Here is a 56,852-nt window from a genome sequence, read left to right as displayed (position 1 = left end):
GTCTTCAGGTTGCGCGCGTTGACGCCGATCACCTTGGCGCCCGCGTCCACCGCGCGCTCGACCTCGTCCTCGTCGTGCACCTCGACGAGCGGGGTCAGGCCGATGGAGACCGCGCGCTCGATCAGGGACTCCAGGGCGGGCTGCTCCAGCGCGGCCACGATCAGCAGCGCGAGGTCGGCGCCGTAGGCCCGGGCCTCCCACAGCTGGTACGAGGTGACGATGAAGTCCTTGCGCAGGACCGGGATGTCCACGCGCGCGCGGACGGCCTCCAGGTCGGCGAGCGAGCCGCCGAAGCGGCGCTGTTCGGTGAGGACGGAGATGACGGCCGCACCGCCCGCCTCGTAGTCCGCGGCCAGCCCGGCCGGGTCGGCGATCGCGGCCAGCGCGCCCTTGGAGGGGCTGGAGCGCTTGACCTCGCAGATCACCTTGACGCCGTCGCCCTTGAGCGCGGCCACCCCGTCCTTGGCGGCGGGTGCCTTGGCCGCGCGCTCCTTGAGCTCGTCGAGGCTGACGCGCGCCTGCCGCTCCGCGAGGTCGGCACGGACTCCGTCGATGATCTCGTCGAGCACACTCACGCGAGCGGCCCCCTTCCAGACGGTGGTTCCTTCAGGTTCTTCAGGTCCCCGGTTCTTCGCGTTCTTCAAGGCTCTGAAAAACCGTGGTCAATGCGATGGTATCCGCAGCGGGCCGGTGCCTTCGCATCCAGTGGACGCCGGTCCCACTACCTGGACCTTCCCCTGGTGATCAAGGATGCAACCAGTCGCCCGACGGCAGGTTCCGGACAGCCGTGAACACCAGCAGCAACGCGCCGACGCCCCACAGGTGGACCCGGCCGAGGTCCGGCCGCAGCGGCCGGCCGCGCGCCGTACGGACCGTCCAGACGGTCCACAGCACCGCGAAGCCCAGGTAGCCGGCCACGCCCAGCGCGTTGTCGCGCAGTGCGGTGAGCAGGTCGCCGTGGACGAAGGCGTGTGCGCTGCGCAGTCCGCCGCAGCCGGGGCAGTACAGACCGGTGAGCCGGTACAGCGGGCAGACCGGGTAGTGGCCGGGCTCGTTCGGGTCGACGGCGCCGACGTACGCGAAGGCCGCGGCGGCGACCGCGAACAGCGCGCCCGGGACGGCGAGCCGCCGCCCGAGCGGTGCGGTCGCGGCTGTCGCGGGCGGGGCCACGCAGCTGTCGGCGTTCACGTTCGCATTGTGCCGCGGCCCGGTGCCGCCCGCGCGTCGTGGCGGGCGTACGGGGGAAGCCGCGAGGGGCGGTCCCGCACCTCTCCGGTGCCGGACCGCCCCTCGACGTCAGGAGCGGGAGGGCTCAGCTCTCCACGGCCACCGGCTCGGGCGTCGCGAGGGGGCCGCCGACCATCTTCAGGGGCTTCGGGTCGGAGCCGAGGCCCATGGTGCGCATGATGCCGCCGACCACCGCACCGCCGAGGATGAGCACCATGCCGGCCCAGAAGCCGACGGTGTTGCCCATCACCATGAAGGCGCCGGCGACCATGAAGCCGACGAAGGAAATGATGACGCCGGTCCAGGCGGCCGGGGTGTGACCGTGGCCGTGGCTGCTGCCCGCCATGTCTGTGCTCCTCGTTGCTGTGTACGTGTCCGGGAGAGCGGCGTACGTGTCGTACGGCTCCGAGCCCGCCCGTCAGTGTCCGAGCCGGACGCTCTCCCCTCATTGTCCCGTACGGGTGCGCGTCGCGGACGCGGGGGTGGCGTCTGGTTCGCCACACCCGGAGCGACCGTGGCTCAGGCCCCGGTCGGGTCCTCGCCGCGGTCCAGGGCCTTCCACATCTCCTCGGGCCGCTCGGGGTCGACCGGGCGGGCCTTGCGGCGCGGGCGGTCGGTGCCGCGCTCGTAGCGGCCGGACATGGCGGGCCACAGGCTGCCGTAGCGCAGCGCGAGCAGGCCGGCCAGCAGGATCAGCGCCCCGCCGACGGCCGCGACGTAGGGCCACCCGGTGTGGCTGAGCGCCGCGACCGTGGCGGAGGTGTCACCGCTGGCCTGGGCGGCCTTGTCGTCCAGCGCGGAGTCGTCGGAGGCGGACACGAGGGCGGCGGCCGCGATACCGGCGCCGGAGAGCGCGAGCAGCCCGGCGACGACGAGGCGGCCGGCCCGGCGGACGGCGAAGACGGCGACGAGCGCGGCGAGGCCCACTATGGCGAGGGCCGCCGGGACGCCGGTGACGTCGCTGCCCTTCGCGGTGAGCGGGAACGCTCCGCCGGCCACCGTCGCGGTGCCCTGCGCCCAGCGCTGCCGGGTCGCGAGCAGCGCCACGGCCGCGCCGAGCGCACCGCACAGGAGGGCCAGGGCGAGGCTCCGGCGGCCGGACCGGACGGGCTCGGCGGCTTCGGAACGGGGGTGAGGAAGGGCAGTCACGTACTCCACTATCGCCTGAACCCCGGGCGAACCGTCACCCGGGGGTTCGGATGAGACGTGCCTTACGGGCGAACGGCGCCTATGCGCCCAGCCGGTTGGCGGTGTGGACAGCGCGCAGGACCGCCGCCGCCTTGTTGCGGCACTCCTGGTCCTCCGCCACCGGGTCGGAGTCGGCGACGATGCCGGCGCCGGCCTGGACGTAGGCCGTGCCGTCGCGCAGCAGGGCCGTGCGGATGGCGATGGCGGTGTCGGAGTCGCCCGCGAAGTCGAGGTAGCCCACGCAGCCGCCGTACAGGCCGCGGCGGGACGGTTCCAGTTCGTCGATGATCTGCATCGCGCGGGGCTTGGGGGCGCCGGAGAGGGTGCCCGCGGGGAAGCAGGCGGTGAGCACGTCGAAGGCCGTGCGGCCCGCGGAGACCCGGCCGGTGACGGTCGAGACGATGTGCATCACGTGGGAGTACCGCTCGACGGACATGAAGTCGACCACCTCGACCGAGCCGGGCTCGCAGACCCGGCCGAGGTCGTTGCGCCCGAGGTCGACCAGCATCAGGTGCTCGGCGCGCTCCTTGGGGTCGGCCATCAGCTCCTCGGCGAGGGCCTGGTCCTCCTGCGGGGTGGCCCCGCGCGGGCGGGTGCCGGCGATGGGGTGGACCATGGCCCGCCCGTCCTCGACCTTCACCAGGGCCTCGGGGGACGAGCCGACGACGTCGAACGCCCCTCCTTCCCCGTGGGGGAATCGGAAGAGGTACATGTACGGCGAGGGGTTGGTGGTCCGCAGCACCCGGTAGACGTCCAGGGCGCTCGCCGTGCACGGGGTCTCGAAGCGCTGGGAGGGCACGACCTGGAAGGCCTCGCCCGCGCGGATGCGCTCCTTGACGTCCTCGACGGCGGCCTGGAAGTCGGGGCCTCCCCACAGCGCGGTGTACTCGGGCAGCTCCGAGGGCGGCAGGACGGCCGGGGGCTGGGCCACCGCGCGCGTGAGGTCGGCCTCCATCGCGTCGAGGCGGGCCACGGCGTCGGCGTAGGCCTCGTCCACGCCGGTGGCGAGGTCGTTGTGGTTGATCGCGTTGGCGATCAGCAGGACCGAGCCCTCCCAGTGGTCCATCACGGCGAGGTCGCTGGTCAGGAGCATGGTCAGCTCGGGCAGCCGGAGGTCGTCGCGCTCGCCGGGGCCGATCTTCTCCAGGCGGCGGACGATGTCGTAGCCGAGGTAGCCGACCATGCCGCCGGTGAAGGGCGGCAGGCCCTCCTGGTTCGGGGTGTGCAGGGTCTGGAGCGTGGCGCGCAGCACCTGGAGGGGGTCGCCGTCGACGGGCACGCCGACGGGCGGGGTGCCCAGCCAGTGGGCCTCGCCGTCGCGCGTGGTGAGCGTGGCGTCGCTGCGGACGCCCACGAAGGAGTACCGGGACCAGGAGCGGCCGTTCTCCGCGGACTCCAGGAGGAAGGTGCCGGGGCGCTCGGCGGCGAGCTTGCGGTAGAGCGCGACCGGGGTGTCGCCGTCGGCGAGGAGCTTGCGCGTGACCGGGATGACGCGCCGGTCGGCGGCGAGCTTGCGGAAGGTCTCGAGGTCCATGGCCGCTGACCTTACTGATCGGAGCCGGTCGGGCCGGAATCGGTGCCGCTGCCGCCGTCCTTGATCAGCACGTCCTCGTCGAAGCAGGTCCGCGCGCCGGTGTGGCAGGCGGCGCCGACCTGGTCGACCCTGACGAGCACGGTGTCGGCGTCGCAGTCGAGCGCGACCGATTTCACCCACTGGAAGTGACCCGAGGTGTCGCCCTTGACCCAGTACTCCTGGCGGCTGCGGGACCAGTAGGTGCAGCGGCCGGTGGTCAGCGTGCGATGCAGCGCCTCGTCGTCCATCCAGCCGAGCATGAGCACCTCACCGGTGTCGTACTGCTGGGCGATGGCGGGGACGAGTCCGTCGGGGCTGCGCTTGAGGCGCGCGGCGATCTCCGGGTCGAGGCTGCTGGGCCGGGGCGTTCCGGTCGTGCTGGTCATGGGTGCCATTGTGCCGCGCGGCACCGACAACGCGGGGAGTACGTCCGCTGGGCGGACTTTCTGACTGGTCGTAGGCTGAATCCCATGTCGACCTTCGCCAAGCGTGAACGGCTGTTGCTCGCGGACCTGCTGGAGACCGTCGGACCGGACGCCGAGACCCTCTGCGAGGGCTGGCGGACCCGGGACCTGGCCGCGCACGTGGTCGTGCGCGAGCGCCGCCCGGACGCGGCCGGGGGCACGCTGATCAAGCAGCTCCAGCCGCGTCTGGAGAAGGTGATGGCCGAGTACACGGCGAAGCCGTACGACGAGCTGATCCAGCTGATCCGCACGGGCCCGCCGCGCTTCTCGCCGTTCCAGCTCAAGCAGGTGGACGAGGCGGCCAACATCGTCGAGTTCTACGTCCACACCGAGGACGTGCGCCGGGCGCAGCCGGACTGGAGCGCGCGCGAGCTGGACCCGGTCTTCCAGGACACCCTCTGGTCCCGGCTGGAGCGCGCCGCGCGGCTGACGGGCCGGGGCGCGCCGACGGGGCTGGTGCTGCGCCGCCCGGACGGGCAGACGGCGGTGGCGCACCGGGGCACGCCGGTGGTGACGGTGACCGGTGAGCCGTCGGAGCTGCTGATGTTCGCCTTCGGCCGGCAGAGCGCGGCCCGGGTGGACCTGGAGGGCGACGCGGACGCCGTCGAGAAGGTGCAGGGCACCAAGCAGCTCGGGTTCTGATCCCCGTGATCAAGGTCGCGATGACGGGTGTGTACGTGGACGACGTCGCGGCGGCCCACGCCTTCTACACGGACGTGCTGGGCTTCGAGACGCGGCTGCACACGGACCTGGGCGACGGCACCCTGTTCGTCGCGGTCGGCGCGCCCGGCGGGGCCCAGCCGGATCTCCAGTTGCTGCTGGAGCCCGGACAGGGCCCGATCGCGCAGTCGTACCGCGGTGCCCTGTACGACGCGGGCATCCCGTGCATCGTCTTCTCCGTGGACGACCTTCGGGCGGAGTACGTGCGGCTGCGCGCCCTGGGCGTCCGGTTCACGCACCCGCCGCAGCGGCAGGGGCCGGTCCTCGCGGCGGTGTTCGACGACACGTGCGGCAACCTGGTGCAGCTGATTCAGTCCCGGGAGTGATGTTCAGCGGGGCAGCTCGGCGGTGCGCAGGACCCGTACGGCGAGGGCGACGACCCCGCCGAGGCCGCAGACGGCGGCGCTGACGACGTAGACCGGGCGCAGCCCCCAGGCCCCGATCGCGGCGGCGGCGAACGGCATGCTGAGCGGGGTGAGGCCGAGGCTGACCAGGCTGGATACGGCGGTGACGCGGCCCAGGAAGGCGGGGTCGGACCGGGTCTGGATCAGCGCGCCGCACATCACCCCGCTCAGCCCGGTGAGCAGGCCGACGAGCACGGCCGTGCCGACGGCGGCCGGCAGGGTGGGGGCGTAGGCGAGGGCGCCGACGGCGACCGAGCCCGCGATGATCGTGCACCCGGCGACGAGTCCGGCGCGGGGCAGCCGGCCCCGGACGGCCAGCAGCAGCGAGGCGGCTGCCGCGCCCGTGCCGAACCCGGCGAGTATCCAGCCCATGCCGGTGGCGCCCCAGCCGCGCCGGTCGGCGAGCAGGGTGAGTCCGACGTTCAGGGGGCCGACGAACCCCAGGTCGCCGAGGGCGATGGCGAGCATCAGCGGGGCGAGGACGCGGTGACCGCGGATGTGGCGCAGCCCGGCCTTGAGGTCCGCCCAGGCCGTGTCCTTCGGCGCGTCCGCCGGGTCCGCCGGAAGGTCCCGCACCCGTACGGAGACCAGCAGCGGCACGGACACGGCGATGAGCAGCCCGGCGAGGGCGAACGCGGCCGGGGCGCCGCCGGTGGCCACCCCGAGCCCGCCGAGCGGGGCGCCCACGACGGCCGCGAACCGGATGGCGAGGCTGCGCAGGCCCTGGACCCGGCCGAGCTGGTCCTGTGCGGTGAGCCGGGCCGGCAGGGCGCCCACGGCGGGCACGAAGACGGCGTCGACGGCGCCGAAGACCAGTGCCAGCAGGGCGAGCGGCCACAGTCCGGGGCGGGTGAGGAAGAGCAGGGCGGCCACGGCGAGGACGGCTGCGCAGCGGACGGCGTCGCTGCCGATGACGACCCGGCGCGGCCCGAACCGGTCGGCGATCACTCCCCCGCCCAACATCAGTACGGCCCGGGGCAGCGCGCCGACCGCCATCACGAGCCCGGCCTGCGCCGGGGTCCCGATCCGGACGGCGGCCCAGGACAGGGCGATGTAGTAGACGGTGTCGCCGAGCATCGAGGAGGTGTAGGCGGCGAGCCAGCGCCGGACGTTGCCGTCGCGGTGGGCGGGCGTGGCGGTCGAGGCCGGCGGGGCGGCGAGCGTGGCGGTCACGGGAGGGGTCCTCTCAGACGCGGAACGGGAAGCCGTACACGTGCAGCGCGACGTGCTCGCGCCCTTCGGTGTCGCCGGCGGCCTCGTGGGCGCGCCCCTGCTCGTCGTAGCGCTTGAGCAGGTCGTGCAGGTCCTTCTTCAGCTGCGCCAGTTCCGCGGCGGTCAGCCTGAGCAGCAACTCGGAGTCATGGGCGGCCTCGCTCCACTCCGGGCCCCAGTGGGCGCGCTCGTCCAGGTACCTCCGGTACATCTCGGCGCGCTGCTCCAGGAACATCCGGGAGGCCGCGAGGTGCGCCGCCACCTTCTCGGGGGCGTCCTGGAAGTCCTCGTCGCGGATGGAGACACCGTCGGAGGACGGCTGCCACCAGCGCTCGCGGCCGTCCGCACTGCGCGGCTCGGCCTCCTCGACCAGGCCGTGCTCGGCGAGCTTGCGCAGGTGGTAACTGACCAGCGAGACGGCCTCGTCGACCTGTTCGGCGAGGTGCGAGGCGGTGGCCGCCTCGGCGACGAACAGCAGTCTGTAGAGCTTCATGCGCAGCGGATGCGCGAGCGCCTTGAGCGTGCCGACGTCGGTGATCCGCCGGTTCTCCTTGCTTGCCATGGGCACGACCGTAGATGCGAAAGAGAAGTTGCACAACAGATTTTGCGCAACTTCTCTTTCGCATCCACCGAAGCCCGGCGCAGCGTCAGCGCACGGGGTGGCCCGCCTCCCGCAGGGTCTGCTTCACCTGGCCGATCCGCAGGTCGCCGAAGTGGAAGACGGAGGCCGCGAGCACCGCGTCGGCGCCCGCCGCGACCGCCGGCGGGAAGTCGGCCAGCTTGCCGGCGCCGCCCGAGGCGATGACCGGGACCGTGACGTGCCGCCGGACGGCCGCGATCATCTCCAGGTCGTAGCCGTCCTTGGTGCCGTCGGCGTCCATGGAGTTGAGCAGGATCTCGCCGGCGCCCAGCTCGGCGGCCCGGTGCGCCCACTCGACGGCGTCGATGCCGGTGCCCTTGCGGCCGCCGTGGGTGGTGACCTCGAAGGAACCCGCCCCGGTGCGTCGGGCGTCCACCGACAGGACCAGCACCTGGCGGCCGAAGCGCTCGGCGATCTCGCGGATCAGGTCGGGCCGGGCGATCGCGGCGGTGTTCACGCCCACCTTGTCGGCGCCCGCCCGCAGCAGCTTGTCCACGTCCTCGGCCGTACGGACGCCGCCGCCGACCGTCAGCGGGATGAAGACCTGCTCGGCGGTGCGGCGCACCACGTCGTACGTCGTCTCCCGGTTGCCCGAGGACGCGGTGATGTCCAGGAACGTCAGCTCGTCGGCGCCCTCGGCGTCGTACACCTTCGCCATCTCGACGGGGTCGCCCGCGTCGCGCAGGTTCTGGAAGTTGACGCCCTTGACGACCCGGCCGTTGTCCACGTCCAGGCAGGGGATGACTCGGACCGCCAGGGTCATGACTGCTCAGGCTCCTCTGAATGCTTCGAGTTCTACTTCGACCAGGATGCGCGGGTCGACGAAGCCCTCGACCACGAGAAGGGTCGTCGCCGGGCGCACGGAGTCGAACAGCTCCTTGTGGGCCCGGCCCGCCTCGTCGACGTCGCGCACATGGCTCAGGTACATGCGGGTACGGATCACGGACTCGATGCCGAGCCCGAACTCCTTCAGCGCTTCGAGGGCGTTGCCGAAGGCGACCTTGGTCTGCTCGTACGGGTCGCCCTCGCCGTACAGCACCGTGCCCTTGAAGGACGTGGTGCCGCCCACCGACACCCGGTCCCCCGCCGCGACGGCGCGTGCGAAGCCGAAACTCTCTTCCCAGGGACTTCCGCTCTGCACCCGCCGCACGGCATCGGACGTCATGACGACACAGCCTCCAAGGCCTCTTCCAGGGTGAACGCCTTCGCGTACAGGGCCTTCCCGACGATGGAGCCCTCGACACCGAGGGGTACCAGCTCGGCGACGGCCCGGAGGTCGTCCAGCGACGACACGCCGCCGGAGGCCACGACCGGCCGGTCCGTCGCCGCGCACACGTTCTTCAGCAGCTCCAGGTTCGGGCCCTGGAGGGTGCCGTCCTTCGCGATGTCGGTGACGACGTAGCGGGCGCAGCCCTCCTTGTTCAGGCGGTCCAGCGTCTCGTAGAGGTCGCCGCCGTCTCGGGTCCAGCCGCGGCCGCGCAGGGTGGTGCCGCGCACGTCCAGGCCGACCGCGATCTTGTCGCCGTGCTCGGCGATGACCTTGGCGACCCACTCGGGGGTCTCCAGGGCGGCCGTGCCGAGGTTCACCCGGGTGCAGCCGGTGGCCAGGGCGGCGGCCAGCGAGGCGTCGTCGCGGATGCCGCCGGACAGCTCCACCTTGATGTCCATCGCCCGCGCGACCTCGGCGATCAGCTCACGGTTGTCGCCCGTGCCGAACGCGGCGTCCAGGTCGACCAGGTGCAGCCACTCGGCGCCGGAGCGCTGCCAGGCGAGGGCGGCCTGAAGCGGCGAGCCGTACGAGGTCTCCGTGCCGGACTCGCCGTGCACGAGGCGGACGGCCTGGCCGTCACGGACGTCGACGGCGGGGAGGAGTTCGAGCTTGGCCATGTCTCTACAGGGTTCCGATCCAGTTGGTGAGGAGCTGGGCGCCGGCGTCGCCGGACTTCTCGGGGTGGAACTGGGTGGCCCACAGGGCGCCGTTCTCCACCGCGGCCACGAACGGCCTGCCGTGCGTCGACCAGGTGACCTGGGGGGCGGCGATCAGCGGGTTGTGCGACTCCAGCTGCCAGTCGTGGACGGCGTAGGAGTGCACGAAGTAGTAGCGGGCGTCGGCGTCGAGGCCCGCGAACAGCCGGGAGCCGGCCGGGGCGTCAACGGTGTTCCAGCCCATGTGGGGCACGACCTCGGCCTCCAGCGGCGCGACCGTGCCGGGCCACTCGTCCAGGCCCTCGGCCTCCACGCCGTGCTCGATGCCGCGCGCGAAGAGGATCTGCATGCCGACGCAGATGCCCATCACCGGGCGCCCGCCGGACAGCCGGCGGTCGACCACCCAGTCGCCGCGCGCGGCGCGCAGGCCCTGCATGCAGGCGGCGAACGCGCCGACGCCCGGCACCAGCAGGCCGTCGGCGTTCATCGCCTTGTCGAAGTCACGCGCGATCTCGACGTCGGCGCCCACGCGCGCGAGGGCACGCTCGGCGGACCGGACGTTGCCGAAGCCGTAGTCGAAGACGACAACCCTCTTCGGGGCGGTCAATTCCACACCCCCAGCCGCATGACGCCGGCGACGAGGCACATGCCCGCGCCGATGGAGAGCAGCACGATCAGGCTCGTGGGCATCTTCTGCTTGACGAAGGAGATGATGCCGCCGACCAGGAAGAGACCGACGACGATCAGGATGGTGGAGAGGCTGGTCATGGGTTTACAGCGCGCCCTTCGTGGAGGGGAGGATGCCGGCCGCGCGCGGGTCGCGTTCGGAGGCATAGCGCAGCGCCCGGGCGAGGGCCTTGAACTGGCACTCCACGATGTGGTGCGCGTTGCGCCCGTACGGCACGTGCACGTGCAGCGCGATCTGCGCCTGGGCGACGAAGGACTCCAGGATGTGCCGGGTCATCGTCGTGTCGTACTCGCCGATCATCGGCGCCATGTTCTCGGGCTCGGTGTGCACGAGGTACGGGCGGCCCGACAGGTCGACGGTCACCTGGGCGAGGGACTCGTCCAGCGGGACCGTGCAGTTGCCGAACCGATAGATCCCCACCTTGTCGCCGAGCGCCTGCTTGAAGGCGGCGCCCAGCGCGAGGGCGGTGTCCTCGATGGTGTGGTGGGAGTCGATGTGCAGGTCGCCGTCGGTCTTCACGGTCAGGTCGAACAGACCGTGCCGGCCGAGCTGGTCGAGCATGTGGTCGTAGAAGCCGACGCCGGTGGCGATGTCGGTCCGGCCGGTGCCGTCGAGGTCGATCTCGACCAGGACGGACGTCTCCTTCGTCGTACGTTCCGTTCTTCCCACGCGACCTTCGCGAGTCATGCCTCAAGCTCCTTCTTGACTTCACGGACCGCGTCGAGGAACGCGTCGTTCTCCTCCGGGGTGCCGGCGGAGACCCGCAGCCACCCCGGTACGCCGTTGTCCCGGACCAGGACGCCTCGGTCGAGGATCTTCTGCCAGGCCTCGTGGGAGTCCGTGAACCGGCCGAACTGCACGAAGTTGGCGTCGGACTCGATGACGTCGTAGCCGGTGGCGCGCAGCTCGGCGACCAGCCGGTCGCGCTCCGCCTTCAGCTGCTCGACGTACTTCAGCAGGGTGTCGGTGTGCTCCAGGGCGGCCAGGGCGGTCGCCTGGGTGACGGCCGACAGGTGGTACGGCAGCCGGACCAGCTGCACGGCGTCCACGACCGCCGGGTCGGCGGCGAGGTAGCCGAGGCGCAGACCCGCGGCGCCGAACGCCTTGGACATCGTGCGGGAGACGACGAGGTGCGGGCGGCCTTCGAGGAGGGGCAGCAGCGAGTCGCCGTGGCTGAACTCGATGTACGCCTCGTCCACGACCACCATCGACGGCTTGGCCGCCTGGGCCGCCTCGTACAGCGCGAGGACGGTCTCGGGCGCGACCGCGTTGCCCGTGGGGTTGTTGGGGGTGGTGATGAAGACGACGTCGGGCTTGTGCTCGGCGATCGCCCGCTCGGCGGCGGCGAGGTCGATCGTGAAGTCCTCGGTGCGGGGACCCGAGATCCAGCCGGTGCCGGTGCCGCGCGCGATGAGCGCGTGCATCGAGTACGACGGCTCGAAGCCGATCGCCGTACGGCCCGGTCCGCCGAAGGTCTGCAGCAGCTGCTGGATGACCTCGTTGGAGCCGTTGGCCGCCCAGACGTTCTCGACGCCCAGGGGGTACTTGCCCGTGTTCGTCAGGTATTTGGCCAGCTCGCTGCGCAGCTCGACCGCGTCCCGGTCGGGGTAGCGGTTCAGGTCGCGGGCGGCCTCGCGCACCCGTTCCGCGATCCGCTCGACCAGCGGCTCGGGCAGCGGGTAGGGGTTCTCGTTGGTGTTCAGCCGTACCGGGACGTCCAACTGGGGCGCGCCGTAAGGGGACTTGCCGCGCAGTTCGTCCCGTACGGGGAGATCGTCGATGCCGGTCACTTGCTCGTCGGAACCTTCCACCCGAACCGGGCCTTGATCGCCGCGCCGTGCGCCGGCAGGTCCTCCGCCTCCGCCAGCGTCACCACGTGAGCGGCGACCTCGGCGAGCGCGTCCTTCGTGTAGTCCACGATGTGGATGCCGCGCAGGAAGGACTGGACGGACAGGCCCGAGGAGTGGCAGGCGCAGCCACCGGTGGGCAGGACGTGGTTGGAGCCGGCCGCGTAGTCGCCGAGGGAGACGGGGGCCCAGGGGCCGATGAAGATCGCGCCCGCGTTCTTCACGCGGTCGGCCACCGCGGCGGCGTCGGCGGTCTGGATCTCCAGGTGCTCGGCGCCGTACGCGTCGACCACGCGCAGGCCCTCGTCCAGGCCGTCCACGAGGACGATCGCGGACTGCCGGCCCTTGAGGGCGGGCACGATCCGGTCCTCGACGTGCCTGGTGGCCTCGACCTGCGGCCGCAGCTCCTTCTCCACCGCGTCCGCCAGCTCGACGGAGTCGGTGACGAGGACCGCGGCGGCCAGCGGGTCGTGCTCGGCCTGGCTGATCAGGTCCGCGGCGACGTGCACCGGGTCGGCGGTGTCGTCGGCGAGGACCGCGATCTCGGTCGGGCCGGCCTCGGCGTCGATACCGATCCTGCCGGTGAAGAAGCGCTTGGCGGCGGCGACCCAGATGTTGCCGGGGCCGGTGACCATGTTGGCGGCGGCGCAGGACTCGGTGCCGTACGCGAACATCGCGACGGCGGTGGCGCCGCCCGCGGCGTAGACCTCGTCCACGCCGAGCAGGGCGCACGCCGCGAGGATCGTCGGGTGCGGCAGGCCCCCGAACTCGGCCTGCGGCGGCGAGGCGAGCGCGATGGAGCCGACGCCGGCCTCCTGGGCCGGTACGGCGTTCATGATCACGGAGGAGGGGTAGACGGACCGGCCGCCCGGCGCGTACAGCCCGACGCGCTCGACCGGCACCCACTTCTCGGTCACCGAGCCGCCCGGCACCACCTGGGTGGTGTGCGTGCTGCGGCGCTGCGCGCGGTGGACCAGGCGGGCGCGGCGGATGGACTCCTCCAGCGCGGCGCGCACGGCCGGGTCGAGGGTCTTGAGGGCATCGGTGAGGGCCTCGGCCGGCACCCGCACGGATTCCAGCCGTACCCCGTCGAACTTCTCGGCGAAGTCGATCAGCGCCGCGTCGCCACGATGATGCACGGCCTCGCAGATCGGACGCACCTTCTCCAGGGCGGCCGAAACGTCGAAGTCGGCTCGGGGCAGCAGGTCGCGCAGGGCGGGGCCCTCGGGAAGGGCGTCGCCGCGCAGATCGATTCGGGAGATCACGGACTCAATTCTCTCAGACCGGGGCCGAGCGCCGTGCGCGCGTATCAATGGCTGATACAGAACGTGGCCTGATTCGGAAGATCCCCTTCACCTCTAGTGTTCCAGCAGTCACTCAGCGGGCATGAACGGCTGTACGAAATGCCATGCGCGAGAGTCGTGCGCGAGGAAGAGAGAAGGAACGGCGGTGACCGAGGGGGCCGGCTTCGTCGCCGGGGACGTGCCGGACGAGCTGACGGCGGCCGAGGCGGGCATGTGGCAGGCCTTCCGCAACGGCAGCGTGTACGACCTGAACAGCGGCGACGCCGTCGTGGACGATCCGCACGGCGGGCATCCCTGGGGCCCCGAGCGGACCGTGCGCGCCCGGATCGTGTGCTGGCTGCTGCTGGACGGTCCGCCGGCGCTCGCGGGCCGGGTGTCCGCGCTGAAGCTCGCCGGCGTACGGATCACCGGCACGATGGAGCTGGCGGGCGGCCAGGTCACCCCGTACGTCGAGCTGCGCGGCTGCCGCTTCGACGACGAGGTTCGGCTGCCGGAGGCCCGGTTCACGACCCTGCGCCTGGTCGACTGCGCGGTGCCGCGCCTGGAGGCGGCCCGGGTGCACACCGAGGGCGATCTGCATCTGCCGCGCTGCCGCTTCCAGAACGGGATCCGGCTGACCGACGCGCACATCGGCACCGATCTGCTGCTCAACGAGGCGATCGTGTACCGCGACCGCAGCGGCCGGTCGATCGCGGCGGACGGCATGACCGTGGGCCAGGACCTCCAGGCGGAGCTGCTGGAGTCGCACGGCGAGCTGAGCCTGCGCAGCGCCAAGGTCGGCGTGTCGCTCAGCCTGCGGGGCGCGAAACTCGCCAATCCCTACGCCCGGCTCGCCCTGAACGCACCGCAGCTGACCGTCGAGCGCACCCTGTACCTGACTCCGGCCGGCGTCGGCGGCACACAGCTGAGCGGTACGACTCCCGCGCGCGGGACGCGGATCCAGCGCTTCGAGTGCCGGGGCGGGCTGCGGCTGGACGACGGGCGGTTCGGGGACGCCGTCGACCTGGAGCGGGCCCGGTTCGCCCTCACCGACGACCAGGAGCTGTCCCTGCGCCGGGTGCACACGCCCGAGCTGCGCTTCCTCGGCGACCGGCCGCAGCGCGGCAAGGTCGTGCTGTCCGGGGCGCGGATCGTCAACCTGGTGGACCGCGCGGGCGCCTGGCCTGAGGCCGGGAACCTGCACATGGGCGGCTTCGCGTACGAGAACCTCGTGCCGCAGGGCCCCTTCCCGCTGACCCGGCGCCTGGACTGGATAGCGGCGGCCACGGCGGAGTACGCCCCGGAGCCGTACGAGCGGCTGGCGGCGGTACTGCGCGCGGCAGGCGAGGACGAGGACGCGCGCGAGGTGCTGCTCGCCAAGCAGCGCCGGCGCCGCGAGACGCTGCCGCTGGCCGCGAAGTTCCTGGGGTACGTGCAGGACTGGACGGTCGCCTACGGCTACCGGCCGGGCCGGGCCGCGGTGTGGATGGCGGTGCTGTGGGCGGCGGGGACGCTGGCCTTCGCCCACGCGGGCCATCTCCCGGCCAACCACGACGAGCACCCCTACTGGAGCCCGGCCCTGTTCACGCTGGACCTGCTGCTGCCGGTGATCGACCTGGGCCAGGTCGGCGAGTGGCAGCTGCACGGCGTCTGGGAGTGGCTGGAGTCCGCGATGATCCTGCTCGGCTGGATACTCGCGACGACCGTGGCGGCGGGGGCGACGCGGCTGCTGCGGCGAGGCTGAGGGGGCCCAGGAGGGCCCGGGGCACAGCAGATACCCAGACGAACCCGCACCTTTACCGCTCTTTGACCTCGCGCCGTACAACTTTCCTGGACTTGCCGAACTCTCTGGCGCGCCCCCGACCTGCGGACTTTCAATGGTCGACACCATGGCTCCGCTGCCCTCGTTCATCCGCTGCGCCCTGATGAACAGACGCTCCGCGCGCCCGGCCGACCGGCCCGAGACCGGGGACGAGGCCGTACTCGACGCGCCCGACGACCGGCTCTCCCCGGCGCTGGTCGCGGCCGGCCGGGGCGAGTACGCCGCGGCGGCCACCCTGCTGACCGCCACCCGGGCCGCGGCCGCCTGGGAGAACCACGACCGGTACGTCCGGCACCTGGCCGCCTTCGCCCGCTCGCGCCCCGAGTGGTTCGACGCCTGGCACACGGCCGTCCCGCAGGACCCCGGCGTGCTGCTGGTCGGGACGCAGCTCGCGGTGGACCGGGTCTGGTCCTCCCCGGCCCGCGCCGAGCTGCTGCGCGAGGTGAGCCCGCTGATCACCGCCGCCGCCCGGGCCGACGACCGCGATCCGGTGCCCTGGCGGATCGCGCTGGACCACGCGCGCGGCTCCGGGGCCGGGCACCGCTATGTCGAGGAGCTGTGGGAGGCGGCCGTACGGCGGGCCCCGCACCACCACGGCTGCCATGTGGCCGCCCTGCGCTATCTGGGCACGTCCTGGCACGGCGCGCATCGTGAGTGCCTCGACTTCGCCGACCGGGCCGCACAGGACGCGCCCGCCGACTCGCTGGTCCAGGCGCTGCCGGCCCGCGCGGCCCTCGGCTATCTGTCCGACGGCTGCGGCCCCGAGGTGCCGCGCGCCCGGCTGGACGCGGCGGCCGACCGGGCCCTCGCCCTGTCGGAGCGCCTTCCCGCGGCCGACCCCTGGCCGGCCGGGATCCGCAACGAGCTCCTGTACGTCCTGCTGCGCCTGGAGCGCTGGGAGGACGCCCGCGCCCAGCTGGCCCTCGTCGGCCCGTACGCCACGTCGTTCCCCTGGGACCGGTTCTCCGACGACCCGCTGGGCCACTTCCTGCGGCTGCGCGAGCACCTGCTGACACCGGGTCCGCGCCCCCTGCCCGCGGGGCCGGCGCCCTGGTCCCCGGTCCCAGTCGGCGGGCACAGCGGACACGTTCACGCCGGTGACCACTAGGCTGGGGCGCCGTGACCACCGTCCGTCTCCCGCTCTTCCCGCTGAACACCGTGCTGTTCCCGGGACTCGTACTGCCGCTCAACGTCTTCGAGGAGCGCTATCGCGCCATGATGCGCGAGTTGCTCAAGACGCCCGAGGACGAGCCGCGCCGGTTCGCCGTCGTGGCGATCCGCGACGGCTCCGAGGTGGCGCCGAGCGCCCCCGGCATGCCGGACCCCACCGCACAGCCGGAGCGCGGGCCGGCCGCGGGCTTCGGCGCGGACCCGCTCAAGGCCCTCCACACGATGGCCTGTGTGGCGGACGCGGCGACGATCCGGGAGCGGGCCGACGGCACGTTCGAGGTCCTCGCGACGGGTACGACACGTGTGCGTCTGCTCTCGATCGACGCGTCGGGCCCGTTCCTGACGGCGGAGTGCGAGGAGCTGCCGGAGGAGCCGGGCGACGAGGCCGGCGCGCTGGCCGAGGGCGTCCTGCGCTCCTTCCGCCAGTACCAGAAGCGGCTGGCCGGTGCCCGTGAGCGCTCCCTGTCCTCGGGCACGGAGCTGCCGGACGACCCGGGCGTGGTGTCGTACCTGGTGGCGGCGGCGATGGTGCATGACACCCCGACGAAGCAACGGCTGCTGCAGGCCCCGGACACCGCCTCGCGCCTGCGCGACGAGCTGAAACTGCTGCGCGCCGAGACGGCCATCATCCGTAACCTGCCCTCGCTGCCCGCGTTCGAGCTGACCCGGGCGCCGACGAGCCTGAACTGAGGAAGCCGGATGGCGAAGAAGCAGAAGAAGCAGCAGCAGTCCGGGGGAACGCCCGCGACGGTCGCCCTGACATCGGCCGGCGTGGACTTCACGGTCCACGCCTACGACCACGACCCCGCCCACCCGTCCTACGGCGAGGAGGCGGCCGAAGCGATGGGCGTCTCCCCCGACCGCGTCTTCAAGACCCTGGTCGCGGACGTCGACGGCGCCCTGACGGTGGCCGTCGTCCCCGTCTCCGGCTCCCTGGACCTCAAGGCCCTGGCGGCTGCGGTCGGCGGCAAACGTGCGGCCATGGCCGACCCGGCCCTGGCGGAACGCACGACGGGCTACGTCCGCGGCGGCATCTCCCCGCTGGGCCAGCGCAAACGGCTCAGGACGGTCCTGGACGACTCGGCCGAGGCGCACCCCACCATCTGCGTCTCGGCGGGCCGCAGGGGCCTGGAGGTGGAGCTGGCACCGGGCGATCTGGCAAAGCTGACGGACGCGGTCCTGGCACCGGTCGGACGGGGCTGACAGGCGGACGGCGACTACGCCGGCGGCGCCCCGTACGCGTCCTCGGTCATCGGTCCCTGCGGGTACGGAGGCTCGGGGTCCCGGGGGCCGAAGGCCGCCGTCAGGGCGAGGTGGACGACCAGTGCGGCCAGCGGCCAGGCCAGCAGCGCACCCTTCGCGCCCAGCTTCAGCGGCGCCGGGAAGGTGACTCCCTTCCCCACCTGCTGCGCGTGCGCGATCACATCGGACGTGGGCCCGAGCCACACCCCGAGCCGCCACGCCAGCAGTGACGCGAGCAGCGCGCCGGCACCCAGGCCCACCACGGCCGGTACGCCCCCGCGCCGCCGCCACAGGAACGCGGCGAGGCCGCTGACCAGCCCGAAGCCCAGCGCCAGCAGCGTGAACGTGCCGTCCACCCCGATCGCCTGCTCACCCTCGCTGTCCTTGAGGTAGACCACCCAGCTCTTGTCCACCTCGTCGCCGACCAGCGGCACGTGCGGCGCCAGCCACCACCACAGCAGCCCCAGCAGCACCCCGCCCAGCGCCACGGCCACCGTGATGACGGCGGCCTCCCGCAACTCGGTCTTCATTCCGGGCCCGTCCTCTTCGTACCTGCCCGCACCCGGCGCCCCGGCAGGCGGAACCTGCCAGGCAGGGTGCGCGGAGTCGTCGTGCGGCGGCGGTGGCGGAGTCAGCGGTGCGGTCACCCTGACATCGTGCCAGGTCGCGCTGTGCGCCGCGTCACCGGACGGCGGCCCGGCGGTACGCCCAGGTCGCGACGGCCAGCGAGACCACCCCGACCCCGGCGCACACCCCCAGGTCGGCGAGGACGACGGCCCAGTCGGGACGCTCGGCGAACGTGCGGGCGTACGCCTCGACGCCGTACGTCGACGGCAGCAGATCGCGTGCCAGCCGGATGATCTCCGGCATCCGGTCGGCCGGCAGCACGCCGAGCAGCAGCGCCGCGGACATGCCCAGCTGACCGAGGAGCGTGGCCAGTTCGGGCCGCGGCGCGAGCAGCCCGCAGGCGGCGCCGAGCCCGGACAGCGCGGCCCCGGCGAGCGGGATCACGAGCAGCAGGATCCACAGGTTGGACAGCGGCAGCCCGAACAGCGCGCACCCGAAGACGGCGGTCACCAGGGTCCCCGGCACCGTGAAGGAGGCGTAGGCGGCGGCCGCACCGAGCACCACCGCGGCCGGCGGCACCGGCAGCGTGGCGTAGTGGTCGAGTCCGCCGCTGGCCCGCAACTGCCCGAAGTACTGGGAGAGCAGGTTCAGCGCGACGTACGCGACGACCAGCACCGCCGACCCGGCCACCACGGACCGGGCCTCGGTCCCGCTGTCGACGACACCGCGCATCATCACCGCGATGCCGACGGACTGGAAGGTCGCCACGAACAGCAGCGGGATCCGCGCCACCCGGGCCCGGGACAGCTGCGCCCGGTAGACGGCCGCCAGCGACGGCCACAGCCGCGCGGGCGGGCCGAGTCCGTCCGTGTCCCGTGCCGTCTCGGGCACGGCCGGGACACCGCCCGGCAGAACCTGGGCGGGTACGACACTCACGTCGAGCTGCTCCTCTTCCCTGCGGCCGTCGCGTACACCCCGTACGACTCGTCCCCCTCGTACGACTCGTCCCCCACGTACGACTCGTACGCCCCTACGACCGATACGCAGTCCGCGGCCCGTGCGCTCATGTCTTCACCAGCCCCTGCCGGGCCGCACCGCCGAGCGCCAGGTAGACGTCCTCCAGGCTGGGCGTGGCGAGGGTGAAGTCGTCCAGCGCGGCGAAGGCGGCCCCGCCGGTCACGGTGGCGACGGCGGCCCGGGCCTCCTCGGGCGCGAGCCGCAGCGTCCAGCGCCGGCCGGACTCGGCCGCACGCTCGCGCAGCGCGGCGACCTCGGGCACCTCCAGCGGCGCCCGTTCCCGCCACACCAGCTCGACCCGCACCTCGCCGGAGACCTGTTCCTTCAGCCCGGCCGGACTGTCGCAGGCGATGACCCGGCCCCGGTCGATGACGGCGACCCGGTCCAGGACGGTCTCGGCCTCGATGACGTTGTGGGTGACGAGCAGCACGGTCGTGCCGCGCTCGGCACGCCGCCGGTCCACGGCCGCCCACACCGCGCGCCGGGCCACCGGGTCCATGCCGGTGGTCGGCTCGTCCAGCACGAGCAGCGGGCGCTCGCCGACGAGGGCGGCGGCGAAGCAGGCGAGCCGGCGCTGCCCGCCGGACAGCTTCTTCAGCGCCCGCCCGGCGATCGGCGCGAGCCCCAGCTCCTCCAGTACGGCGTCCCGCTCGGCCCGCGCCCGCCGTGCGTCGAGGCCGCGCAGGATTCCGGTGGTCTCGGCGGCGAGGGAGACGGTCAGCTCGTCCAGCGCGGAGGACTCCTGGCCGAGGTAGGCGAGCAGGCGCGCGGCGCGCTCGGGGTGTCTCACGATGTCGTGGCCGAGGATCTCGACGCTGCCGGCGTCCGGCCGCATGAGTCCGGTGAGCTGCCGTACGAGGGTGGACTTGCCGGCGCCGTTCGGCCCGAGCAGCCCGAAGACCTCGCCGCGCCGGACGCCCAGCCCGACCCCGTCGGTGGCCCGCACCTCGGGGGTGCCGGGGGCGCCGCGCCGCGCCTTGACGGCCGGGTAGGTCTTGGTGAGCCCGCGCACGCGTACGACCTCGTCCTCCCGAGGGGCCTGTACCGCGCGCATGTTCACAAGGGACGAGGGTACGGGGTCCGGGGCCTTTACTCGCCTTTGGGGCCAGCCATGGGGGTTCCGCCCGGGTTCAGTCCCCCGGTGGGAGCGGGTTCCGTCCCGGCGGGCACGTCGATCTCCCGCCAGAAGCCCGCCCGAATGGCGTAACGGTCGTGCTCGTCGATCTGGTCGTCCTTGTGGGCGAGCAGCCCGAACCGGGCGGCGTAGCGCAGCAGCTCCCCGTCGATGCGGTGCGGGACGCGCGGGTACATCTGCGACAGCTTCTGGAGGTGGCCCTGGTCGCCGAGGCGGGAGATCCAGCGCCGGGCGAAGACCTGGCCCACCTCGTACGGGTCGCCGCCGACCGTCGTGATGTCCTCCTCGCGGTCGGCCCAGCGCTGCTCTGCGGTGGTGAGCTGGGCGAGCGTCGGCATGGCGGCGGCCTCGGGCGGCTCGGAGACCACGCCCGGGCGGTCCACCCAGCCCTTGTCGGAGGACCAGCGCAGGGTCGCGGTCGCCGGCTGCTGGGCGGGCTGGGTGCCGGGGGCGCGCAGGGCGGCGAGGTCCTTGGGGGTGGGTACGCCCTTGGGGGCGACGGCCCGCTCCTGGGCGCCGGCCGCCGTGACGGCGGCCGGCGGAGCGCCCTGCTCGGCCGGGCGCTCGGCGGCGGTGGTGAGCGCGGACTCGGGCAGCGGCGCGGAGAGGATCGCGGCGATCTCGGGGCGGGGCACGGGCGGCGGGGCGCAGACGCCGGTCAGCTCCTTGACGCGGACGGCCTGGGTGATCCAGGCCCGGTCCAGCACGCGCCGTTCGTCGGCCTCGGCGACCAGGTCCTCGGACTGGTTGTAGTCGCCGTCGGCGGCCTGGACGGCCCACAGGTGGACGGCGACGCCGTGCTCCTTGGCGGCCATCATGCCGGGCAGCAGATCGCCGTCGCCCGTGACGAGGACGACGTCGGAGCAGGCGCGGTTGCGGGCCAGCTCGGTCAGCTCGGCGTGCATGGCGGCGTCCACGCCCTTCTGCGCCCAGCGTCCGTCACTGCGGGTGAGGGCGCCGAGCCGGACGGTGACCCGGGGCATGACGCGCAGCCGGCGGTGCTCGGGCTGGGGAACGCGGTCGGGGGCGCCGTCGAACCAGTAGATGCGCAGCAGCGGGCGTTCGGTCTCGGCTTCCGCGCGCTCGCGCAGCGCCTGGATCAGCGCGGTGTGGTCGACGGTGATCCGGGATCGCGAGGGCTCACCGGCGAGGAGGCTGGCGGCAGCGCCCAGCAGATACCCGGCGTCCACCAGGACGATGCAGCGGTCCACGCGACTCACCCTCTTCCCGGAGGCTTTGGTTTTGGGACTTCCTTCGAGTCTGCCCGACCACGCGGAGGTTAACGGCCGGAACTGGATCTTCGGCGTGGCGTTTCCGGCTCACGCACGCCCACCCGCCCTGTCACACACGGTAATTATCCGACATGCGGCCGATGTCGGCGTATGTGAATCTGAATCCGGCCCTGGCCCCTAGATCCCCCACAGGAGGCAGATCACCATGGCCAAGAACAAGAAGCAGGACCGAGGTCAGCAGCGCGCCTCGCAGGCTGAGCGCGGGCAGGAGCAGGCCCAGAAGTCCTCGATGGAGGCGCGCAGCGAGCAGCACCTCTCCCAGGTGACACCCGGGGACCTGGCGCGCAAGGGCAAGCAGAAGCGGTTCGGCCACAACTGACATCTGCATAAAGGGCACTTGAGCCCAGGCACACGACGAGGGGCGCACCCGCCACGGGTGCGCCCCTCGTATGCCTCTGCCCGCTAACCCGCCAGGCAGGACGGGCCGAGCAGCACCTTCAGGTCGCCGAAGAGCGCCGGATCGGGCTTGACCCGGTGCCGGTCCAGGCGCAGCACGGTGGTCTTGCGCGGGCCCTGGAGCCTGATCCGGACCTCGCTGTCGCCCTTGTGGTGGCTGAGGATCTCGCCGAGGCGGCTGACCATGGGCGGAGTGACCCTGGTGGCCGGGATGGTGAGGATCACCGGCGCGTTGGTGCCCGCGTTGGACAGGTCGGGGACCATCAGCTCCATGGCGACGAGCCGGGGCACGTCCTCGCGCTTGTCGAGGCGGCCCTTGACGAACACCACGGCGTCCTCGACGAGTTGGGTCGACACCAGCTGGTACGTCGCCGGGAAGAACATGCACTCGATGGAGCCGGCGAGGTCCTCGACGGTGGCGATCGCCCAGGCGTTGCCCTGCTTGGTCATCTTGCGCTGCAGGCCCGAGATGATGCCGCCGATCGTCACCACCGCGCCGTCGGCGTGCTCGCCGCCGGTCAGTTGGGCGATGCCCGCGTCGGCCTTGTCGGAGAGCACGTGCTCCAGGCCGAAGAGGGGGTGGTCGGAGACGTAGAGGCCGAGCATCTCCCGCTCCTGGGCGAGCAGATAGGTCTTGTCCCACTCCTCGTCGGTGAACTGCACGTCGAGTCCGAAGCCGGGCTCGTCGCTCTCCTCCTCGCCCATCCCGCCGAAGAGGTCGAACTGGCCCTCGGCCTCCTTGCGTTTGACCGCGACCACGTTGTCGATCATCGAGTCGAAGTGTGCCGTCAGACCCTTGCGGGTGTGCCCCAGGGAGTCGAACGCGCCCGCCTTGATCAGCGATTCCGTGGTGCGCTTGTTGCACGCGACCGCCTCGACCTTGTCGAGGTAGTCGGGGAAGGAGCCGTACTTGCCCTTGGCCTTGCGGCTCCTGATGATCGACTCCACCACGTTCGTGCCGACGTTGCGCACGGCTTCGAGGCCGAAGAGGATCACGTCGTCGCCCTGGGCGGCGAAGTTGTGCACCGACTCGTTGACGTTCGGCGGGAGCACCTTGATGCCCATGCGACGGCACTCGTTGAGGTAGACGGCCGACTTGTCCTTGTCGTCCTTGACCGACGTGAGCAGCCCGGCCATGTACTCGGCGGGGTGGTTCGCCTTCAGGTAGGCGGTCCAGTACGACACCAGGCCGTACGCGGCGGAGTGCGCCTTGTTGAACGCGTATCCGGCGAAGGGGACCAGCACGTCCCACAGGGCCTGGATGGCCTCGTCGCTGTAGCCGTTCTTCTGGGCACCGGCCTGGAAGATGGTGAAGTTCTTGGCCAGTTCGTCCGGCTTCTTCTTGCCCATCACGCGGCGCAGGATGTCGGCCTCGCCGAGCGAGTACCCGGCGATGATCTGGGCGGCCTTCTGCACCTGCTCCTGGTAGACGATCAGGCCGTAGGTGACCGCGAGGACCTCTTCGAGGGGCTCCTCCAGCTCCTTGTGGATCGGGGTGATCTCCTGGAGCTTGTTCTTGCGGAGCGCGTAGTTCGTGTGCGAGTCCATGCCCATCGGGCCCGGACGGTAGAGCGCGGAGACGGCGGAGATGTCTTCGAAGTTGTCCGGCTTCATCAGCCGCAGCAGGGAGCGCATGGGGCCGCCGTCGAACTGGAAGACGCCCAGGGTGTCACCGCGCTGGAGGAGTTCGAAGGTCTTCGGGTCGTCGAGCGGCAGGGCCAGCAGGTCGAGGTCGATGCCCTTGTTGGACTTCACCATCTTGACGGCGTCGTCCATGATCGTCAGGTTGCGCAGGCCGAGGAAGTCCATCTTCAGCAGGCCGAGCGACTCGCACTGCGGGTAGTCCCACTGCGTGATGGTCACGCCGTCCGTGTGCCGCACCCAGATCGGGGCGTGGTCGACGATGGGCTCGCTGGACATGATCACGCCGGCGGCGTGCACACCCATCTGCCGCACCAGGCCCTCGACGCCCTTCGCGGTGTCGATGACCTTCTTGACGTCCGGCTCGTTCTCGTACATCCCCCGGATCTCGCCCGCCTCGTTGTAGCGCGGGTGCGAGGGGTTGGTGATGCCGTCGAGGTCGATGCCCTTGCCGAGGACGTCGGCGGGCATCGCCTTGGTGAGGCGGTCACCCATCGCGTACGGGTAGCCCAGCACGCGCGCGGAGTCCTTGATGGCGTTCTTCGCCTTGATCTTGCCGTAGGTGCCGATCATGGCGACCTTGTCGGCGCCGTACTTCTCCGTCACGTACCGGATCACCTCGACGCGCCTGCGCTCGTCGAAGTCGATGTCGACGTCGGGCATGGAGACGCGCTCGGGGTTGAGGAACCGCTCGAAGATCAGGCCGTGCGGGATCGGGTCGAGGTCGGTGATGCCCATGGCGTACGCGACGATCGAGCCGGCCGCCGAGCCTCGGCCGGGGCCGACCGCGATGCCGTTCTTCTTGGCCCACATGATGAAGTCGGCGACGACGAGGAAGTAGCCCGGGAACCCCATCTGGATGATGACGTCCATCTCGTACTCGGCCTGCTTCTGCCGGTCGTCCGGGACGCCGCCGGGGAAGCGGCGCTCCATGCCCCGGCGGACCTCCTCCTGGAACCAGGTGACCTCGGTGTAACCGTCGGGGATGTCGAACTTGGGCATGAGGTCGCGCTTCTCGAACATGCCGGTGGTGTCGACCATCTCGGCGACCAGGAGCGTGTTGGCGCAGCCCTCCTGCCAGGCGTCCGAGGAGTCGATGGCGTACATCTCGTCCGTGGACTTCAGGTAGTAGCCGGTGCCGTCGAACTTGAAGCGGTCCGGGTCGGAGAGGTTCTTGCCGGTCTGGATGCACAGCAGGGCGTCGTGGGCGGTCGCCTCGTGCGCGTACGTGTAGTGCGAGTCGTTGGTGACCAGCGGGGGGATGCCGAGCTTCTTGCCGATCTCCAGGAGGCCTTCGCGGACCCGGTGCTCGATCTCGATGCCGTGGTCCATCAGCTCCAGGAAGTAACGGTCCTTGCCGAAGATGTCCTGGTAGTCGGCGGCGGCCTTCAGCGCCTCGTCGTACTGCCCGAGACGCAGCCGGGTCTGGAGCTCACCGGAGGGGCAGCCGGTGGAGGCGACGATGCCCTCGGACCACTGGGAGATCGTCTCCTTGTCCATCCGGGGCCACTTCTGGAGCCAGCCCTCGGCGTACGCGTCCGAGGAGAGCCGGAAGAGGTTGTGCAGGCCCGTGTTGTTCACGGCCCACATCGTCTTGTGGGTGTAACCGCCGGAACCGGAGACGTCGTCCCGCTTCTGGTGCGGCTGGCCCCACTGGATCTTGCGCTTGTTGCGCCGGGACTCGGGGGCGACATACGCCTCGATCCCGATGATCGGGGTGATCCCGGCCTTCGTCGCGGAGTGGAAGAAGTCGTACGCCCCGTGGAGGTTGCCGTGGTCGGACATGGCGATGTGCGTCATGCCCATCTCGTTGCAGGCGTTGAACATGTCCTTGAGCCGCGCGGCACCGTCCAGCAGCGAGTACTGGGTGTGGACGTGCAGGTGCGTGAAGGGCGGCTTTGACACGGTATGGCCTCCAACGGAAAACACGGGGCGACGGGTGGGCGGGTGGTTTCGGGGTCAGCGGGAAGTCTATGCCTCGCCACTGACACTCACGGCCGATCTCTGCGTACCTTCGGGCGGAACCGGGCACTCCCGCGTGGCGTCGCCCGTTGGAGACGGCAGAAACGCTGTCGTACAGGCACTTGCACCAGGAGGCACCCCGCGATGTCGGTCCACCGGCTCAACGACGAGCAGCGCGGCGAGGAGATCCTCGCCGTCTTCGACACCGCCTTCGGCCGGCTCCTGGCCGCCGACCCGGCCGCGTTCCGCGTGAAGTTCCGGAAGATGGCGGCCTCGGCTTTCGCGTTCTACCGGGGCACGGCGTGCCTCTTCTACCACGACCTGGACGCGGACAAGCGCGGTGGTCCGTTCCTGGACGACCGCACCTCGCGCGTGTGGATCCACGGCGACCTGCACGCGGAGAACTTCGGCACGTACATGGATTCCAACGGCCGCCTGGTCTTCAACGTCAACGACTTCGACGAGGCCTACGTCGGCCCGTTCACCTGGGACCTGAAGCGCTTCTCGGCCTCGATCGCCCTGATCGGGTACGCGAAGGCGCTCGGTGACGAGCAGATCACCGAGCTGGTGCGGATCTACGCGGGCGCGTACCGCGAGCGCATCCACGCCCTGGCCACGGGCGCCAAGAGCGACGAGGTGCCGCCGTTCACGCTGGACACGGCGGAGGGTCCGCTCCTCGACGCGCTGCGTGACGCCCGCTCGCTGACCCGCTTCGGGCTGCTGGAGTCGATGACCGAGATCCGCGACTTCGAGCGCCGCTTCGCGCCGGACGGCGGCTCGATCGAGCTGGACGCCGCGACCCGCTACAAGGTCCTGGCCGCCTTCGACGGCTATCTGGAGACCCTGCCGGACGCCTCGCTGGCCCGGCCCGACTCCTACCGGGTCAAGGACGTCGTGGGCCGCCGGGGCATCGGCATAGGGTCGGCCGGCCTGCCGTCGTACAACATCCTGCTGGAGGGCCACAGCGACGCGCTGGAGAACGACGTCGTGATCTACGTCAAGCAGGCCCAGACCCCGGCCGTCTCCCGGCACATCACGGATCCGGCCGTCGCGGGCTACTTCCAGCACGAGGGCCACCGCACGGTGATCTCCCAGCGCGCCCTCCAGGCGCACGCCGACCCGTGGCTGGGCTGGACCGAGCTGGACGGCGCGGGCCAGCTGGTCGCCGAGGTCTCGCCGTACGCCGTCGACCTGGACTGGAGCGACATCGACGACCCGGAGGAGATCGCCCAGGTCGTGGCCGACCTGGGCCGGGCCACGGCGGCGATGCACGCGGCGGCGGACGACCAGTCCGGCGAGTCCCTGGTGCCGTTCTCCACCGAGCGGGCCATCGACGCGGCTCTCGCGGCCGACGAGGAGGGCTTCGCGCCCCTGCTGGTGGACTTCGCGCACAGCTACGGCGCACGCGCGCGCGGCGACCACCAGATCTTCGTCGACCTGTTCCGCAACGGCCGGATTCCGGGGCTGTAACCTTCGCGCACTCACAGGCACTCTTTAGGGGTCCCTTACCCGCGTACGTGACAGACTCTTCAATCGCTATGGACATATCCGGGACCCAGCTCAGAGCCGTGCGCGCGGCGCTGTTCACGGCCTTCGCCGTGACGCTCAGCACCGCGTCGCACGTGCTGCTGTCCCAGGCCCCGCTGCCGGCGGGGACGGTGCTGGCGGTCTGTGCCGGCGTCTTCGCCGCCGCGTACGCGCTCGCGGGCCGCGAGCGCGGCTTCGGCCGGATCGCGGTCCTGCTGATCCCGCTGGAGCTGACCGCCGACACGGTGTTCACCACGGGCCAGCAGGCCTGCTACGGCCGGGCGGGCGGCCCGGTGGCCGGTCCGCTGCACGCGTTCGGCTTCGACGTGCTGTGCGAGGGCGGTGCCGTCGGCACCCCGCTGGCCCGGATGACCGGCGCCCACGGCCGCCCCGACGCGCTGTTCGCGCACGCCAGCCCCGCGGCCGCCTGGTTGCTGCTCGCCGTGCACGTCGGCGTGGGGCTGCTCGCCGCGGCCTGGCTGCGCCGGGGCGAGCGGGCGCTGGTGCAGCTGCTGCGCGCGGTCGCCGCCACCACCTTCCGGCCGCTGCTGCTGGCGGTGGCCTCCGCCGCCGCACGGCCGGCGACGGCCCGCCGGCTGCCGCGGCCTGCGCCCCGCCCGGCGACGGCCCGCGACCGGCTTCTCGTGCACTCCCTGGGACGGCGTGGACCGCCGTGCCCGCCCGCCCTCGCCACCGCCTGAACGGCCGGTGCGCGGCGGCGTCCGAGCACACCCAGTCCCCCACACGTATCCCGCGTACGGCATGTGCGCGTCCCACAGGGAGATCATCACCATGAGCAAGCGGAACAGCCAGGCGGCGAAGACGGCGGCACGCGAGCGGCTGCGCGAGGAGCGCGAGCGGCAGGCCAAGCGCGACAAGGCCAAGCGGCAGGTCATCGTGGCCGCCTCGGTCGTGGCCGTGCTGGCCGCGGCCGGCGGCATCGGCTACGCCGTCGTCCAGGCCAACAAGCCCACCGGGTGGGACGCGGCGAAGAGCGCGACCGTGGTCACGCCGGCGAACACCACCGGCAAGGACGGCACGACCGTCGTGATCGGCAAGAGCACCGCTAAGAAGACCCTCAAGATGTACGAGGACCCGCGCTGCCCCATCTGCTCCGAGTTCGAGCAGGCCGTCGGCCCGACGCTGAAGAAGGACATCGACGACGGCAAGTTCAAGTACCAGTACGTCGGTGCCACGTTCATCGACGACCACGACAACGGCCAGGGTTCCAAGAACGCGCTGAGCGCCCTGGGTGCCGCGCTGAACGTCAGCCCCGAGGCGTTCCTGGAGTACAAGTCGGCGCTGTACTCCGCGAAGTGGCACCCGGACGAGAACGACGACAAGTTCAAGAACGACAGCTACCTCATCCAGGTCGCCGACACGGTTCCCGCGCTGAAGAACAACACGGCGTTCCAGAACGCCGTCAAGAAGGGCACCTACGACGCCTGGGCCATGGCCATGTCGAAGACCTTCGACGACAACAAGGAGGGCGTGACCGGTACCCCGGCCTTCGTCATGGACGGCAAGCAGCTCAACGGCGGCAAGGTGGTCCTGACGCCGGCCGACTTCGACAAGATGATCGACGCGGCACTCAAGGGCTGACGCTCCGTCAGAATTCGACCTTCCCGTGAAGAGCGGGCGAACATTGGCTGTTCGCCCGCTCTTCTGTGCGTACCGGTCAGTAACCTGGTCGCCTGTGACCAGTCGAACCAGATCACTTTCGGCCGCCGAAGGCCGCGATTCCCTCTCGCCCCGCCGCCGTACGGTCGTCAAGGCCGCGGCGGCGACCGCTGTGCTGGCCGCGCCGCTCGCCGCCACGCTTCCGGCGCGCGCCGCCGGCCAGGCTCCCGCCTTCCTGCACGGTGTCGCCTCCGGCGACCCGCTGCCCGACGGGGTGCTGCTGTGGACCCGGGTGACCCCGGCCCCGCAGGCCGTGCCCGGCTCCGGGATCGGCCCGGACACCGAGGTGAGCTGGGCCGTCGCCAAGGACAAGGCGTTCACCAGCATCGTGGCCAAGGGCACCGTCAGGGCGACCGCCGCCTCCGACCACACCGTGAAGGCCGACGTCCGCGGTCTGCAGCCGGCGACCGACTACTGGTTCCGCTTCTCGGCCGGCGCCGTCGACTCGCCGGTGGCCCGCACCCGCACCGCCCCGGCCGCGGACGCGGCCGTGTCCGGGCTGCGCTTCGGCGTGGTCACCTGCGCGAACTGGGAGGCCGGCTACTTCGCCCCCTACCGCCACCTCGCCGCCCGGGGCGACCTCGACGCGTGGCTGCACCTCGGCGACTACATCTACGAGTACAAGTCCGGCGAGTACGCGGCCCGCGGCACGGTCGTCCGCGCGCACGCGCCGGCCAACGAGATCATCACGCTCGCCGACTACCGCACCCGGCACGGCAAGTACAAGACCGACCCGGACCTGCAGGCCCTGCATCTGACGGCGCCGGTCGTCGCGATCTGGGACGACCACGAGTTCGCCGACAACGCCTGGTCGGGCGGCGCGGTCAACCACACCGAGGGTGCCGAGGGCACCTGGACCGCCCGCAAGGCCGCCGCCAAGCAGGCCTACTTCGAGTGGATGCCGGTCCGCCCCGCGATCGAGGGCACCACCTACCGGCGGCTGCGCTTCGGCAAGCTCGCCGATCTGTCACTGCTCGACCTGCGCTCCTTCCGCTCGCAGCAGGCGTCGGCGGGCAGCGGCTCGGTGGACGACCCGAACCGGACGATCACCGGCCGCGCCCAACTCGACTGGCTGAAGGCCAACTTGAAGGCCTCCGACACCAGGTGGCGGCTGGTCGGCAACTCGGTGATGATCGCCCCCTTCGTCATCGGCTCCCTCACCGCCGACCTCCTCAAGCCGCTCGCCAAGCTGCTCGACCTGCCGCAGGACGGCATCGGGATCAACACCGACCAGTGGGACGGCTACACCCACGACCGGCGTGAACTCCTCGACCACCTGCGCACGAACGCCATCGGCAACACCGTCTTCCTGACCGGTGACATCCACATGTCCTGGGCCAACGACGTGCCGGTGGACGCGGGCACCTACCCGCTGTCGCCGTCGGCGGCCACCGAGTTCGTGATCACCTCGGTGACCTCCGACAACCTCGACGACATCGTCAAGGTCCCCGAGGGCACGGTCTCCGCCGTCGCCGCGCCGCTCATCGAGGCCGCCAACCGGCACGTCCACTGGGTCGACACCGACCGGCACGGCTACGGCGTGCTGGACATCACCGCCGACCGGGCGCAGATGGACTACTACGTCGTGTCCGACCGCACCGACCCCGACGCGACCTCCTCGTGGGAGCGTTCGTACCGCACCCGCAGCGGCACGCAGAAGGTCGAGCGGACCTACGACCCCGTGTAGGGCGTACCGCTCACGCGCTCTCCAGGCTGTCGAGGAAGCCGAGCGCCACCCGCCAGGTGGCCTCGGCGGCCTCGGCGTCGTAGTCCGGCAGCTCCGGGTCGGTGTAGAGGTGCCCGGCGCCCGCGTACCGGTAGACCTCCACGTCCGCGCCGGTCCGGCCCATCTGGAGATACCAGGCGCTCAGCCAGTCGTCCGTCTCGAAGGGATCCGGCTCGGCCACGTGCAGCTGCACCGGCAGATCCGCCGCCTGCGCGTTCGGCGCGATGTCCGACGTGCCGTGCAGGAGCAGCAGCCCGCGCGCCTTGTCGTCACCGAGGGCGAGGGTCTGGGCGACGGAGGCGCCGAGCGAGAAGCCCGCGTACACGAGCCCGCGCTCGGAGTACGGCGCCGCCGCCAGCACGGCCCGCTTCAGCAGCTCGTCCTTGCCGATCTCCTCCTTGTACGCCATGCCCTCCTCGACGGTGTCGAACGTGCGCCCCTCGAAGAGGTCCGGCGTCCACACCTCGTGGCCCGCCGCGCGCAACCGGTCCGCGGCCTCCCGCACCGCGGGCCTGAGGCCATAGGTCGAATGAAAGAGCATGATGTTCATGAGGCCATGGTGCCAGCCGGTGCGACGCCGCCGGAGCCGCCCCGGCCGGGCAGACAGCGCCCGTCGTCAGTTTCCGCGCTCCGCGCCCCCGTTGACCTGCACGACCTGTGAGGTGACATGCCCGGCGGCGGGCGAGGCCAGCCAGTGCAGGGTCGACGCCACGTCTCCCGGGGTCCCGGCGCGGCCGGTCACCGTGTCCCCGATGAGCCGCGCCCGCCGGGCCTCGTCCATCGTGTCCCCGAAGAACTCGGTGTCCTCGACGTACCCCGGCGCGACCACGTTCACGGTGATGCCGTGCGGGCCGAGCTGCCGGGCCAGGTCGTGCGCGTAGGGGTGCAGGCCGGCCTTGGCCGCCGCGTAGGCGCCGCTGCCCGAACCGCGGTAGGCGGCGATGGAGCTGACGAAGAGCACCCGTCCGCCGGGCTCGGCGAGGCGGTTCCTCAGCGCTTCGGTGAGCAGCGCGGCCGTCAGCACGTTCTGTCTGAAGTTGAGGGTCCAGTCGTGGGCCACCCGGTCCAGGGGATCGTCGCTGCCGGACGGCCGCTCCCGCTGCCCCGCGCCGCCCGCGCTGTGCACCAGGACGTCGACGGTGCCGAACTCCTCGGCGACGAACCGGGCCACCCCACGGACCTGATCGGGCTCGGCGAGGTCCGCGGCGTAGGTGAGCGCCCCGGGCACACCGGCCTTCTCCAGCACCTCGGCCCGCCGCCCGAGGAGCAGCACCTGGTCCCCGTCCGCCGCGAACGCCTGGGCGGTGGCCAGCCCGATGCCCGTACCCCCGCCACTGATCACAATGTTCCGCGTCATGATCAGAGCGTAGGCGCGGACCGCCGGGCGGCGCGGAAGTTTTCCACAGGCACCACACATTCGTACGACTATCAAGCCACCCCTGTGCGTCGGCGTGCGCAGGCCTCACCGCAGGCTCCGCACGTCGAGATGACGCAGTACACGGTCCACGATCTCCGGGTCCGCCCCGGGCTCGCTCCGTGCCGCGAGGACCTCGTGCCGGGCCGCGCTCATCATCTCGTTCTGGATGCGCCGGATCCGCCTGAGCCGCTTGGCCCGCTGGTGCTGTGCCTCGCGCCGCTCCTCCTCGCCCATGTCCGGACTGATCCGGATGCCGATGTCGAAGGCGCGGCGCAGCATCTGCTCCGCCAGGTCCTCGGGCAGGTCCTCCACCTGCTCGATCTCCCGCAGCCTGCCCTTCGCCGCCTTCGCCGCGCGCACCGCCAGCTCCTTCTCGAACTCCTTCTCCCGCTCGGAGTCGGCCCGCACCCCGAGCCGCTTCACCAGCCAGGGCAGGGTGAGGCCCTGAAGCACCAGGGTGACGACGATGACCCCGAAGGCGATGAAGACGATCTCGTCCCGGTCCGGGAAGGGGGATCCGTCGTCGAGCGTCAGCGGGACGGCCAGCGCCAGCGCCACCGAGGCCACCCCGCGCATCCCGGACCACCACATCACGACGGTCTCCCGCCAGCTGCCCGGGATGTCCTCGTCGTAGTCCCGTCGCGCGTGCAGCCGCTTGGTCAGCCAGGTCGCGGGCAGCAGCCACACCAGGCGCACGACGGTCACCACGCCCGCGACGGCGGCGGCCCAGCCGGTCAGCTCGCCCCAGCGGCCCTCGGCCGTACGGATGGCGTTGTGCAGCTCCAGGCCGATGAGCCCGAAGGCCACGCCCGTGACGAGGGTGTCGATGATGTCCCAGAAGGTGTACCCGGCCAGCCGGGTCATCACGTCGTCGGCGTCGGTGGCGTACTCGGAGAGGAAAAGCGCCGTGGTGAGCACGGCCAGCACCCCGGAGCCGTGCAGCTTCTCCGCGAGCACGTAGGAGGCGTAGGGCACCAGCAGGGTCATGCCGATCTGGAGGGTCGGATCACCCAGCAGGTCCATCAGCTTGTTCGCGCCCCAGCCGAGTGCCACCCCGACGACCACGGCGACCACGGCGGACAGCACCAGGTCCAGGCCGGCCTGCCAGGCCGAGAAGGTGCCGCTCACGACGGCGGCGATCGCCACGTGGTACAGCACGATGGCCGTGACGTCGTTGAAGAGTCCCTCGCCCTCCAGGATCGACACCAGCCGGCGCGGCAGCCCGAGCTGTCCGGCGACGCTGGTCGCGGCGACCGGGTCGGGCGGGGCGATCAGCGCGCCCAGGGCGACGGCGGCACCGATCGACAGCCCGGGCACGATCGCGTTGGCGACGTACGCCACGCACACCGTCGTCACGAACACCAGGGCGACGGCGAGCAGGAAGATCGGCCGGATGTTGGCCGCGAACTGCCGCCAGGAGGTGCGGCGCACGGCGGCGTAGAGCAGCGGCGGCAGCAGCCCGGGCAGGATCAGCTCCGGAGGGATGTTCACGTCGGGCACGAAGTCGGCCACCGCGAGGAGCCCGCCGAAGACCGTCATCAGCACCGGCGCGGGCAGCCCCAGCCGGTCCCCCACCGGCACGCTCACCAGGGCCCCGAGCAACAGGACGAACAACAGGGCCAACTGATCCACGGCCGGCGCTCCGGGGGGTCGACGGTCACACAGCTGGCCTCAAGCCTGCCATCCGGCCGCCGGGAGCGCGCGCCGCTACAGGGCGCGGCGCATCGCCCGGTGCGGCATGCCGGCGTCCGGGAACTCCGGGCCGTACGCCGCGTAGCCCAGACGCTCGTAGAAGCCCAGGGCGTGGGTCTGGGCGTGCAGGTCCACGGCGGTGAGGCCACGCGCGCGTGCCGCGTCCTCGACGGCCCGCACCAGGGCCGCGCCGACGCCGGCTCCACGGGCCGCCCGGGAGACGGCGAGCCGCCCCAGGCAGCCCACCGAGGCGTCGGCGCCGGTCTTCGCGACGGCCGCCGCGCCGTGCAGCAGCCGTCCGGTGCCGAGCGGCGCCCCGTCCTCGCGGATCGCCAGCACGTGCACGGCGTCCGCGTCGCAGGCGTCGTACTCCAGCTCCTCGGGGACGCCCTGCTCGCCCACGAAGACCTCCTTGCGGACCGCGAAGCAGGCCTCGCGGTCGGCGAGGTCCGCGGCGATCCGGACGGTGTACGCCATGCTCACGCGTACGTCTCTTCGCGGACCTGGTCGAGGGCCTGCCGGAGATCCTCGGGGTAGTCGCTCGCGAACTCCACCCACTGCCCGTCCGCGGGGTGCTCGAAGCCGAGCCGGACCGCGTGCAGCCACTGGCGGGTCAGGCGCAGCCGCTTGGCGAGCGTGGGATCGGCGCCGTAGGTCAGGTCGCCGACGCAGGGGTGGCGGTGGGCGGACATGTGGACGCGGATCTGGTGGGTGCGGCCGGTCTCCAGCTTCACGTCCAGCAGGGAGGCGGCGCGGAAGGCCTCGATGAGGTCGTAGTGCGTCACGGAGGGCTTGCCGTCGGCCGTGACCGCCCACTTGTAGTCGTGCTGGGGGTGGCGGCCGATGGGCGCGTCGATCGTGCCGCTCGTCGGGTCCGGGTGGCCCTGGACCAGCGTGTGGTAGCGCTTGTCGACCGTGCGCTCCTTGAACTGGCGCTTGAGCGAGGTGTACGCCCGCTCCGACTTGGCGACCACCATCAGGCCCGAGGTGCCGACGTCCAGGCGGTGCACGATGCCCTGGCGCTCGGCGGCGCCGGAGGTGGAGATCCGGTAGCCCGCCGCGGCGAGGCCGCCGATGACGGTCGGGCCGCTCCAGCCCGGCGAGGGGTGCGCGGCCACGCCGACCGGCTTGACGATCACGACCACGTCATCGTCGTCGTACACGATCTCCATGCCCTCGACCGGCTCGGCCACCACCTGCACCGGCGCGGGCGCCTGCGGCATCTCGACCTCGAGCCAGGCGCCGCCGCGCACCCGCTCGGACTTGCCGACCGCCGCGCCGTCGACCTGGACCTTGCCGGCCGCGGCCAGCTCGGCCGCCTTCGTGCGGGAGAAGCCGAACATGCGCGAGATGGCGGCGTCGACGCGCTCGCCCTCCAGGCCGTCGGGCACGGGCAGGGTACGGATCTCGGGAATCGTGCTCACCCGTCGAGTATGCCGGACGGCCCGGACACCCCCGAACGTGCCTGTGGAAAACTCCGGGCGACCCCGTCAGTCCTTGTGGATCGTGCCGTCCGGGTCCAGGCCGCGGAAGGACAGCAGCACGATCAGGATGCCGCCGCACACGATCGCCGAGTCGGCCAGGTTGAACACCGCGAAACCCTTCGGCGCGATGAAGTCCACGACCTGGCCCTCGAAGATCCCGGGCGAGCGGAAGATCCGGTCGGTCAGGTTGCCGAGCGCGCCGCCGAGCAGCAGGCCGAGGGCGACCGCCCAGGGGAAGCTGTACAGCTTGCGGGCCAGCCTGATGATCACCGCGATCACCGCCGCGGCGATCACCGTGAAGATCACCGTGAACGCGCCGCCGAAGCCGAAGGCGGCGCCCGGATTGCGGATCGCGTGCAGCTCCAGCAGGTCTCCGACCAGCTTGATCGGCTCGTGACCCTCCAGCTTGGCGACCACGAGCGTCTTGCTGATCAGGTCGAGGGCGTACGCGAACGCGGCCACCGCGAACAGCACGGCGATCCGGCGCCCACGACCACTGCGCGCGTGCGCCTCCCGCCCGCCGGTCCCGGCCGCGGCGGACACGCCGGAGCCGGTCGGCGCGCCGGGCGTCCTGTGCTCGCCGCTGTCGTCCGGGGTGTCCGGCGTACCGATGATGCGCTCCGCCTCTGCCACGTGAGTCCCTCAACCTAGGTGCCTGACTGAGGACGAGACTACGGCACGCCCGCCCGGCCCCTCACGCTCAGGAGCGACGTTCCTGCTTCTGCTTGCACTCCACGCACAGGGTGGCCCTCGGGAAGGCCTGCATCCGGGCCTTGCCGATGGGATTGCCGCAGTTCTCGCACAGTCCGTAGGTGCCCGCGTCCAGCCGCTCCAGGGCGTGCTCGTTCTGGATCAGCATCTCGCGCGCGTTGGCGGCCAGTGCCATCTCGTGCTCGCGCGTGATGTTCTTGGTCCCGGTGTCGGCCTGGTCGTCGCCCGCGCCGTCCCCGGAGTCCCGCATCAGGCCCACGAGGGACGCCTCGGAGGAGCTGATCTCGGCGCGCAGCCGCTCCACCTCGGACAGCAGCTCGGCGCGGGCCTCCGCGACCTCTTCCGGGGTCCAGGGGTCCTCTCCGGGACGCACCGCCAGCTCGCCGGGCTCCGCCGCGGCGAGCCGTGCCTTGGGAACGGCGGTCTGTTCGGCCGTGGCCGTGCCAGGAGTCTTCTTCGCAACCACTGTCGTGGCTCCCGTCTGCTTCGCGGCCCGCGCCGCGCCCGCTTTCTTGGCCGTGCTCTTCCCGGCCGCCTCCGTGGAGGCGCCCGCCGCAGCCGTCCTGCCGGCGCCGGCCTTCTTCGCCGCCGGCGCCTCGACGGCCGCCTTGTCCACCGCCACCCCCTTCGCCGCCACCCTCTTCCCGGCGGCCGCTTTCCTGGCCGCCGTCTTCCCCGCCGCCGTCTTCTTCCCGGGCTTCGGCGCCACGTCGGCCTCCGCGGGCTTCCGGGCGGCCTTCTTCACGCCCGCTGTCCCGGCCGCCGTTTCCCCGACGGCCTTGACGGCTTTGACAGCCTTGGCGTCCTTGGCGTCCTTGGCGCCCTTCGCATCTCTGGCGTCCTTCGCGGCCGTCTTTTCCGCGGCCGCGCCCCTGGCCCGGCCGGTCGCCGGCTGCTCTACGGCGGTCTTCTTCGCCACCATGGCCGCGGCCCCTTCACATATTGTGATCTTGCTCGCGAATCGTGCTGGGACGATAAATCGACTTGAGTCCCGCGGCAACGGGGCACACCGCCCGATTCGCCCGCCCGCACCCCCCGAGCAGCGGGCCTGCATCGGTTGTGCCCAGCTCCCCGCCGGGTAATCCGCTCCGGCGGCAACGGCCGGACACGCACGCGCGTGCCTTCGCCATTCGGGTCATGCCGACCGGTCGCCGGGCGCACGGCCCCGGCCCGCGGAATGCGGGCCCCGGGAAAACCGGTCAGCCGCTGTCCGTGCGGCGCCGTACACTGGGCGGAGCGAGAAGCGTGGATGGGGACGAGTAGCGGCGTACGCAGCCGAGAGCGACCCGGGGACGGTGTGAGCCCGGGGGCGAGCGCGACGTGAAGATCACCCCGGAGCCGCCGGAAGAAAGCCGCAGCCGTGAGGCCAGGGCGAGTAGAACCGGCTTCGCGACCCCAATGAGGGGGCTCACCGGAGCACAGGACGCACCGGCGGGCCAAGGAGGGTGGTACCGCGGGAGCGCGCCGCACACGGCGTAGACAGGATCGAAGGCTCTCGTCCCTCCGACGGAAGGCAGCAAGTCCGTTGGAGGATGCTCGCAGATGACAGCGCCGACGTACCGCCAGGTGCCCGCACAGGTCGACCTGCCCGCTCTTGAGCACGCCGTGCTCGACTTCTGGCGCGAGCAGAAGATCTTCGCCAAGAGTCTGGAGCAGTCCGAGGGCCGCCCGGAGTGGGTGTTCTACGAGGGCCCGCCCACCGCGAACGGCATGCCCGGCGCCCACCACATCGAGGCCCGCGTCTTCAAGGACGTCTTCCCCCGCTTCCGCACCATGCGTGGCTACCACGTGGCCCGCAAGGCCGGCTGGGACTGTCACGGCCTGCCTGTGGAGCTGGCCGTCGAGAAGGAGCTGGGCTTCTCCGGCAAGCAGGACATCGAGGCGTACGGCATCGCCGAGTTCAACGCCAAGTGCCGCGAGTCCGTGACCCGGCACACCGACGCCTTCGCCGAGCTGACGACCCGCATGGGCTACTGGGTCGACATGGACGACGCCTACCGGACCATGGACCCCGAGTACGTGGAGTCGGTCTGGTGGTCGCTGAAGGAGATCTTCGGCAAGGGCCTGCTGGTCCAGGACCACCGCGTCGCCCCCTGGTGCCCGCGCTGCGGCACCGGCCTGTCCGACCACGAGCTGGCGCAGGGCTACGAGACGGTCGTCGACCCGTCCGTGTACGTCCGTTTCCCGCTCACCTCCGGTCCGCTCGCCGGCGAGGCCGCGCTCCTGGTGTGGACGACGACCCCCTGGACCCTGGTGTCCAACACGGCGGTCGCCGCGCACCCGGAGGTCACCTACGTCGTCGCCACCAACGGCGAGGAGAAGCTCGTCGTCGCCGAGCCGCTGCTCGCCAAGGCGCTCGGCGAGGGCTGGGAGACCACGGGCCGGACCTTCACCGGTGCCGAGATGGAGCGCTGGACGTACCAACGTCCGTTCGAGCTGGTGGAGTTCCCGGCTCCGGCACACTTCGTGGTCAACGCCGACTACGTGACGACCGAGGACGGCACGGGTCTGGTCCACCAGTCCCCCGCCTTCGGTGAGGACGACCTCAAGGTCTGCCGCTCCTACGGCCTGCCGCTGGTGAACCCGGTCCGCCAGGACGGCACCTTCGAGGCGGACGTCCCGCTGGTGGGCGGCGTCTTCTTCAAGAAGGCGGACGAACAGCTCACCGAGGACCTCCAGCAGCGCGGTCTGCTCTTCCGGCACATCCCGTACGAGCACAGCTACCCGCACTGCTGGCGCTGCCACACCGCGCTGCTGTACTACGCCCAGCCTTCCTGGTACATCCGCACGACGGCCGTCAAGGACCGTCTCCTGCAGGAGAACGAGCAGACCAACTGGTTCCCGGACACCGTCAAGCACGGCCGGTACGGCGACTGGCTGAACAACAACATCGACTGGGCGCTGTCCCGCAACCGCTACTGGGGCACCCCGCTGCCGATCTGGCGCTGCGAGGAGGGCCACCTCACCTGCGTCGGCTCGCGCGCGGAGCTGACGGAGCTGTCCGGCACCGACCAGTCGGGGCTGGACCCGCACCGCCCGTACATCGACGAGGTCACCTTCGCCTGCCCGCACGAGGGCTGCGGCGAGCGGGCCACGCGCGTGCCGGAGGTCATCGACGCCTGGTACGACTCGGGCTCGATGCCGTTCGCGCAGTGGGGCTACCCGTACAAGAACAAGGAGCTGTTCGAGACCCGCTATCCGGCGCAGTTCATCTGCGAGGCCATCGACCAGACCCGTGGCTGGTTCTACACGCTGATGGCCGTCGGCACGCTGGTCTTCGACAAGTCGTCGTACGAGAACGTCGTCTGCCTGGGCCACATCCTGGCCGAGGACGGCCGCAAGATGTCCAAACACCTGGGCAACATCCTCCAGCCGATCCCGCTCATGGACGCCAACGGCGCGGACGCGGTGCGCTGGTTCATGGCGGCCGGCGGCTCCCCGTGGGCGGCGCGCCGCGTCGGTCACGGCACCATCCAGGAGGTCGTCCGCAAGACCCTGCTGACGTACTGGAACACGGTCGCCTTCCAGGCGCTGTACGCCCGTACGTCCCAGTGGGCGCCGAGCGCGGCGGACCCGGCCCCGGCCGAGCGCCCGCTGATCGACCGCTGGCTGCTGTCCGAGCTGCACGCCCTCACCGACCAGGTGACGCAGGCGATGGAGGCGTTCGACACCCAGCGCGCCGGCAAGCTGCTGTCCGCGTTCGTCGACGACCTGTCCAACTGGTACGTCCGCCGCTCGCGCCGCCGGTTCTGGCAGGGCGACAAGGCCGCGCTGCGCACGCTGCACGAGGTGCTGGAGACGGTCACCAAGCTGATGGCGCCGATCACCCCGTTCATCACCGAGCGGGTGTGGCAGGACCTGGTCGTGCCGGTGACGCCGGGCGCCGTGGAGTCCGTGCACCTGGCCGCCTGGCCGGAGGCGGACCTGTCGGCGATCGACCCCGAGCTGTCGAAGCAGATGGTCCTGGTCCGCCGGCTGGTGGAGCTGGGCCGCGCCACGCGCGCGGAGTCGGGCGTCAAGACCCGGCAGCCGCTGTCCCGCGCGCTGATCGCGGCGACCGGCTTCGAGGCGCTGGACCCGGAGCTGCACACGCAGATCACCGAGGAGCTGAACGTCTCCGCGCTGGCCTCCCTGTCCGAGGTGGGCGGCTCACTGGTGGACACCACCGCGAAGGCCAACTTCCGTGCGCTGGGCAAGCGGTTCGGCAAGCGGGTGCAGGACGTGGCGAAGGCGATCGCGAGCGCCGACGCGGCCGCGCTGTCCCTGGGCCTGCGTGAGGGCACGGCCTCGGTGGAGGTCGACGGCGAGACCGTCACCCTCGCCCCGGACGAGGTGATCATCACCGAGACCCCGCGCGAGGGCTGGTCGGTGGCGTCCGACTCCGGTGCCACGGTGGCACTGGACCTGGAGATCACCGAGGAGCTGCGGCAGGCGGGCCTGGCCCGTGACGCGATCCGGCTGATCCAGGAGGCCCGCAAGAACAGCGGCCTGGACGTGGCCGACCGGATCGCCCTGCGGTGGGTGTCGACCGACCCGGCGGTGGTCGCCGCGCTGAGCGAGCACCGTGAGCTGATCGCGGACGAGGTTCTGGCGACCGACTTCGCCCAGGGAGAGGCCGACGGCAGCTACGGCGAGCCGTTCACCGACGAGGGGCTGTCGCTCACGTTCCGGCTGCGGAAGGCGTAAGCGCCGAGCGGTCCGAGAAGGGCCCGGTCTCCGGTTCGGAGTCCGGGCCCTTCTTCATGTGCCCGCCACGCGCAACCCGCGTGGTCCGCCGCGCGCAACCCGCGTAAAAAGGGCGGGGCCCCGGACCGAAGTCCGGGGCCCCGCCCTGTTGAACGCTGCCGACGCCTAAGGCGTACTACTCACCGTGCCCGGTGCTCAGTTGTCGTCCTCGTCGATCAGGAACCCACGCATCGGCGAGGGAGCCTGGCCCATCGGGGACGGACCCTGCGGGCGGACCGGGGCCATCGGCTGGGTCATGGCCGGGGTCATCTGCTGCTGGCCGCCGTAGGACGGGGCGGACGGAGCGGGGTTGCCGCCCATCGTCTGGTTGCCGCCGTAGGACGGGGCGCTCGCGCCGGCCGGAGCCATGGAGGGCGCCGGGGACGGCGGCAGGGACGCGGTGGCCGGGGTGCGCGGCGGGGCCAGGGAGTCGTCGGCCTGGGTCTCCAGCTGACGCAGCTGGGACTCGAGGTACGACTTCAGGCGCGTGCGGTACTCGCGCTCGAAGCCGCGCAGGTCCTCGACCTTGCGCTCCAGCGTGGCGCGGGCGGACTCCAGGGAGCCCATCGCGACACGGTGCTTCTCCTGCGCGTCCCGCTCCAGGGCGTCGGCCTTGGCACGAGCGTCACGCTCCAGACCCTCGGCGCGGCTGCGGGCCTCGCCGACGATCTTGTTGGCCTCGGAGCGGGCCTCGGCGATCGCCTGGTCGGCGGTCTGCTGGGCCAGCGAGAGGACACGGGCGGCGCTGTCGCCACCGGGGCCCTGACCGGGGCCGCCCATCGGACCGCCCATGGGGCCGCCCATCGGACCACCCATCTGCTGCTGCATGGGGGGCTGACCGCCCATCGGACCCTGGCCCATCGGACCCTGGCCCATCGGACCCTGGCCCATGGGGCCCTGACCCATCGGACCCTGACCCATCGGACCGGGACCCTGGGGACCACCCTGACCGCCGCCGGGACCGGCGGGCAGCTGCGGGGCACCGCTCGGCAGCTGGGGCGGGCCACCCATGGGGCCACCCATCTGCTGCTGCGGCGGGCCCGATATGCCGGCGGGCACCGGCGCGCCGGGACCTCGCATGCCCTGCTGCTGCGGATGCGGCTGCTGGTCCTGCTCCGGCGGGCCCTTACGCATGTTCTGCTGGTTCTGCGCGGCCGCACGGGTCGCCGCGGCCAGCTTGGCGCGCAGGTCCTCGTTCTCGCGGAGCAGACGGGTCAGTTCGGCTTCGACCTCGTCGAGGAAGGCATCGACCTCGTCCTCGTCATAGCCTTCTCGGAGGCGGACGGTCGTGAACTGCTTGTTCCGCACGTCCTCGGGGGTCAACGGCATCTCTTCACCTCAACGTAGTCATCGGCAGTCGGCAAGACCGTATCGTCCACCCTCATCACACGAAGCTCCCCGTGATGGACAGGAGGATGTAGACGATGATCATCAGTACGAAGAAGGACAGGTCGAGCGCCACGCCCCCGAGACGCAGCGGCGGAATGAACCGCCGCAGAAGCTTCAGCGGTGGATCGGTGACAGTGTAGGTGGCCTCCAGAACGACCACCATGGCCTTGCCGGGTTGCCACGAGCGGGCGAACTGGAACACGTAGTCCATGACGAGCCGGAAAATGAGCACGGCGAGGAACACCAGTAGCGCGGTGTGGACCACCGTGACGAACACGCTCATGGCCTGCGCTTCCCTCTCCCCTGTTTCCCGTGCTCTTCCGAATGTCGATCGGTCGTGCGTTTCAGCTCTGGTTGAAGAACCCGCCCTCTGCGATGCGGGCCTTGTCCTCCGCCGTGACATCGACGTTAGCAGGAGACAACAGGAACACCTTCTGCGTCACCCGCTCGATGCTTCCGTGAAGACCAAACACCAATCCGGCCGCAAAGTCGACAAGTCGCTTCGCGTCTGTGTCGTCCATCTCAGTCAGATTCATGATCACCGGGGTGCCTTCACGGAAGTGTTCCCCGATGGTACGGGCCTCGTTGTAGGTCCGCGGGTGAAGTGTGGTGATCCGGTACGGCTCTCGTTCCGACACGACCTTGGGCATGATCACCGGCGCGTTCTTCTCCAGGGACTGACGTTCTTGTGTGATGGATGCCACGGGCGCGATGCGCGCCGGACGTCCTGATTCCGCGGCGAGCGAAGTCGAACGGGCCACCGGCTCGCGAGGCGCGGGCGGTTGGACGATTCGCACCTCTTCGTCCCTTTGGGACTGATGTGCGCTGTGCGACTGGTGTGACGGTTCGTGCCGTCGGTGGTCCCGCTCAGGCTCCGGGTCCAACTCGGGCTCGAAGTCGTCGTCGGGGTCGAATCCGCGGCCGTCGTACCCATCGTCCTCCACGAGGCCGAGGTAGACCGCCATCTTGCGCATCGCGCCGGCCATGCTCTGAGTCCTCCGCTCTGTGGTGGATCGACCGACTACTGCCAAGTGCCCGCGATCCACGAGGTCGTTGTGCCCGCCTTCACGGGCATTGACCATATTTTCTGCTGTGGTCCGACTTCCTGGCGACGTTACCCGAGCCTGGGGCGGACTCCGAGTACCGCGGTGCCGACGCGCACATGTGTCGCCCCGGCCGCCACGGCCTGTTCGAGGTCCGCACTCATCCCTGCCGACACCATGGTTGCAGCCGGATGCGTCCGGCGCAGGTCGGTCGACAAATCCATGAGGCGCTCGAACGCAGCCTGTTCGCGTCCCGCGTACTCCCCGGCGAGCGGAGCGACGGTCATCAGACCGTCGAGCCGCAGTCCGGGCGCGTCCGCGACGAGGTCGGCCAACTCTTCGATTCCGTCCGGGCCGACGCCACCACGCTCGCCCCGGCCACTGGCCCCCGCGTCGAGCGCGACCTGGATCAGACACCCCACCTCGCGCCCCACCCGCACCGCCTCCCTCGACAGGGCCGTGACAAGCCGGGAACGGTCCACGGACTGCACGACATCGGCGTAACCGACCACGGAACGCACCTTGTTGGTCTGTAGTTGACCGACAAAATGCCACTTAAGAGGCAGATCCGCACACGCGGCCGCCTTCGGTGCCGCGTCCTGGTCGCGGTTCTCGGCGACGTGACGCACACCGAGTTCCGACAGGATCCGCACATCGCTCGCCGGGTAGGTCTTGGTGACCACGACGAGAGTCACCTCGCCCCGCTCGCGCCCGGCCGCCGCACACGCGGCGGTGATGCGCTCCTCCACCTTCGCCAGGTTTGCGGCGAGTTCGGTCTTACGGTCCGTCATGCCCCATCAGTCCAGCCAGACATAGCCCGCGAGCCGCCCGGTGGTGCGGTCGCGGCGGTACGAGAAGTGGTCCTTCGACTCGAGCGTGCACGCCGGTGACTGCGCCCGGTCGCGCACCCCGAGCCGGTCGAGCTGCGCGTGCACCCCGGCGCTCACGTCGACCGCCGGCGTACCCCAGCTCGTCTCCGCGTGCGCCGCCGGCTCGACGGCGGCCACCTCGGCGCGCATCGCCTCCGGCACCTCGTAGCACCGGCCGCACACGGCGGGTCCGGTGCGGGCGACGATCCGGCCCGGCTCGGCGCCGAGTTCGACCATGGCCCGTACGGCGGCGGGGACGACTCCCCCGGCCATGCCCGGCCGGCCCGCGTGCGCTGCGGCGGCGATCCCGGCGACGGGGTCGGCCAGCAGCACCGGCACGCAGTCGGCGGTGAGCACGGCGAGGGCGAGCCCCCGGCGGGCGGTGACGACCGCGTCGGCCTCGGGCGCCGGGCGCACGCCCCAGGGCTCGTCCACGACGGCCACGTCGGCGCCGTGCACCTGGTGCATCCAGACGACCCGATCGGCGGCGAGGCCCAGCGACTTCGCGGCCAGTTCCCGGTTGGCCAGGACCGCCTGGGGCGTGTCACCGACGGCGCCGCCGAGGTTCAGCTCCTCGTACGGAGCGGCGCTCACCCCGCCCCACCGGTCGGTGAAGGCGAAGTGCGCGCCGCTCACGCTCTCGCGCTGTCCTATCACTTCAGGAAGTCCGGAACGTCCAGTTCCTCGGCGGCGCTGTCCGAGTAGCTCCGCGACTGCGGCACCGGCGGGGCGACCGGGATGTCGGGCACCGGCTCGGGGGCCGGCTCCGGCTCCTCCTTCGGCGTCACGCTGCCGAGCGAGCCGAAGGTCGGCCGGCTGGGCTCGGACTGCCGTACCGGAGCGGGCTCTTCGCGGCGGGCCGGCACCGTGGCCGAGGCCGAGCCGATGACGTTGTCCCGGCGGGCCGGCGGCTGGCCGCCGTCGAAGCCGGCCGCGATCACGGTGACCCGGACCTCGTCGCCGAGGGCGTCGTCGATGACCGCGCCGAAGATGATGTTGGCCTCGGGGTGGGCGGCCTCGCTGACCAGCTGGGCGGCCTCGTTGATCTCGAACAGGCCGAGGTCGGAGCCGCCGGAGATGGAGAGCAGGACGCCGCGTGCGCCGTCGATGGACGCCTCCAGCAGCGGCGAGGAGATCGCCATCTCGGCCGCGGCCACCGCGCGGTCGTCGCCGCGGGCCGAGCCGATGCCCATGAGGGCCGAACCGGCCTCGGACATGACCGACTTGACGTCGGCGAAGTCGAGGTTGATCAGACCGGGGGTGGTGATGAGGTCGGTGATGCCCTGGACACCGGAGAGCAGGACCTGGTCGGCGGACTTGAACGCGTCCAGGACCGAGACCTGGCGGTCCGAGATGGACAGCAGCCGGTCGTTGGGGATGACGATGAGGGTGTCGACCTCTTCGCGCAGTTCGGCGATGCCGTCCTCGGCCTGGTTCGCGCGGCGCCGTCCCTCGAAGGTGAACGGGCGCGTGACCACGCCGATGGTGAGGGCGCCGAGCGAGCGCGCGATGTTGGCCACGACGGGCGCGCCGCCGGTGCCGGTGCCGCCGCCTTCACCAGCCGTCACGAAGACCATGTCGGCCCCCTTGAGGACCTCCTCGATCTCCTCGCGGTGGTCCTCGGCGGCCTTGCGGCCGACTGCCGGGTTGGCGCCGGCGCCGAGTCCGCGGGTGAGTTCGCGGCCGACGTCGAGCTTGACGTCGGCGTCGCTCATCAACAGCGCCTGTGCGTCTGTGTTGATGGCGATGAACTCGACGCCCTTGAGACCGACCTCGATCATCCGGTTGATGGCATTGACACCACCGCCGCCGACACCGATGACCTTGATGACTGCGAGGTAGTTCTGCGGTGCTGCCACGTCGAAGGCCTCTCGCCTCGAATTACGTCGCCGTCGCCGTGCGGTGCCCCGCGCCGGGACGGCAGATGCCGAATGGGACGGTCCGTAGCGCCGACCCGAACCCTAACCCTGAAGTTTAGGGTTACCAGTGTGTCTGTTCCTTGAAGTCTTCTGAACAGGACACTAAGTCGACAAGTGGCGCCCGTTCAACGAACACGCCGAACCTCCCGTTTTTCTTTTCACCCTATGTGATCAGCCGTAGCAGTGCCCAACCAGGGTGCTGGCCTGCGCTGATGTGCGTCAACTCCCCGATGACGCAGGGGCGGTGGGAACGCTGACATCGAAGTGCCGGGCGCGGGGAGCTGCTTTCATGAGAGCCGTGAGGGTCCGTGCCTTGGCGCCGCCGCTCTCGCTGCTCCCCCATGCCACCGTGCGGCCGTCGCCGAGCACCAGCGAGATGTCGTCATAGGACCGGACTTGGAGCGCCCGGGCGCCCTTGGCCACGGAGGGCGGCAGGTCCCGGGCGACCCGGACCGCCTCGCGCACGAGCCGGGCGACGCCGAAGCGCCGCAGGCTCGCGGCCGCGGAACCGGTGCGGGAGACGTCGACTTCCAGGGCCGGAACGTTCTTCGGGGCCTGGGAAACCGTGGCGAACCGGACACCCTTGCCGTCGACTTCGACGAAGTTCTTACCGTCGCGCTGGAGCAGGACGGGAGTGCGCTCGATCACTTTCAGACCGATGCCGTGGGGCCAGGCTCGAACCACGTCGATGGTGTCAATTCTGGGCAATCTCGCGCGAAGTCGGGCTTCGATGCCGTTGGCGTCGATGGAAATCATCGGCGCCCCGACCGGCACGGCCGCCGCGTCGCGCACCTCGGCGGGGGTCAGCACCCGGGTACCGGACACCGAGACACGCTCGACGCGCAGCCAGGCGGAGCCGTACAACACCCAGGTGCCACCGCCGCCGAGAAGAAGAGCGACCACCGCCAGGATGACGATCGTACGAAGGCGCCGTCGTCTGAGGCGCCGGGCGGACGGCGGGCCGGACGACTCCTGTTGGCGTTTTCCGCGCTCGGCGGTAGTCGGTCCGGCCACCCTCACTGCCCTTTCGTCATACGGTCCTAACGGCGCGAGGCGATCGCCTCGTACACCATGCCGACGAGCAGCTCGTCGGCGTCCCGGCGGCCGAACTCGCTCGCCGCGCGGGACATCTCGTACAGCCGGTGCGGATCGGCGAGTACGGGCAGGACGTTCTGCTGTACCCACTCGGGCGTCAGTTCCGCGTCGTCGACGAGGAGTCCGCCGCCGGCCTTCACCACCGGCTGGGCGTTGAGCCGCTGTTCGCCGTTGCCGATGGGCAGCGGGACGTAAGCGGCCGGGAGTCCGACGGCGGAGAGTTCGGCGACGGTCATCGCGCCCGCGCGGCAGAGCATCATGTCGGCCGCGGCGTACGCGAGGTCCATCCGGTCCAGGTAACTTACCGGGATGTAGGGGGGCATCCCCGGCATCTGGTGCACCTGCGGCAGTTCGTTCTTCGGGCCGACCGCGTGCAGGATCTGGATTCCGGCCTGCTGGAGCCAGGGCGCGACCTGCTGGACGACTTCGTTGAGGCGGCGGGCGCCCTGCGAGCCGCCGGTGACGAGCAGTGTCGGCAGGTTCGGGTCGAGGCCGAACATGTGGCGGGCCTCGGGGCGGGCCGCGGCGCGGTCCAGGGTGGCGATGGAGCGGCGCAGCGGGATGCCGATGTACCGCGCGTCACGCAGCTTGCTGTCCGGGGTGGAGACGGCGACCCGGGCCGCGTACCGCGAGCCGATCTTGTTGGCCAGGCCCGGGCGGGCGTTGGCCTCGTGGATCACGATGGGCACACCCAGGCGCTTGGCCGCGAGGTAGCCGGGCAGCGCGACATAACCTCCGAAGCCGACCACGCAGTCGGCCTTGGTGCGCTCCAGGACCTGCTCGGCGGCCTTGATCGTGCCACGCAGCCGGCCCGGGACGGTGATCAGCTCGGGCGTGGGCTTGCGGGGCAGCGGCACCGCCGGGATCAGCGCCAGCTCGTAGCCGCGCTCCGGGACGAGCCGGGTCTCCAGGCCGCGCTCCGTGCCCAGGGCCGTGATCCCCACGGTCGGGTCCTGCCTGCGCAGGGCGTCCGCGAGGGCGAGCGCGGGCTCGATGTGGCCGGCGGTCCCCCCACCGGCGAGTACGACATGCACCGAAATTCACCGCTCTCCGGACGGACGCGCCCGTGGGGCACGCCGTCGCATCGTGTTCCATCTCCGGGGACTCCGACCGGACCCGGAGCCCCCGGCTCCCCGCTTTCTACCAAAGCGAGGTTGCCGCATCGCAAGCGCCGCCCGCGCAGCGGGCTCGTCGCGTGCGAAGGCGATCAGCAACCCGATGGCGAACATGGTCGGCAGCAGGGCGGACCCTCCGTAGGAGAACAGCGGGAGGGGCACTCCGGCGATCGGCAGCAGGCCGAGCACCGCACCCATGTTGATCACCGCCTGGGCGGTGATCCAGGTGGTCACGCCTCCCGCGGCGTACCTCACGAAGGGGTCCTCCGTGCGTCCGGCCACGCGGATACCCGCATAGCCTAGAGCCGCGAACAGGGCGAGCACCGACAGTGTCCCCGCGAGGCCCAGTTCCTCACCGGTGACCGCGAAGATGAAGTCGGTGTGCGCTTCCGGCAGTTGGCCCCATTTTTCCACACTCGCGCCGAGGCCCGATCCGAAGAGTCCGCCGGAGGCGAGGGCGTAGATGCCGTGCGCGCCCTGCCAGCACATGTCGTTCGGACCCGGGTCGGTGGCGGCGATGCACTTGAGGCGGGCGAGGCGGTGCGGGCTGGTCTGGATGGCGATGATGGCGAGGACGGCGGCGACCCCGAGCACGCCGGAGAACAGCCGGGTCGGCGCCCCCGCGAGCCACAGCAGCCCGAACAGGATCGCCGTCAGGATGATGGTCGTACCCATGTCGCCGCCGAGCATGATCAGCCCGAGCAGCAGGAACGTGACCGGCACCAGCGGCACCAGCATGTGTTTCCACTGGGTCAGCAGCTTCTTGTCCTGTTTGCGCGCGATCAGGTCCGCGCCCCACAGCACCAGGGCGAGCTTGCCGAACTCGCTCGGCTGGATCTGGAAGGAGCCGCCCAGGGAGATCCAGTTCTGGTTGCCGTTGACCGCCATCCCTATCCCCGGCACCTGCACCAGGACCATCAGGAAGACGGCACCGGCGAGGATCGGGTACGCCAGCGCCCGGTGCAGCTTCACCGGCATCCGGGAGGCCACGAGCATCAGGACGCCGCCGATGGCCGCGGCGAGGAACTGCTTGCGGAAGAAGTACGACCCCGGCAGCGACAGCTGGAGCGCGGTGATCTGGGAGGCCGAGTAGACCATGACCAGGCCGAGCACCATGATCAGCATGCTGCCGCCGAAGATCAGGTAGTAGGCGGTCAGCGGACGGTCCCAGGCCTTGCGCGCGCGTGTGTAGAACCGTTGGAACGGGTTCTCGCGCGCCGGCCGGGAGACGGCGGGACGGCGGGGTGCCCGCTGTACGGGCGGCCGGCCGGTACTGCTACCGGGCATCGGCGCCTCCCCTGAACCTCGGCCGTCCCACAGGCCCCTGTAGCGTCAGCCGTCCCACGCGTCCCTCCCAAGTTCCGCCCGGCGGGCGGCGCCGGGGTCAGGCTCCGAGTTCGCGGACCGCTGCCGCGAACGCGTCACCGCGCTGGTTGTAGTTGGTGAACATGTCCATGGAGGCGCAGGCCGGGGCAAGGAGCACCGTGTCGCCGGGCCGGGCAAGCCGCTTCGCTTCCGTCACCGCCTGGAGCATCGCCCCAGTGTCGGTCCGGTCGAGGTCGACCACGGGTACTTCCGGGGCGTGTCGCGCGAGGGCGTCACGGATCAGCGCACGGTCGGCGCCGATGAGGACCGCTGCGCGAAGTCGCTCCGCCGACCTGGCGACCAGCTCGTCGAAGGTCGCGCCCTTCGCCAGACCGCCCGCAATCCATACGATCGGTTCATATGCCGCCAACGACGCTTCGGCGGCATGCGTGTTGGTCGCCTTGGAGTCGTCCACGTACGCGACCCCGTCGAGGTCGGCGACGTGCTCGATGCGGTGGGCGTCGGGGCGGAAGGCGCGCAGACCGTCGCGGACGGCGGAGGCGGGTACCCCGAAGGCGCGCGCGAGGGCCGCCGCGGCAAGGGCGTTGGCGATGTTGTGCGGAGCCGGCGGGTCGACGTCGGCGACCTCGGCCAGCTCCTGCGCGTTCTTCTGCCGGTTCTCGACGAAGGCGCGGTCGACCAGAAGGCCCTCCACGACGCCGAGTTGGGAGGGTGCGGGGGCGCCGAGGGTGAACCCGACGGCCCGGCAGCCCTCCTCGACCTCGGCCTCGCGGACCAGGTCCTCGGTGGCCTTGTCCTCGACGTTGTAGACGCAGGCGACCCGATTGCCCTCGTAGATACGGCCCTTGTCGCGCGCGTACGCCTCCATGGAGCCGTGCCAGTCGAGGTGGTCGGGCGCGAGGTTCAGCACGGTGGCGGAGTCGGCGCGCAGGGACGGCGACCAGTGGAGCTGGTAGCTGGACAGCTCGACGGCGAGTACATCGAGATCGCGGTACGGCTCCTCGCCGAGGACGACGTCCAGCAGCGAGACGCCGATGTTGCCGACGGCGGCCGTGCGCAGGCCGGCCGCCGTGAGGATGGAGGCGAGCATGCGGACGGTGGTCGTCTTGCCGTTGGTGCCCGTGACGGCCAGCCAGGGGGCGGCATCGGGGCCGCGCAGGCGCCAGGCCAGTTCGACGTCGCCCCAGACCGGCACGCCCGCCCGCTCGGCCGCCAGGAACAGCGGCTTGTCGGGCTTCCAGCCGGGCGTGGTGACGATCAGCTCGGTGCCCTCCGGCAGGGTTGCGCCGTCGCCGAGGCGCACGGTGATGCCGAGCGCCTCCAGTTCGGCGGCCTGCTCACGCGCGCGTGCGTCGTCGCCGTCGTTGACGACCGTGACGACCGCCCCGCGCGCGTGCAGCACCTTGGCCGCCGGGACGCCGGACACACCGAGTCCGGCGACGGTGACGTGGGTGCCCCGGAAGTCGAAGGGTTCCGAGCTGGAGGTCACTTTTCCGCTGCCCATCCTGCGTAGAAGAGGCCCAGTCCGACGATCACACAGATGCCCTGGATGATCCAGAACCGGACCACCACCAGGACTTCGGACCAGCCCTTGAGTTCGAAGTGGTGCTGCAGTGGCGCCATCCGGAAGACGCGCTTGCCGGTGAGCCGGAAGGAACCGACCTGGATGACGACCGACATGGTGATGAGGACGAACAGGCCGCCCATGATGGCCACCAGCAGCTCCGTGCGGGAGAGGATGGCCAGACCCGTGAGCACACCGCCGAGGGCGAGCGAGCCGGTGTCGCCCATGAAGATCTTCGCCGGCGAGGTGTTCCACCACAAGAAGCCCAGGCAGGCACCCATGAGCGCGGAGGCGATCACGGCGAGGTCGAGCGGGTCGCGGACCTCGTAGCAGGCGGCCGGGTTCGTCAGGGTCTGCGCGTTGGCGCAGGACTCCTGGAACTGCCAGACACCGATGAACGTGTAGGCGCCGAAGACGAGCACGGAGGCGCCGGTGGCGAGACCGTCCAGACCGTCGGTCAGGTTCACGCCGTTCGACATCGCGAGGATCATGAACAGCGCCCAGACGACGAACAGCACCGGGCCGATCGTCCAGCCGAAGTCGGTGATGAACGACAGCTTGGTGGAGGCCGGGGTGTTGCCGCGCGCGTCGGCGAACATCAGCGAGAGCACGGCGAAGGCGATGCCGACGATCAGCTGGCCAGCCATCTTCGCCTTGGCCCGCAGACCCAGCGAACGCCGCTTGACGATCTTGATGTAGTCGTCGAGGAAGCCGACCAGGCCCATGCCGGACATCAGGCCGAGCACCAGCAGGCCGGAGTAGGTGGGCGGGTAACCGGTGATGAGCTTGCTCAGGAAGTACGCGGCGATCGTCGCCAGGATGAAGGCGATGCCGCCCATGGTCGGCGTACCGCGCTTGCTGGCGTGCTCGCGCGGGCCGTCGTCACGGATGTACTGGCCGTAGCCCTTGCGGGCGAGGAGCTTGATCAGCAACGGGGTGCCGACCAGCGTCAGGAAGAGGCCAATGACTCCTGAGAACAGGATCTGCTTCATCATCGGGCGGCAACCTCACCCTCGGCACCGGCTTCGAGCAACGCCTGGGCAACGCTCTCCAGCCCCACCGAACGGGACGCCTTCACGAGCACGACGTCGCCCGGGCGCAACTCGCTGCGCAACAGGTCGATCGCCGCCTGTGCGTCGGACACGTGCACCGACTCCTCACCCCACGAACCCTCGTTATATGCGCCCAGTTGCAGCCAGGAGGCCTCAATCCCCCCGACGGCGACGAGCTTGCTGACGTTGAGCCGGACGGCGAGCCGCCCGACGGCGTCGTGCTCGGCGAGCGCCTCGTCCCCCAGCTCGGCCATCTTGCCGAGCACCGCCCACGTCCGCCGTCCCTTGCCCATGGCCGCGAGTGCCCTCAGGGCGGCCCGCATGGACTCGGGGTTGGCGTTGTAGGCGTCGTTGACGATGGTCACGCCGTCCGGGCGCTCGGTGACCTCCATGCGCCAGCGGGAGAGGGTGCCCGCCTCGGAGAGCGCGAGGGCGATCTCTTCCGCGGACATGCCCAGCTCATGGGCGACGGCGGCCGCGGCGAGCGCGTTCGACACGTGGTGCTCACCGTACAGGCGCATGGTCACATCGCTTGCACCGGAGGGTGTGTGAAGCCTGAACGAGGGCTGTCCGCTGTCCGTGAGTCGCACGTTCTCGGCGCGTACGTCCGCTTCGGCCGACTCTCCGAAAAGGACCACCTTCGCCTTGGTACGGGGGGCCATGGCGCGGACCAGCGGGTCGTCGGCGTTGAGGATCGCGGCGCCGTCCTCCGGAAGTCCTTCGACGAGCTCGCCCTTGGCCTCGGCGATCTGCTCACGCCCGCCGAACTCGCCGATGTGGGCGGTGCCGACGTTCAGGACGAGGCCGATCTTCGGCGGGGTGAGGCCGGTGAGGTAACGGATGTGCCCGATGCCGCGGGCACCCATCTCCAGCACGAGGAACTGCGTCTCCTCGGTGGCCGACAGGGCGGTCAGCGGCAGCCCGATCTCGTTGTTGAGCGAGCCGGGCGTGAACACGGTCGGCGCCTTGTGCCGGAGCACCTGGGCGATCAGGTCCTTGGTGCTGGTCTTGCCGGCCGAGCCGGTCAGGGCGACGAGGGTCGCGCCGAGGCGGTGTACGACGTGCCGTGCGAGGGCGCCGAGGGCGGTCTGCACGTCCTCGACCACGACCGCGGGCAGGCCGACGGGGCGCGACGCCAGTACGGCGACCGCGCCCGCCTCGATCACCTGTGGTGCGAAGTCATGGCCGTCCACGCGCTCGCCGACGAAGGCGGCGAACAGGCTGCCGGGCACCACCTCGCGGGAGTCCCGGACCACCGGGCCCGTGACCTGGACGGACGGATCCGGTATGTCGTGCGTCTGCCCGCCGACGACTGCTGCGATCTCGGCGAGGGAGAGGGCGATCACAAGTTCATCCCCTGGGTCTTCTGGATTTTCATCCCTGGGTCTTCTGGATGGCTTCGCGGAGCACCTGGCGGTCGTCGAAGGGACGGACCACGCCGGCGATGTCCTGGCCCTGCTCGTGGCCCTTGCCCGCGACCAGCACGGTGTCGCCGGGGGCGGCGCGGCCCACGGCGGCGGCGATCGCTGCGGCCCGGTCCTCGAAGAGGAGCACCTCGCCGCGCTCGTGCGCGGGCACGGCGGCCGCGCCCTGGAGCATGGCCGCGAGGATCGCGAGCGGGTCCTCGGAGCGGGGGTTGTCGGAGGTCAGTACGGCCGTGTCGGCGAGCCGGGCCACGGCGGCGCCCATCGGGCCGCGCTTGGTCCGGTCGCGGTCGCCGCCGCAGCCGAGGACGACGTGCAGCCGGCCCTTGGTGACCTTGCGCAGCGCCTTGAGCACGGACTCGACCGCGTCGGTCTTGTGGGCGTAGTCCACGACCGCGAGGTAGGGCTGCCCTGCGTCCACGCGCTCCAGGCGGCCGGGGACGCCCGGTACGGCGGCGATGCCGTCGGCGGCGGTCTGCGGGTCGAGACCGGCGGCGGCGAGGGACACGACGGCGGCGAGGGTGTTCGCCACGTTGAAGGGGCCGGCGAGGGGCGAGCGGGCGTGGACGCGCTCGCCGTTCGGGCCGACGGCGGTGAACGTCGAGTCCATCGGGCCGACCTGGACGTCCTCGGCGCGCCAGTCGGCGTCGGGGTGGCCCTCGGCGGAGAAGGTCACGACCGGGACGGTGGCCTCCTTCGCGAGGCGGCGGCCGTACTCGTCGTCGGCGTTGATCACACCGAGTCTGCTGCGTTCCGGCGTGAACAGCTGCGCCTTGGCCCGGAAGTAGTCCTCCATGTCGGAGTGGAACTCCATGTGTTCCGGGCTGAGGTTCGTGAACACGGCGAGGTCGAAGACGCAGCCGTCGACCCGGCCGAGGACCAGGGCGTGGCTGGAGACCTCCATGGCGACCGCCTCGACCCCGCGTTCGCGCATGACGGCGAACAGGGCCTGCAGGTCGGTGGCCTCGGGGGTGGTGCGCTCGGACTTGATGCGCTCGTCGCCGATGCGCATCTCGACCGTGCCGACGAGGCCGGTGGCCTTCGCGGTGCGCATGCCGCCCTCGACGAGGTAGGCCGTGGTGGTCTTGCCGGAGGTGCCGGTGATGCCGATCTGGAGCAGGTCACGGCCCGGGTGGCCGTAGATCGTCGCCGCCAGTTCACCCATCCGCGCGCGCGGGTCGGCCACGACGAGGACCGGCAGTCCGGTCGCCGTGGCGCGCTCGGCGCCGGTCGGGTCGGTGAGCACGGCGGCCGCGCCGAGGCCGGCGGCCTGGGTGACGAAGTCGGCGCCGTGCAGCCGGGCCCCCGGGAGGGCGGCGTACAGGTCGCCGGGGCGGACGGCGCGCGAGTCGTGGGTGATCCCCGTGATCTCGGCGGAGCTGTCCGGAGCGGCGGCACCCAGCTGATCGGCCAGCTCCGCGAGGGGTGTGGCGGAGACCTGAACCGGTCGCGGCGGTCCCGGATATGTCACGGAAGCGCCCTTCTGGGTGGTTTGGGACTGATCAGCGTGTGGCACGGCGGTGAGCGTACCGGGCGCACCCGCTCCGGAGCGAAGCGAGGGGCGCAGGGCGCCGTGGTTCCCGGGGTCCGGGGTGATCGTTGTCACGGTTCGTTCCTGGTGTTCCGGTGTGCTGATCAGGGCTTGTAGTCGACGGGCAGGTTGGCGGCGGGCGCTCCGGTCGGCGGGACCTGGAGGGTCTTGAGGGCGAACTCCATCACCTGCTTGTAGATGGGTCCACAGATCTGGCCGCCGTAGTAGCTGCCGGCGGTGGCGTTCTGGATGGCGCAGTAGACGGTGATGCGGGGGTTGTCCGCGGGTGCGAAACCGGCGAACGACGAGGTGTAGCCGTGGTACTTGCCGGTGGCCGGATCCACACGGTTGGCCGTACCGGTCTTGCCCGCGACGTTGTAGCCCGGGATGCGGGCCTTGATGCCGGTGCCCTGCTCGTCGTCCACGACGGACTCCAGCATCTGGGCGACCGTCCTGGCCGTCTTCTCGCTGACGACCCGGGTCTCCTTGGGCTTGGCCGCGGGGGTGAAGCGCCCGTCGGCGCCCTTGGTGCCGCGCACCAGGGTCGGCTCGACGCGGACCCCGCCGTTGGCGATGGTCGAGTACACCGAGGCGGCCTGCACCGCGTTGATGGAGAAGCCCTGGCCGAAAGGGATCGTGTACTGCTGCGAAGTGGACCACTTCTGGTACGGCGCGAGGATGCCCGGGGTCTCGCCGGGGAAGCCGAGTCCGCTGTAGCTGCCGATGCCGAACTTGCGCAGGTACGAATAGAGGACCTTGTCGGCCTGCGCCTGCGTCCTGCCGAGCTGGCCGGTGGCGAGGATGGTGCCGATGTTGCTGGACTTGGCGAGGACGCCGTTCAGCGTGAGGTACCAGGTGTCGTGGTCGACGTCGTCGGAGAAGAGCCGGTCGCCACGGTGCAGCCGGTTGGGTACGACGACGTGGGTGAGCGGGGTGGCCGCGTTCTCCTGCAGCACGGCCGCCATGGACATCACCTTGGCGGTGGAGCCCGGCTCGAAGGCGTCCTGGACGGCCGCGTTGCCCAGGTCCGCGGCGTCCGCCTTGGACAGGTCGTTGGGGTCGAAGCCGGGCGAGTTGGCCATCGCCAGGATCTGCCCGGTCCGGGTGTCCTGGACGACCACGTAGCCGCGGTCCGCCCGGGACTTCCTCACCTGCTGGGTGATGGCGTTCTGCGCGGCCCACTGGATGTCGCGGTCGATGGTCAGCTCGACGTCGGCGCCGGACACGGCCGGGGTCTGCGTCGACCCCGCCGTGGGCACCTCGCGCCCGCCGGACTGGGCGTACCGGATCTCGCCGTCCTTGCCCGACAGCTGCTTGTTCAGCTCCTGCTCGATGCCGCCGGCGCCCCGGCCGTCGGCGTTGACCCAGCCCAGTATCCCGGCGGCGAGGTCGCCGTTGGGATACACGCGCTGGCTGCTGGGGTCGGCGAAGACGCCGGCGAGGACGTTGACGGTGTGCTTGTCCGTCTGCGCCTTCGCGGTGAGCGCGCTGCGCAGGTCCTTGATCTGCTTCCAGACCTGCGGGGTCTGCCGGGTGGCGAGCCGGGTGTAGCGGGAGTTCCTGTTCGCGGGCCGCAGCTTCTGCACCAGCGTGGCCTGGTCCTGCCCGAGGATCGGCGCGAGCAGCGCCGCGGCCTGCTCCGGACCGTCGTCGATCTTCAGCTGTTTCTCGCTGAACATCGTCGGGTCGGCCGTGATGTCGTAGGCGTCCTCGCTGACGGCCAGGGAGACGCCGTTGCGGTCGGTGATCCCGCCGCGCTCGGCGGTCAGGGTGTGCACGACGTACCGGTTCTGGTCGGCGCGGGCGGCGTACTCACTCGCGTCGACGGCCTGGACCTGGAACAGCCGTACGACGAAGGCCGTCAGCACCAGGGTCAGGGTGAGGCTGACCAGGCGCAGCCGGGGCCGCGGGCTGCCGAGCCGGAGCTTCTGCTGGACGAGCGGCCGCGCGCCGCTGGGGCGGCGGGCCGGCCGGGCACCGGAGCCGGCCGGCCGCCGCGCGGCATTCCCGGGCCGGGCCGGCCTCGCCGGTCCGGGCACTCGACGGCGCGGCGGTTGCCTGTCGGTCACTTCCGTCACCTGCCGGGGGTCGGGGTGGAGGCGGGCTGGGGGGTGGGGGGCGGCGGTACGGCCGCCGCCGGGTCCGCG

At 71.4% G+C, this 56,852-nt stretch carries 55 protein-coding genes (1 of these 55 running past the window's edge); 12 read left to right on the top strand and 43 right to left on the bottom strand.

Annotation, left to right across the window (positions count from 1 at the left end):
• From trpC to hisI, 6 genes are all read right to left on the bottom strand, one after another.
• Positions 1-575, bottom strand: partial view of an indole-3-glycerol phosphate synthase TrpC gene (trpC, locus tag BIV25_RS29290; protein ID WP_071375456.1) — the 5' portion only. The gene continues 235 nt to the left of window position 1, outside the view; 575 of the gene's 810 nt are visible here — the first part of the coding sequence; its start codon is at positions 573-575; its stop codon lies beyond the left edge, outside the window.
• A gap of 169 nt (positions 576-744) precedes the next feature.
• Complete coding sequence (locus BIV25_RS29285) at positions 745-1,188, bottom strand: DUF2752 domain-containing protein (RefSeq protein ID WP_071375455.1); 444 nt, start codon at positions 1,186-1,188, stop codon at positions 745-747.
• Between the two features lie 124 nt (positions 1,189-1,312).
• On the bottom strand, positions 1,313-1,573 hold the full coding sequence (locus BIV25_RS29280) for an HGxxPAAW family protein (RefSeq protein WP_071375454.1): 261 nt from the start codon (positions 1,571-1,573) through the stop codon (positions 1,313-1,315).
• Between the two features lie 173 nt (positions 1,574-1,746).
• The gene (locus tag BIV25_RS29275; RefSeq protein WP_071375453.1) at positions 1,747-2,385 is read right to left on the bottom strand and encodes a TIGR02234 family membrane protein; all 639 of its coding nucleotides are present in this window, start codon (positions 2,383-2,385) and stop codon (positions 1,747-1,749) included.
• Between the two features lie 70 nt (positions 2,386-2,455).
• A complete protein-coding gene (locus BIV25_RS29270) occupies positions 2,456-3,949 on the bottom strand; it encodes an anthranilate synthase component I (protein WP_071375452.1) in 1,494 nt (497 codons plus the stop codon).
• Between the two features lie 11 nt (positions 3,950-3,960).
• Positions 3,961-4,374: a phosphoribosyl-AMP cyclohydrolase gene (gene hisI, locus BIV25_RS29265; RefSeq protein ID WP_071375451.1), complete on the bottom strand. Its 414-nt coding sequence runs from the start codon at positions 4,372-4,374 to the stop codon at positions 3,961-3,963.
• An 84-nt stretch (positions 4,375-4,458) separates the two neighbouring features.
• On the opposite strand from hisI, the gene BIV25_RS29260 reads away from it, so the two are divergent.
• Both BIV25_RS29260 and BIV25_RS29255 read left to right on the top strand, forming a co-directional pair.
• A complete protein-coding gene (locus tag BIV25_RS29260) occupies positions 4,459-5,094 on the top strand; it encodes a TIGR03085 family metal-binding protein (RefSeq protein WP_071375450.1) in 636 nt (211 codons plus the stop codon).
• A gap of 5 nt (positions 5,095-5,099) precedes the next feature.
• Entirely contained in the window at positions 5,100-5,498 is a 399-nt protein-coding gene (locus BIV25_RS29255; RefSeq protein ID WP_071375449.1) for a VOC family protein, read from the top strand.
• A gap of 3 nt (positions 5,499-5,501) precedes the next feature.
• Here BIV25_RS29255 and BIV25_RS29250 read toward each other — a convergent pair whose 3' ends face one another.
• The 10 genes from BIV25_RS29250 to hisD form a co-directional block, all read right to left on the bottom strand.
• Complete coding sequence (locus BIV25_RS29250) at positions 5,502-6,749, bottom strand: MFS transporter (RefSeq protein WP_071375448.1); 1,248 nt, start codon at positions 6,747-6,749, stop codon at positions 5,502-5,504.
• Between the two features lie 13 nt (positions 6,750-6,762).
• Positions 6,763-7,350, bottom strand: coding sequence for a transcriptional regulator (locus BIV25_RS29245; RefSeq protein ID WP_071375447.1), 588 nt, complete (start codon positions 7,348-7,350; stop codon positions 6,763-6,765).
• Between the two features lie 85 nt (positions 7,351-7,435).
• Entirely contained in the window at positions 7,436-8,191 is a 756-nt protein-coding gene (gene hisF, locus BIV25_RS29240) for an imidazole glycerol phosphate synthase subunit HisF (RefSeq protein ID WP_071375446.1), read from the bottom strand.
• A gap of 6 nt (positions 8,192-8,197) precedes the next feature.
• Positions 8,198-8,593, bottom strand: a complete 396-nt coding sequence (locus BIV25_RS29235; protein ID WP_071375445.1) for a RidA family protein — start codon at positions 8,591-8,593, stop codon at positions 8,198-8,200.
• Positions 8,590-9,315 carry a bifunctional 1-(5-phosphoribosyl)-5-((5-phosphoribosylamino)methylideneamino)imidazole-4-carboxamide isomerase/phosphoribosylanthranilate isomerase PriA gene (gene priA, locus BIV25_RS29230; RefSeq protein ID WP_071375444.1) on the bottom strand — a complete coding sequence of 242 codons (726 nt, stop codon included), beginning with the start codon at positions 9,313-9,315 and terminating at the stop codon, positions 8,590-8,592. The genes BIV25_RS29235 and priA overlap by 4 nt, the downstream gene beginning before the upstream one ends.
• 4 nt (positions 9,316-9,319) lie before the next feature.
• Positions 9,320-9,961 (bottom strand): imidazole glycerol phosphate synthase subunit HisH, encoded by a 642-nt coding sequence (gene hisH / locus BIV25_RS29225; RefSeq protein WP_071375443.1) that lies wholly within the window; start codon positions 9,959-9,961, stop codon positions 9,320-9,322.
• Positions 9,958-10,122, bottom strand: a complete 165-nt coding sequence (locus BIV25_RS51445) for a hypothetical protein (RefSeq protein WP_177235457.1) — start codon at positions 10,120-10,122, stop codon at positions 9,958-9,960. Before BIV25_RS51445 ends, hisH begins: the two co-directional genes overlap by 4 nt.
• Before the next feature lie 4 nt (positions 10,123-10,126).
• On the bottom strand, positions 10,127-10,729 hold the full coding sequence (hisB, locus tag BIV25_RS29220) for an imidazoleglycerol-phosphate dehydratase HisB (protein ID WP_071375442.1): 603 nt from the start codon (positions 10,727-10,729) through the stop codon (positions 10,127-10,129).
• Entirely contained in the window at positions 10,726-11,832 is a 1,107-nt protein-coding gene (locus BIV25_RS29215; protein ID WP_071375441.1) for a histidinol-phosphate transaminase, read from the bottom strand. The genes hisB and BIV25_RS29215 overlap by 4 nt, the downstream gene beginning before the upstream one ends.
• Entirely contained in the window at positions 11,829-13,154 is a 1,326-nt protein-coding gene (hisD, locus tag BIV25_RS29210) for a histidinol dehydrogenase (RefSeq protein WP_071375440.1), read from the bottom strand. The genes BIV25_RS29215 and hisD overlap by 4 nt, the downstream gene beginning before the upstream one ends.
• Positions 13,155-13,338: 184 nt before the next feature.
• Between hisD and BIV25_RS29205 the strand changes: the two genes are divergently transcribed.
• From BIV25_RS29205 to ybaK, 4 genes are all read left to right on the top strand, one after another.
• Positions 13,339-14,916, top strand: coding sequence for an oxidoreductase (locus BIV25_RS29205; RefSeq protein ID WP_071375439.1), 1,578 nt, complete (start codon positions 13,339-13,341; stop codon positions 14,914-14,916).
• A gap of 133 nt (positions 14,917-15,049) precedes the next feature.
• Positions 15,050-16,102: a hypothetical protein gene (locus tag BIV25_RS29200; RefSeq protein WP_177235456.1), complete on the top strand. Its 1,053-nt coding sequence runs from the start codon at positions 15,050-15,052 to the stop codon at positions 16,100-16,102.
• Between the two features lie 11 nt (positions 16,103-16,113).
• Positions 16,114-16,854, top strand: a complete 741-nt coding sequence (locus tag BIV25_RS29195; RefSeq protein ID WP_071375438.1) for an LON peptidase substrate-binding domain-containing protein — start codon at positions 16,114-16,116, stop codon at positions 16,852-16,854.
• Between the two features lie 9 nt (positions 16,855-16,863).
• Positions 16,864-17,367 (top strand): Cys-tRNA(Pro) deacylase, encoded by a 504-nt coding sequence (gene ybaK, locus BIV25_RS29190; protein WP_071375437.1) that lies wholly within the window; start codon positions 16,864-16,866, stop codon positions 17,365-17,367.
• Between the two features lie 14 nt (positions 17,368-17,381).
• Here the strand turns inward: ybaK and BIV25_RS29185 are convergent, their stop codons facing one another.
• From BIV25_RS29185 to BIV25_RS29170, 5 genes are read right to left on the bottom strand one after another with little or no spacing between them, the layout of a single operon-like run.
• Positions 17,382-18,053, bottom strand: a complete 672-nt coding sequence (locus BIV25_RS29185; RefSeq protein ID WP_071375436.1) for an AAA family ATPase — start codon at positions 18,051-18,053, stop codon at positions 17,382-17,384.
• A gap of 34 nt (positions 18,054-18,087) precedes the next feature.
• Positions 18,088-18,909, bottom strand: coding sequence for an ABC transporter permease (locus tag BIV25_RS29180; RefSeq protein WP_071375435.1), 822 nt, complete (start codon positions 18,907-18,909; stop codon positions 18,088-18,090).
• On the bottom strand, positions 18,906-19,040 hold the full coding sequence (locus BIV25_RS53310) for a hypothetical protein (protein WP_256256175.1): 135 nt from the start codon (positions 19,038-19,040) through the stop codon (positions 18,906-18,908). The genes BIV25_RS29180 and BIV25_RS53310 overlap by 4 nt, the downstream gene beginning before the upstream one ends.
• Positions 19,037-20,044, bottom strand: coding sequence for an ABC transporter ATP-binding protein (locus BIV25_RS29175; RefSeq protein ID WP_071375521.1), 1,008 nt, complete (start codon positions 20,042-20,044; stop codon positions 19,037-19,039). Before BIV25_RS29175 ends, BIV25_RS53310 begins: the two co-directional genes overlap by 4 nt.
• Positions 20,045-20,079: 35 nt before the next feature.
• The gene (locus tag BIV25_RS29170; protein WP_071375434.1) at positions 20,080-21,336 is read right to left on the bottom strand and encodes an NYN domain-containing protein; all 1,257 of its coding nucleotides are present in this window, start codon (positions 21,334-21,336) and stop codon (positions 20,080-20,082) included.
• A gap of 226 nt (positions 21,337-21,562) precedes the next feature.
• On the opposite strand from BIV25_RS29170, the gene BIV25_RS51440 reads away from it, so the two are divergent.
• Positions 21,563-21,736, top strand: a complete 174-nt coding sequence (locus tag BIV25_RS51440; RefSeq protein ID WP_177235455.1) for a hypothetical protein — start codon at positions 21,563-21,565, stop codon at positions 21,734-21,736.
• Positions 21,737-21,819: 83 nt separating this feature from the next.
• On the opposite strand, the gene dnaE is transcribed toward BIV25_RS51440, so the two are convergent.
• Positions 21,820-25,359, bottom strand: coding sequence for a DNA polymerase III subunit alpha (gene dnaE, locus BIV25_RS29165; RefSeq protein WP_071375433.1), 3,540 nt, complete (start codon positions 25,357-25,359; stop codon positions 21,820-21,822).
• 201 nt (positions 25,360-25,560) lie between these two features.
• Here dnaE and BIV25_RS29160 point away from each other — a divergent pair, with 201 nt between their 5' ends.
• The 4 genes from BIV25_RS29160 to BIV25_RS29145 all read left to right on the top strand — a co-directional run bounded on the left by BIV25_RS29160 (position 25,561) and on the right by BIV25_RS29145 (position 30,310).
• Positions 25,561-26,886 carry a DUF2252 domain-containing protein gene (locus BIV25_RS29160; RefSeq protein WP_071375432.1) on the top strand — a complete coding sequence of 442 codons (1,326 nt, stop codon included), beginning with the start codon at positions 25,561-25,563 and terminating at the stop codon, positions 26,884-26,886.
• Between the two features lie 68 nt (positions 26,887-26,954).
• Entirely contained in the window at positions 26,955-27,644 is a 690-nt protein-coding gene (locus tag BIV25_RS29155; protein ID WP_071375431.1) for a hypothetical protein, read from the top strand.
• Between the two features lie 91 nt (positions 27,645-27,735).
• Positions 27,736-28,545 carry a thioredoxin domain-containing protein gene (locus tag BIV25_RS29150; protein ID WP_071375430.1) on the top strand — a complete coding sequence of 270 codons (810 nt, stop codon included), beginning with the start codon at positions 27,736-27,738 and terminating at the stop codon, positions 28,543-28,545.
• A gap of 94 nt (positions 28,546-28,639) precedes the next feature.
• On the top strand, positions 28,640-30,310 hold the full coding sequence (locus BIV25_RS29145) for an alkaline phosphatase (protein ID WP_071375429.1): 1,671 nt from the start codon (positions 28,640-28,642) through the stop codon (positions 30,308-30,310).
• A gap of 10 nt (positions 30,311-30,320) precedes the next feature.
• Here BIV25_RS29145 and BIV25_RS29140 read toward each other — a convergent pair whose 3' ends face one another.
• From BIV25_RS29140 to BIV25_RS29110, 7 genes are all read right to left on the bottom strand, one after another.
• Positions 30,321-30,899 (bottom strand): dienelactone hydrolase family protein, encoded by a 579-nt coding sequence (locus tag BIV25_RS29140; protein WP_071375428.1) that lies wholly within the window; start codon positions 30,897-30,899, stop codon positions 30,321-30,323.
• 66 nt (positions 30,900-30,965) lie between these two features.
• On the bottom strand, positions 30,966-31,706 hold the full coding sequence (locus BIV25_RS29135) for an SDR family NAD(P)-dependent oxidoreductase (protein WP_071375520.1): 741 nt from the start codon (positions 31,704-31,706) through the stop codon (positions 30,966-30,968).
• A gap of 105 nt (positions 31,707-31,811) precedes the next feature.
• Entirely contained in the window at positions 31,812-33,398 is a 1,587-nt protein-coding gene (locus BIV25_RS29130) for a Na+/H+ antiporter (RefSeq protein ID WP_071375427.1), read from the bottom strand.
• A 75-nt stretch (positions 33,399-33,473) separates the two neighbouring features.
• Positions 33,474-33,935: a GNAT family N-acetyltransferase gene (locus tag BIV25_RS29125; RefSeq protein ID WP_071375426.1), complete on the bottom strand. Its 462-nt coding sequence runs from the start codon at positions 33,933-33,935 to the stop codon at positions 33,474-33,476.
• Positions 33,936-33,937: 2 nt separating this feature from the next.
• Entirely contained in the window at positions 33,938-34,882 is a 945-nt protein-coding gene (locus BIV25_RS29120) for an RluA family pseudouridine synthase (protein WP_071375425.1), read from the bottom strand.
• A 66-nt stretch (positions 34,883-34,948) separates the two neighbouring features.
• Positions 34,949-35,575 (bottom strand): signal peptidase II, encoded by a 627-nt coding sequence (lspA, locus tag BIV25_RS29115; RefSeq protein ID WP_071375424.1) that lies wholly within the window; start codon positions 35,573-35,575, stop codon positions 34,949-34,951.
• 67 nt (positions 35,576-35,642) lie between these two features.
• Positions 35,643-36,575, bottom strand: coding sequence for a TraR/DksA family transcriptional regulator (locus tag BIV25_RS29110; protein ID WP_071375423.1), 933 nt, complete (start codon positions 36,573-36,575; stop codon positions 35,643-35,645).
• Between the two features lie 620 nt (positions 36,576-37,195).
• On the opposite strand from BIV25_RS29110, the gene ileS reads away from it, so the two are divergent.
• A complete protein-coding gene (gene ileS, locus BIV25_RS29105; RefSeq protein ID WP_071375422.1) occupies positions 37,196-40,339 on the top strand; it encodes an isoleucine--tRNA ligase in 3,144 nt (1,047 codons plus the stop codon).
• A 195-nt stretch (positions 40,340-40,534) separates the two neighbouring features.
• On the opposite strand, the gene BIV25_RS29100 is transcribed toward ileS, so the two are convergent.
• The 14 genes from BIV25_RS29100 to BIV25_RS29035 all read right to left on the bottom strand — a co-directional run bounded on the left by BIV25_RS29100 (position 40,535) and on the right by BIV25_RS29035 (position 56,774).
• Positions 40,535-41,707: a DivIVA domain-containing protein gene (locus BIV25_RS29100; protein ID WP_071375421.1), complete on the bottom strand. Its 1,173-nt coding sequence runs from the start codon at positions 41,705-41,707 to the stop codon at positions 40,535-40,537.
• 55 nt (positions 41,708-41,762) lie between these two features.
• Positions 41,763-42,050, bottom strand: a complete 288-nt coding sequence (locus BIV25_RS29095; RefSeq protein WP_071375420.1) for a YggT family protein — start codon at positions 42,048-42,050, stop codon at positions 41,763-41,765.
• A 61-nt stretch (positions 42,051-42,111) separates the two neighbouring features.
• Positions 42,112-42,753 (bottom strand): cell division protein SepF, encoded by a 642-nt coding sequence (locus tag BIV25_RS29090; protein WP_071375419.1) that lies wholly within the window; start codon positions 42,751-42,753, stop codon positions 42,112-42,114.
• Between the two features lie 128 nt (positions 42,754-42,881).
• Positions 42,882-43,601, bottom strand: coding sequence for a YggS family pyridoxal phosphate-dependent enzyme (locus BIV25_RS29085; protein ID WP_071375418.1), 720 nt, complete (start codon positions 43,599-43,601; stop codon positions 42,882-42,884).
• A 6-nt stretch (positions 43,602-43,607) separates the two neighbouring features.
• Entirely contained in the window at positions 43,608-44,336 is a 729-nt protein-coding gene (gene pgeF / locus BIV25_RS29080) for a peptidoglycan editing factor PgeF (RefSeq protein WP_071375417.1), read from the bottom strand.
• Entirely contained in the window at positions 44,333-45,538 is a 1,206-nt protein-coding gene (gene ftsZ, locus BIV25_RS29075; protein WP_071375416.1) for a cell division protein FtsZ, read from the bottom strand. Before ftsZ ends, pgeF begins: the two co-directional genes overlap by 4 nt.
• A gap of 279 nt (positions 45,539-45,817) precedes the next feature.
• Positions 45,818-46,612 (bottom strand): cell division protein FtsQ/DivIB, encoded by a 795-nt coding sequence (locus BIV25_RS29070; protein ID WP_071375519.1) that lies wholly within the window; start codon positions 46,610-46,612, stop codon positions 45,818-45,820.
• A 26-nt stretch (positions 46,613-46,638) separates the two neighbouring features.
• Positions 46,639-47,727, bottom strand: coding sequence for an undecaprenyldiphospho-muramoylpentapeptide beta-N-acetylglucosaminyltransferase (murG, locus tag BIV25_RS29065; RefSeq protein ID WP_071375415.1), 1,089 nt, complete (start codon positions 47,725-47,727; stop codon positions 46,639-46,641).
• 6 nt (positions 47,728-47,733) lie between these two features.
• Positions 47,734-49,095 (bottom strand): putative lipid II flippase FtsW, encoded by a 1,362-nt coding sequence (gene ftsW / locus BIV25_RS29060; RefSeq protein ID WP_071375414.1) that lies wholly within the window; start codon positions 49,093-49,095, stop codon positions 47,734-47,736.
• Positions 49,096-49,192: 97 nt separating this feature from the next.
• A complete protein-coding gene (gene murD, locus BIV25_RS29055) occupies positions 49,193-50,638 on the bottom strand; it encodes a UDP-N-acetylmuramoyl-L-alanine--D-glutamate ligase (protein WP_071375413.1) in 1,446 nt (481 codons plus the stop codon).
• The gene (gene mraY / locus BIV25_RS29050; RefSeq protein WP_071375412.1) at positions 50,620-51,693 is read right to left on the bottom strand and encodes a phospho-N-acetylmuramoyl-pentapeptide-transferase; all 1,074 of its coding nucleotides are present in this window, start codon (positions 51,691-51,693) and stop codon (positions 50,620-50,622) included. The genes murD and mraY overlap by 19 nt, the downstream gene beginning before the upstream one ends.
• Positions 51,690-53,096, bottom strand: a complete 1,407-nt coding sequence (gene murF / locus BIV25_RS29045; RefSeq protein WP_071375411.1) for a UDP-N-acetylmuramoyl-tripeptide--D-alanyl-D-alanine ligase — start codon at positions 53,094-53,096, stop codon at positions 51,690-51,692. Before murF ends, mraY begins: the two co-directional genes overlap by 4 nt.
• Before the next feature lie 28 nt (positions 53,097-53,124).
• Positions 53,125-54,645, bottom strand: a complete 1,521-nt coding sequence (locus BIV25_RS29040; RefSeq protein WP_071375518.1) for a UDP-N-acetylmuramoyl-L-alanyl-D-glutamate--2,6-diaminopimelate ligase — start codon at positions 54,643-54,645, stop codon at positions 53,125-53,127.
• A gap of 164 nt (positions 54,646-54,809) precedes the next feature.
• Complete coding sequence (locus BIV25_RS29035) at positions 54,810-56,774, bottom strand: penicillin-binding protein 2 (protein ID WP_305729335.1); 1,965 nt, start codon at positions 56,772-56,774, stop codon at positions 54,810-54,812.
• Between the last annotated feature and the right edge of the window lie 78 nt (positions 56,775-56,852).

It is taken from the genome of Streptomyces sp. MUSC 14, from assembly GCF_001866675.1.
Taxonomy (GTDB): domain Bacteria; phylum Actinomycetota; class Actinomycetes; order Streptomycetales; family Streptomycetaceae; genus Streptomyces.
This window is presented reverse-complemented; position numbering and strand designations above follow the sequence as displayed.

Coding starts and splice junctions, on each gene's coding strand:
- BIV25_RS29175 (WP_071375521.1), bottom strand. CDS start 20,044: ATGCGCGCGGTACAGGCCCCTCGGGAGGACGAGGTCGTACGCGTGCGC.
- BIV25_RS29155 (WP_071375431.1), top strand. CDS start 26,955: ATGGACATATCCGGGACCCAGCTCAGAGCCGTGCGCGCGGCGCTGTTC.
- BIV25_RS29200 (WP_177235456.1), top strand. CDS start 15,050: ATGGTCGACACCATGGCTCCGCTGCCCTCGTTCATCCGCTGCGCCCTG.
- BIV25_RS29095 (WP_071375420.1), bottom strand. CDS start 42,050: ATGAGCGTGTTCGTCACGGTGGTCCACACCGCGCTACTGGTGTTCCTC.
- murD (WP_071375413.1), bottom strand. CDS start 50,638: ATGGGCAGCGGAAAAGTGACCTCCAGCTCGGAACCCTTCGACTTCCGG.
- BIV25_RS29270 (WP_071375452.1), bottom strand. CDS start 3,949: ATGGACCTCGAGACCTTCCGCAAGCTCGCCGCCGACCGGCGCGTCATC.
- BIV25_RS29280 (WP_071375454.1), bottom strand. CDS start 1,573: ATGGCGGGCAGCAGCCACGGCCACGGTCACACCCCGGCCGCCTGGACC.
- BIV25_RS53310 (WP_256256175.1), bottom strand. CDS start 19,040: ATGAGCGCACGGGCCGCGGACTGCGTATCGGTCGTAGGGGCGTACGAG.
- mraY (WP_071375412.1), bottom strand. CDS start 51,693: ATGATGAAGCAGATCCTGTTCTCAGGAGTCATTGGCCTCTTCCTGACG.
- hisI (WP_071375451.1), bottom strand. CDS start 4,374: ATGACCAGCACGACCGGAACGCCCCGGCCCAGCAGCCTCGACCCGGAG.
- BIV25_RS29235 (WP_071375445.1), bottom strand. CDS start 8,593: ATGACGTCCGATGCCGTGCGGCGGGTGCAGAGCGGAAGTCCCTGGGAA.
- hisB (WP_071375442.1), bottom strand. CDS start 10,729: ATGACTCGCGAAGGTCGCGTGGGAAGAACGGAACGTACGACGAAGGAG.
- BIV25_RS29110 (WP_071375423.1), bottom strand. CDS start 36,575: ATGGTGGCGAAGAAGACCGCCGTAGAGCAGCCGGCGACCGGCCGGGCC.
- BIV25_RS29245 (WP_071375447.1), bottom strand. CDS start 7,350: ATGGCAAGCAAGGAGAACCGGCGGATCACCGACGTCGGCACGCTCAAG.
- BIV25_RS29085 (WP_071375418.1), bottom strand. CDS start 43,601: ATGACGGACCGTAAGACCGAACTCGCCGCAAACCTGGCGAAGGTGGAG.
- ybaK (WP_071375437.1), top strand. CDS start 16,864: ATGGCGAAGAAGCAGAAGAAGCAGCAGCAGTCCGGGGGAACGCCCGCG.
- hisF (WP_071375446.1), bottom strand. CDS start 8,191: ATGACCCTGGCGGTCCGAGTCATCCCCTGCCTGGACGTGGACAACGGC.
- ileS (WP_071375422.1), top strand. CDS start 37,196: ATGACAGCGCCGACGTACCGCCAGGTGCCCGCACAGGTCGACCTGCCC.
- BIV25_RS29160 (WP_071375432.1), top strand. CDS start 25,561: ATGTCGGTCCACCGGCTCAACGACGAGCAGCGCGGCGAGGAGATCCTC.
- ftsW (WP_071375414.1), bottom strand. CDS start 49,095: ATGCCCGGTAGCAGTACCGGCCGGCCGCCCGTACAGCGGGCACCCCGC.
- priA (WP_071375444.1), bottom strand. CDS start 9,315: ATGGCCAAGCTCGAACTCCTCCCCGCCGTCGACGTCCGTGACGGCCAG.
- BIV25_RS29140 (WP_071375428.1), bottom strand. CDS start 30,899: ATGAACATCATGCTCTTTCATTCGACCTATGGCCTCAGGCCCGCGGTG.
- BIV25_RS29090 (WP_071375419.1), bottom strand. CDS start 42,753: ATGGCCGGCGCGATGCGCAAGATGGCGGTCTACCTCGGCCTCGTGGAG.
- BIV25_RS29125 (WP_071375426.1), bottom strand. CDS start 33,935: ATGGCGTACACCGTCCGGATCGCCGCGGACCTCGCCGACCGCGAGGCC.
- BIV25_RS29135 (WP_071375520.1), bottom strand. CDS start 31,706: ATGACGCGGAACATTGTGATCAGTGGCGGGGGTACGGGCATCGGGCTG.
- BIV25_RS29260 (WP_071375450.1), top strand. CDS start 4,459: ATGTCGACCTTCGCCAAGCGTGAACGGCTGTTGCTCGCGGACCTGCTG.
- BIV25_RS51440 (WP_177235455.1), top strand. CDS start 21,563: ATGGCCAAGAACAAGAAGCAGGACCGAGGTCAGCAGCGCGCCTCGCAG.
- BIV25_RS51445 (WP_177235457.1), bottom strand. CDS start 10,122: ATGACCAGCCTCTCCACCATCCTGATCGTCGTCGGTCTCTTCCTGGTC.
- BIV25_RS29150 (WP_071375430.1), top strand. CDS start 27,736: ATGAGCAAGCGGAACAGCCAGGCGGCGAAGACGGCGGCACGCGAGCGG.
- BIV25_RS29100 (WP_071375421.1), bottom strand. CDS start 41,707: ATGCCGTTGACCCCCGAGGACGTGCGGAACAAGCAGTTCACGACCGTC.